At 40.5% G+C, this 55535-nt stretch carries 65 protein-coding genes and 13 pseudogenes; 17 read left to right on the plus strand and 61 right to left on the minus strand.

Annotated features, from left to right (window positions below):
* Positions 1-47: 47 nt before the first annotated feature.
* Positions 48-1536, minus strand: a pseudogene (locus JCM19033_RS15270) (potassium/proton antiporter).
* A 12-nt stretch (positions 1537-1548) separates the two neighbouring features.
* A complete protein-coding gene (locus JCM19033_RS15275; protein WP_054636928.1) occupies positions 1549-2094 on the minus strand; it encodes a tyrosine-type recombinase/integrase in 546 nt (181 codons plus the stop codon).
* 96 nt (positions 2095-2190) lie between these two features.
* On the opposite strand from JCM19033_RS15275, the gene JCM19033_RS15280 reads away from it, so the two are divergent.
* The 4 genes from JCM19033_RS15280 to JCM19033_RS15290 all read left to right on the plus strand — a co-directional run bounded on the left by JCM19033_RS15280 (position 2191) and on the right by JCM19033_RS15290 (position 3954).
* Positions 2191-2628, plus strand: coding sequence for a hypothetical protein (locus JCM19033_RS15280; protein WP_054636929.1), 438 nt, complete (start codon positions 2191-2193; stop codon positions 2626-2628).
* Positions 2629-2634: 6 nt separating this feature from the next.
* Entirely contained in the window at positions 2635-2925 is a 291-nt protein-coding gene (locus JCM19033_RS22475) for a sporulation protein YunB (protein WP_083465499.1), read from the plus strand.
* An 88-nt stretch (positions 2926-3013) separates the two neighbouring features.
* Positions 3014-3445 (plus strand): hypothetical protein, encoded by a 432-nt coding sequence (locus tag JCM19033_RS15285; RefSeq protein ID WP_054636930.1) that lies wholly within the window; start codon positions 3014-3016, stop codon positions 3443-3445.
* Between the two features lie 44 nt (positions 3446-3489).
* A complete protein-coding gene (locus JCM19033_RS15290) occupies positions 3490-3954 on the plus strand; it encodes a hypothetical protein (protein ID WP_054636931.1) in 465 nt (154 codons plus the stop codon).
* A gap of 229 nt (positions 3955-4183) precedes the next feature.
* Here the strand turns inward: JCM19033_RS15290 and JCM19033_RS15295 are convergent, their stop codons facing one another.
* The 7 genes and pseudogenes from JCM19033_RS15295 to JCM19033_RS15320 form a co-directional block, all read right to left on the minus strand.
* Positions 4184-4441: a hypothetical protein gene (locus JCM19033_RS15295; RefSeq protein WP_054636932.1), complete on the minus strand. Its 258-nt coding sequence runs from the start codon at positions 4439-4441 to the stop codon at positions 4184-4186.
* A gap of 134 nt (positions 4442-4575) precedes the next feature.
* Positions 4576-5352: pseudogene (locus tag JCM19033_RS15300) on the minus strand (sodium:calcium antiporter).
* A 191-nt stretch (positions 5353-5543) separates the two neighbouring features.
* On the minus strand, positions 5544-5675 hold the full coding sequence (locus JCM19033_RS26160; protein WP_269758274.1) for a hypothetical protein: 132 nt from the start codon (positions 5673-5675) through the stop codon (positions 5544-5546).
* On the minus strand, positions 5672-6034 hold the full coding sequence (locus JCM19033_RS15305; RefSeq protein WP_054636933.1) for a hypothetical protein: 363 nt from the start codon (positions 6032-6034) through the stop codon (positions 5672-5674). The genes JCM19033_RS26160 and JCM19033_RS15305 overlap by 4 nt, the downstream gene beginning before the upstream one ends.
* 128 nt (positions 6035-6162) lie before the next feature.
* Entirely contained in the window at positions 6163-6681 is a 519-nt protein-coding gene (locus JCM19033_RS15310; protein WP_054636934.1) for a hypothetical protein, read from the minus strand.
* Positions 6682-6984: 303 nt separating this feature from the next.
* Positions 6985-7182, minus strand: coding sequence for a hypothetical protein (locus tag JCM19033_RS15315; protein ID WP_054636935.1), 198 nt, complete (start codon positions 7180-7182; stop codon positions 6985-6987).
* A 297-nt stretch (positions 7183-7479) separates the two neighbouring features.
* Complete coding sequence (locus tag JCM19033_RS15320; RefSeq protein ID WP_269758275.1) at positions 7480-8097, minus strand: ArdC family protein; 618 nt, start codon at positions 8095-8097, stop codon at positions 7480-7482.
* A gap of 144 nt (positions 8098-8241) precedes the next feature.
* On the opposite strand from JCM19033_RS15320, the gene JCM19033_RS24345 reads away from it, so the two are divergent.
* The gene (locus tag JCM19033_RS24345; RefSeq protein ID WP_198153533.1) at positions 8242-8418 is read left to right on the plus strand and encodes a hypothetical protein; all 177 of its coding nucleotides are present in this window, start codon (positions 8242-8244) and stop codon (positions 8416-8418) included.
* 185 nt (positions 8419-8603) lie between these two features.
* On the opposite strand, the gene JCM19033_RS23615 is transcribed toward JCM19033_RS24345, so the two are convergent.
* From JCM19033_RS23615 to JCM19033_RS15345, 5 genes are all read right to left on the minus strand, one after another.
* Complete coding sequence (locus tag JCM19033_RS23615) at positions 8604-8759, minus strand: hypothetical protein (protein ID WP_157049914.1); 156 nt, start codon at positions 8757-8759, stop codon at positions 8604-8606.
* A 57-nt stretch (positions 8760-8816) separates the two neighbouring features.
* Positions 8817-9305 carry an MBL fold metallo-hydrolase gene (locus tag JCM19033_RS15330; protein ID WP_054636938.1) on the minus strand — a complete coding sequence of 163 codons (489 nt, stop codon included), beginning with the start codon at positions 9303-9305 and terminating at the stop codon, positions 8817-8819.
* A 72-nt stretch (positions 9306-9377) separates the two neighbouring features.
* On the minus strand, positions 9378-9566 hold the full coding sequence (locus tag JCM19033_RS15335; protein WP_157049915.1) for a hypothetical protein: 189 nt from the start codon (positions 9564-9566) through the stop codon (positions 9378-9380).
* Positions 9567-9642: 76 nt separating this feature from the next.
* Positions 9643-10044 (minus strand): hypothetical protein, encoded by a 402-nt coding sequence (locus JCM19033_RS15340; RefSeq protein WP_054636940.1) that lies wholly within the window; start codon positions 10042-10044, stop codon positions 9643-9645.
* A gap of 103 nt (positions 10045-10147) precedes the next feature.
* On the minus strand, positions 10148-10648 hold the full coding sequence (locus tag JCM19033_RS15345; protein ID WP_054636941.1) for a hypothetical protein: 501 nt from the start codon (positions 10646-10648) through the stop codon (positions 10148-10150).
* Positions 10649-10832: 184 nt separating this feature from the next.
* Between JCM19033_RS15345 and JCM19033_RS26165 the strand changes: the two genes are divergently transcribed.
* Positions 10833-11462, plus strand: coding sequence for a hypothetical protein (locus JCM19033_RS26165; RefSeq protein WP_054636942.1), 630 nt, complete (start codon positions 10833-10835; stop codon positions 11460-11462).
* A gap of 27 nt (positions 11463-11489) precedes the next feature.
* On the plus strand, positions 11490-11654 hold the full coding sequence (locus JCM19033_RS22480; RefSeq protein ID WP_083465500.1) for an HNH endonuclease: 165 nt from the start codon (positions 11490-11492) through the stop codon (positions 11652-11654).
* 75 nt (positions 11655-11729) lie between these two features.
* Here the strand turns inward: JCM19033_RS22480 and JCM19033_RS15355 are convergent, their stop codons facing one another.
* The 4 genes from JCM19033_RS15355 to JCM19033_RS22485 all read right to left on the minus strand — a co-directional run bounded on the left by JCM19033_RS15355 (position 11730) and on the right by JCM19033_RS22485 (position 13941).
* Positions 11730-12020: a (deoxy)nucleoside triphosphate pyrophosphohydrolase gene (locus JCM19033_RS15355; RefSeq protein ID WP_054636943.1), complete on the minus strand. Its 291-nt coding sequence runs from the start codon at positions 12018-12020 to the stop codon at positions 11730-11732.
* Positions 12021-12508: 488 nt separating this feature from the next.
* Positions 12509-12850 carry a hypothetical protein gene (locus tag JCM19033_RS15360; RefSeq protein ID WP_198153534.1) on the minus strand — a complete coding sequence of 114 codons (342 nt, stop codon included), beginning with the start codon at positions 12848-12850 and terminating at the stop codon, positions 12509-12511.
* Positions 12851-13009: 159 nt separating this feature from the next.
* Positions 13010-13444 (minus strand): hypothetical protein, encoded by a 435-nt coding sequence (locus JCM19033_RS15365; protein ID WP_054636944.1) that lies wholly within the window; start codon positions 13442-13444, stop codon positions 13010-13012.
* A gap of 404 nt (positions 13445-13848) precedes the next feature.
* Entirely contained in the window at positions 13849-13941 is a 93-nt protein-coding gene (locus JCM19033_RS22485; RefSeq protein ID WP_083465501.1) for a YjcZ family sporulation protein, read from the minus strand.
* 226 nt (positions 13942-14167) lie between these two features.
* Between JCM19033_RS22485 and JCM19033_RS15370 the strand changes: the two are divergent.
* Positions 14168-14654 (plus strand): annotated as a pseudogene (locus JCM19033_RS15370) (spore coat protein).
* Positions 14655-15002: 348 nt separating this feature from the next.
* Here the strand turns inward: JCM19033_RS15370 and JCM19033_RS15375 are convergent.
* Together JCM19033_RS15375 and JCM19033_RS23620 are read right to left on the minus strand one after the other, a co-directional pair.
* A complete protein-coding gene (locus JCM19033_RS15375) occupies positions 15003-15254 on the minus strand; it encodes a hypothetical protein (protein ID WP_054636945.1) in 252 nt (83 codons plus the stop codon).
* Positions 15255-15505: 251 nt separating this feature from the next.
* Positions 15506-15667, minus strand: coding sequence for a hypothetical protein (locus tag JCM19033_RS23620; RefSeq protein ID WP_157049916.1), 162 nt, complete (start codon positions 15665-15667; stop codon positions 15506-15508).
* Between the two features lie 509 nt (positions 15668-16176).
* Between JCM19033_RS23620 and JCM19033_RS15385 the strand changes: the two genes are divergently transcribed.
* Both JCM19033_RS15385 and JCM19033_RS24350 read left to right on the plus strand, forming a co-directional pair.
* Positions 16177-16395 (plus strand): aspartyl-phosphate phosphatase Spo0E family protein, encoded by a 219-nt coding sequence (locus JCM19033_RS15385; protein WP_054636947.1) that lies wholly within the window; start codon positions 16177-16179, stop codon positions 16393-16395.
* Between the two features lie 335 nt (positions 16396-16730).
* A complete protein-coding gene (locus JCM19033_RS24350) occupies positions 16731-16883 on the plus strand; it encodes a hypothetical protein (RefSeq protein ID WP_198153540.1) in 153 nt (50 codons plus the stop codon).
* A gap of 730 nt (positions 16884-17613) precedes the next feature.
* Here JCM19033_RS24350 and JCM19033_RS15395 read toward each other — a convergent pair.
* The 12 genes and pseudogenes from JCM19033_RS15395 to JCM19033_RS15435 all read right to left on the minus strand — a co-directional run bounded on the left by JCM19033_RS15395 (position 17614) and on the right by JCM19033_RS15435 (position 25287).
* Positions 17614-18285: an IucA/IucC family C-terminal-domain containing protein gene (locus tag JCM19033_RS15395; RefSeq protein WP_054636949.1), complete on the minus strand. Its 672-nt coding sequence runs from the start codon at positions 18283-18285 to the stop codon at positions 17614-17616.
* On the minus strand, positions 18254-19075 hold the full coding sequence (locus JCM19033_RS15400) for an ABC transporter ATP-binding protein (RefSeq protein ID WP_054636950.1): 822 nt from the start codon (positions 19073-19075) through the stop codon (positions 18254-18256). Before JCM19033_RS15400 ends, JCM19033_RS15395 begins: the two co-directional genes overlap by 32 nt.
* A gap of 22 nt (positions 19076-19097) precedes the next feature.
* Positions 19098-19895, minus strand: a complete 798-nt coding sequence (locus JCM19033_RS15405; protein ID WP_269758276.1) for an iron ABC transporter permease — start codon at positions 19893-19895, stop codon at positions 19098-19100.
* Positions 19862-20119: a hypothetical protein gene (locus JCM19033_RS26170; protein WP_269758277.1), complete on the minus strand. Its 258-nt coding sequence runs from the start codon at positions 20117-20119 to the stop codon at positions 19862-19864. The genes JCM19033_RS15405 and JCM19033_RS26170 overlap by 34 nt, the downstream gene beginning before the upstream one ends.
* 74 nt (positions 20120-20193) lie before the next feature.
* Positions 20194-21041, minus strand: a pseudogene (locus tag JCM19033_RS15410) (FecCD family ABC transporter permease); the annotation flags it as partial.
* On the minus strand, positions 20980-21132 hold the full coding sequence (locus tag JCM19033_RS26175) for a hypothetical protein (RefSeq protein WP_269758297.1): 153 nt from the start codon (positions 21130-21132) through the stop codon (positions 20980-20982). The gene JCM19033_RS26175 and the pseudogene JCM19033_RS15410, both read right to left, overlap by 62 nt.
* A 15-nt stretch (positions 21133-21147) precedes the next feature.
* Entirely contained in the window at positions 21148-21486 is a 339-nt protein-coding gene (locus JCM19033_RS26180; RefSeq protein WP_054636951.1) for a hypothetical protein, read from the minus strand.
* Complete coding sequence (locus JCM19033_RS26185) at positions 21446-21628, minus strand: hypothetical protein (RefSeq protein WP_374701258.1); 183 nt, start codon at positions 21626-21628, stop codon at positions 21446-21448. Before JCM19033_RS26185 ends, JCM19033_RS26180 begins: the two co-directional genes overlap by 41 nt.
* Positions 21612-21908 carry a hypothetical protein gene (locus JCM19033_RS26190; RefSeq protein ID WP_269758298.1) on the minus strand — a complete coding sequence of 99 codons (297 nt, stop codon included), beginning with the start codon at positions 21906-21908 and terminating at the stop codon, positions 21612-21614. The genes JCM19033_RS26185 and JCM19033_RS26190 overlap by 17 nt, the downstream gene beginning before the upstream one ends.
* Before the next feature lie 573 nt (positions 21909-22481).
* The gene (locus JCM19033_RS15430) at positions 22482-23435 is read right to left on the minus strand and encodes a hemolysin family protein (protein WP_157049918.1); all 954 of its coding nucleotides are present in this window, start codon (positions 23433-23435) and stop codon (positions 22482-22484) included.
* Between the two features lie 76 nt (positions 23436-23511).
* Positions 23512-23640, minus strand: a pseudogene (locus tag JCM19033_RS28340) (hypothetical protein); the annotation flags it as partial.
* Between the two features lie 382 nt (positions 23641-24022).
* Positions 24023-25287 (minus strand): annotated as a pseudogene (locus tag JCM19033_RS15435) (hemolysin family protein).
* A 786-nt stretch (positions 25288-26073) separates the two neighbouring features.
* Between JCM19033_RS15435 and JCM19033_RS23640 the strand changes: the two are divergent.
* Both JCM19033_RS23640 and JCM19033_RS15445 read left to right on the plus strand, forming a co-directional pair.
* Entirely contained in the window at positions 26074-26526 is a 453-nt protein-coding gene (locus tag JCM19033_RS23640) for a hypothetical protein (protein ID WP_054636955.1), read from the plus strand.
* Positions 26502-26810, plus strand: coding sequence for a sporulation protein YunB (locus tag JCM19033_RS15445; protein ID WP_054636956.1), 309 nt, complete (start codon positions 26502-26504; stop codon positions 26808-26810). The genes JCM19033_RS23640 and JCM19033_RS15445 overlap by 25 nt, the downstream gene beginning before the upstream one ends.
* 361 nt (positions 26811-27171) lie before the next feature.
* Here the strand turns inward: JCM19033_RS15445 and JCM19033_RS26195 are convergent, their stop codons facing one another.
* On the minus strand, positions 27172-27393 hold the full coding sequence (locus JCM19033_RS26195; RefSeq protein ID WP_269758279.1) for a hypothetical protein: 222 nt from the start codon (positions 27391-27393) through the stop codon (positions 27172-27174).
* A 1248-nt stretch (positions 27394-28641) separates the two neighbouring features.
* Between JCM19033_RS26195 and JCM19033_RS15450 the strand changes: the two genes are divergently transcribed.
* Positions 28642-30273, plus strand: coding sequence for a Na/Pi cotransporter family protein (locus tag JCM19033_RS15450; protein ID WP_054636957.1), 1632 nt, complete (start codon positions 28642-28644; stop codon positions 30271-30273).
* 103 nt (positions 30274-30376) lie between these two features.
* On the opposite strand, the gene JCM19033_RS15455 is transcribed toward JCM19033_RS15450, so the two are convergent.
* On the minus strand, positions 30377-31735 hold the full coding sequence (locus JCM19033_RS15455; protein WP_054636958.1) for an alkaline phosphatase: 1359 nt from the start codon (positions 31733-31735) through the stop codon (positions 30377-30379).
* A 632-nt stretch (positions 31736-32367) separates the two neighbouring features.
* On the opposite strand from JCM19033_RS15455, the pseudogene JCM19033_RS15465 reads away from it, so the two are divergent.
* The 3 genes and pseudogenes from JCM19033_RS15465 (at position 32368) to JCM19033_RS15475 (ending at position 34731) form a co-directional block, all read left to right on the plus strand.
* A pseudogene (locus JCM19033_RS15465) lies at positions 32368-32735 on the plus strand (PadR family transcriptional regulator).
* An 84-nt stretch (positions 32736-32819) separates the two neighbouring features.
* The gene (locus JCM19033_RS26200; RefSeq protein ID WP_269758280.1) at positions 32820-33206 is read left to right on the plus strand and encodes a permease prefix domain 1-containing protein; all 387 of its coding nucleotides are present in this window, start codon (positions 32820-32822) and stop codon (positions 33204-33206) included.
* A gap of 955 nt (positions 33207-34161) precedes the next feature.
* Complete coding sequence (locus JCM19033_RS15475) at positions 34162-34731, plus strand: hypothetical protein (protein WP_198153535.1); 570 nt, start codon at positions 34162-34164, stop codon at positions 34729-34731.
* Here the strand turns inward: JCM19033_RS15475 and JCM19033_RS22495 are convergent.
* The 5 genes and pseudogenes from JCM19033_RS22495 to JCM19033_RS22500 all read right to left on the minus strand — a co-directional run.
* Positions 34676-34906 carry a DUF3991 domain-containing protein gene (locus JCM19033_RS22495; protein ID WP_083465504.1) on the minus strand — a complete coding sequence of 77 codons (231 nt, stop codon included), beginning with the start codon at positions 34904-34906 and terminating at the stop codon, positions 34676-34678. The genes JCM19033_RS15475 and JCM19033_RS22495 overlap by 56 nt on opposite strands.
* Positions 34907-35302: 396 nt before the next feature.
* On the minus strand, positions 35303-36064 hold the full coding sequence (locus tag JCM19033_RS15480) for an ankyrin repeat domain-containing protein (RefSeq protein WP_054636961.1): 762 nt from the start codon (positions 36062-36064) through the stop codon (positions 35303-35305).
* A 26-nt stretch (positions 36065-36090) separates the two neighbouring features.
* Entirely contained in the window at positions 36091-36570 is a 480-nt protein-coding gene (locus JCM19033_RS15485; RefSeq protein ID WP_054636962.1) for an ankyrin repeat domain-containing protein, read from the minus strand.
* Between the two features lie 48 nt (positions 36571-36618).
* Positions 36619-37086: a single-stranded DNA-binding protein gene (locus JCM19033_RS15490; RefSeq protein WP_054636963.1), complete on the minus strand. Its 468-nt coding sequence runs from the start codon at positions 37084-37086 to the stop codon at positions 36619-36621.
* Positions 37075-37268, minus strand: a pseudogene (locus JCM19033_RS22500) (single-stranded DNA-binding protein); the annotation flags it as partial. The gene JCM19033_RS15490 and the pseudogene JCM19033_RS22500, both read right to left, overlap by 12 nt.
* Here JCM19033_RS22500 and JCM19033_RS15495 point away from each other — a divergent pair.
* On the plus strand, positions 37242-37661 hold the full coding sequence (locus tag JCM19033_RS15495) for a hypothetical protein (protein ID WP_054636964.1): 420 nt from the start codon (positions 37242-37244) through the stop codon (positions 37659-37661). The pseudogene JCM19033_RS22500 and the gene JCM19033_RS15495 overlap by 27 nt on opposite strands.
* Before the next feature lie 342 nt (positions 37662-38003).
* Here the strand turns inward: JCM19033_RS15495 and JCM19033_RS15500 are convergent, their stop codons facing one another.
* From JCM19033_RS15500 to JCM19033_RS15605, 22 genes and pseudogenes are all read right to left on the minus strand, one after another.
* Entirely contained in the window at positions 38004-38291 is a 288-nt protein-coding gene (locus JCM19033_RS15500) for a hypothetical protein (RefSeq protein ID WP_157049921.1), read from the minus strand.
* A gap of 122 nt (positions 38292-38413) precedes the next feature.
* The gene (locus JCM19033_RS26205) at positions 38414-38671 is read right to left on the minus strand and encodes a 3-oxoacyl-[acyl-carrier-protein] synthase III C-terminal domain-containing protein (RefSeq protein ID WP_269758282.1); all 258 of its coding nucleotides are present in this window, start codon (positions 38669-38671) and stop codon (positions 38414-38416) included.
* Positions 38658-39362 carry a beta-ketoacyl-ACP synthase 3 gene (locus tag JCM19033_RS15505; RefSeq protein ID WP_269758283.1) on the minus strand — a complete coding sequence of 235 codons (705 nt, stop codon included), beginning with the start codon at positions 39360-39362 and terminating at the stop codon, positions 38658-38660. Before JCM19033_RS15505 ends, JCM19033_RS26205 begins: the two co-directional genes overlap by 14 nt.
* Before the next feature lie 70 nt (positions 39363-39432).
* A complete protein-coding gene (locus JCM19033_RS15510) occupies positions 39433-40470 on the minus strand; it encodes a benzoate-CoA ligase family protein (RefSeq protein WP_306301368.1) in 1038 nt (345 codons plus the stop codon).
* Positions 40371-41009, minus strand: coding sequence for an AMP-binding protein (locus JCM19033_RS27610; protein WP_306301369.1), 639 nt, complete (start codon positions 41007-41009; stop codon positions 40371-40373). Before JCM19033_RS27610 ends, JCM19033_RS15510 begins: the two co-directional genes overlap by 100 nt.
* 107 nt (positions 41010-41116) lie before the next feature.
* Positions 41117-41917: an enoyl-CoA hydratase/isomerase family protein gene (locus JCM19033_RS15515; protein WP_054636966.1), complete on the minus strand. Its 801-nt coding sequence runs from the start codon at positions 41915-41917 to the stop codon at positions 41117-41119.
* 60 nt (positions 41918-41977) lie between these two features.
* A pseudogene (locus tag JCM19033_RS15520) lies at positions 41978-43482 on the minus strand (aldehyde dehydrogenase).
* Between the two features lie 12 nt (positions 43483-43494).
* Positions 43495-44694, minus strand: coding sequence for a thiolase family protein (locus JCM19033_RS15525; RefSeq protein ID WP_054636967.1), 1200 nt, complete (start codon positions 44692-44694; stop codon positions 43495-43497).
* Positions 44691-45547: pseudogene (locus tag JCM19033_RS15535) on the minus strand (3-hydroxyacyl-CoA dehydrogenase family protein). Before JCM19033_RS15535 ends, JCM19033_RS15525 begins: the two are co-directional and overlap by 4 nt.
* Positions 45429-46292 (minus strand): 3-hydroxyacyl-CoA dehydrogenase NAD-binding domain-containing protein, encoded by an 864-nt coding sequence (locus JCM19033_RS15540; RefSeq protein ID WP_054636970.1) that lies wholly within the window; start codon positions 46290-46292, stop codon positions 45429-45431. Before JCM19033_RS15540 ends, JCM19033_RS15535 begins: the two are co-directional and overlap by 119 nt.
* A gap of 180 nt (positions 46293-46472) precedes the next feature.
* A complete protein-coding gene (locus tag JCM19033_RS15550; RefSeq protein WP_054636972.1) occupies positions 46473-47111 on the minus strand; it encodes a Phenylacetic acid catabolic protein in 639 nt (212 codons plus the stop codon).
* On the minus strand, positions 47112-47345 hold the full coding sequence (locus JCM19033_RS15555; protein ID WP_054636973.1) for a hypothetical protein: 234 nt from the start codon (positions 47343-47345) through the stop codon (positions 47112-47114). It lies immediately after the preceding gene.
* Positions 47342-47671 (minus strand): metal-sulfur cluster assembly factor, encoded by a 330-nt coding sequence (locus tag JCM19033_RS15560; RefSeq protein WP_054636974.1) that lies wholly within the window; start codon positions 47669-47671, stop codon positions 47342-47344. Before JCM19033_RS15560 ends, JCM19033_RS15555 begins: the two co-directional genes overlap by 4 nt.
* A gap of 2 nt (positions 47672-47673) precedes the next feature.
* A pseudogene (locus JCM19033_RS15565) lies at positions 47674-48611 on the minus strand (Phenylacetic acid catabolic protein).
* Positions 48612-48868: 257 nt separating this feature from the next.
* Complete coding sequence (locus JCM19033_RS15570) at positions 48869-49852, minus strand: MBL fold metallo-hydrolase (protein ID WP_054636975.1); 984 nt, start codon at positions 49850-49852, stop codon at positions 48869-48871.
* A gap of 11 nt (positions 49853-49863) precedes the next feature.
* Positions 49864-50631 carry an enoyl-CoA hydratase/isomerase family protein gene (locus JCM19033_RS15575; protein ID WP_054636976.1) on the minus strand — a complete coding sequence of 256 codons (768 nt, stop codon included), beginning with the start codon at positions 50629-50631 and terminating at the stop codon, positions 49864-49866.
* 13 nt (positions 50632-50644) lie between these two features.
* Positions 50645-51625, minus strand: coding sequence for a nitronate monooxygenase family protein (locus tag JCM19033_RS15580; RefSeq protein ID WP_054636977.1), 981 nt, complete (start codon positions 51623-51625; stop codon positions 50645-50647).
* Positions 51626-51637: 12 nt separating this feature from the next.
* Positions 51638-52412 (minus strand): annotated as a pseudogene (locus tag JCM19033_RS15585) (enoyl-CoA hydratase-related protein).
* 36 nt (positions 52413-52448) lie between these two features.
* Positions 52449-53322 (minus strand): annotated as a pseudogene (locus tag JCM19033_RS28345) (PaaX family transcriptional regulator C-terminal domain-containing protein).
* 58 nt (positions 53323-53380) lie between these two features.
* Entirely contained in the window at positions 53381-53833 is a 453-nt protein-coding gene (locus JCM19033_RS15595) for a thioesterase family protein (protein ID WP_054636978.1), read from the minus strand.
* 13 nt (positions 53834-53846) lie between these two features.
* On the minus strand, positions 53847-54605 hold the full coding sequence (locus tag JCM19033_RS15600) for a CoA-transferase subunit beta (protein ID WP_054636979.1): 759 nt from the start codon (positions 54603-54605) through the stop codon (positions 53847-53849).
* A 61-nt stretch (positions 54606-54666) separates the two neighbouring features.
* Positions 54667-55530, minus strand: a complete 864-nt coding sequence (locus tag JCM19033_RS15605) for a CoA transferase subunit A (protein ID WP_054636980.1) — start codon at positions 55528-55530, stop codon at positions 54667-54669.
* Positions 55531-55535 lie beyond the last annotated feature (5 nt).

The following is a 55535-nucleotide window of genomic DNA, read 5'->3' on the forward strand; positions in this document are numbered from 1 at the left end:
CCCTCCATTATCATGTCTAATGCTTTTTCATTTATTTAGCTTTTTCTTTAGACTTCTCGGTGTTCCACTTTTTTCTTTTCAATGAGTTTTCTTAACGCATCCTTTTCTTTTCGGGATACTAAAATGTATAGAAAATCACCTGCTTGAATTTCTGTTTCCCCGTAAGGAGTAATCAGCGTTTCATCCCGCACTATCGCACTGATTGTTGCTTTGCGAGGAAATGGGATCTCGTGTAATTTTCGACCGACAATTGCTGTGTCTTCATTTGTTTTAAATTGCACCATTCAGCGTTGGCTTTCCCAATCGAAATTAATTCAATTGAGTGATGAGGCGTGTCTTTTTTAGGACCCGTGAGCTTAAGCTTTTTAGCTACAGGTGAGATCGTCGAACCTTGTACGAGAGCTGATGTCAAGACAATGAAAAACACTACATTGAAAAACAATTGACTGTTTTCAAGGCCAGCCACAACAGGAAGGTGGCAAGTACAATTGGGACGGCTCCTCTTAATCCTGCCCAAGAGATAAAGGTTTTTTCTTTTAGCGTATATTTCATTCCCAGGGTTGAAAGAAATACTGCAACTGGACGAGCGACGAACATCAAAATAAAGGAAAGGAACAATCCTGCAGCCATAACATCCAAGGTAAATAGCTGACCTGGGAAAGCTAACAATCCTAGGATAATAAACATGAGAATTTGAGCCATCCAGGCAAACCCTTCGTTAAACTGAAAAATGGAATAGCGGTAAGTAAGTTCCGAGTTCCCAATCACAAGCGCCGCCACATAAACTGCCAAAAATCCACTGCCATCGATAAAGGCCGTAACACTGTAGGTTAGCAAGGCAAAAGCTACTGAAAAAATCGGATAAAGTCCACTGGATTCTAAATTGATTCGGTTAATCGCGAAAGAAGCAATTTTCCCTATTGCAAAACCTAACCCAAGGCCCACTCCCATTTGCCAGAAGAAGTTCGGGATAAGCATAAAGATACTCATATCATCAGCAAGAATTAATTCGATAAATCCAAGCGTGAGAAAGACGGCCATGGGATCGTTCGTCCCGGATTCAGCTTCGAGTGTTGCTCCCATTTTCGCCTTAATGTTTCGCTCCTTTAACGCGGCAAATACAGCAGCTGCATCAGTGGAACCAACTATGGCCCCAAACAGGAAGGCTTCAAACCAAGTGATATCAAAAATTAACATCGCTGCTACACCAACAATGGCGGAGGTTAAGACTACGCCTAGTGTGGCCAGGGACAGTGACGGGGCAGCCACCGATTTAACGGTAGACCACTTTGTTTGAAGCCCCCCTTCAAACAGGATGATAACCAGAGCTAATATCCCAATTAATTGGGCGGTTTCTGCATTATCAAAATGGATCAGACCTAACCCATCGCTTCCAATGAGCATGCCAACAAGGATAAAGAGAACAAGTGCTGGAAGTCCAAGGCGGGTTGAGAACTTTGCCACTAGCACGCCACTAATTAATAACAAAGCTCCTATCAGAACAAATGCATCATTTCCAAATGCGTCCAAAAACATGTTTAGCCTCCATTATAAATTCACATCTATTTTTTGCGGTTCAGTCTTGTCAATGCCAATGTATTTTAAGGTATCAGAGCGTGTTGCCTGGTTAAATCTTTTTTGAATCAAAGAAACAGCAATCCCCTTTACATAAGCGTGGTAACCAAACGTTTTTCGAAGCGTATGAGTTCCAACTTTTTCTGTAACACCCACAAGCTTTGCAGCTTCGTTGATTATTCGGTAGGCCTGCTGTCTGGTAATGGGAGCATGGCCTCTTGAGGATTGAAATAAATAATCAGTTGATACAGGTGCTTTTTGTAGAAAGTGATGCTTAAGAGCTCGTCTTACCTGCTCATTAAGATAAACAGGCTCCTTGTTTTCATACTCTAAAAATAAACGGAAGTTACCTTGTTCATCCCTCACATCTGCAACCTTTAATTCGAGTAATTCTCCTATTCGAAAACCAGTATTAATTCCCATCACAAATAATAAATAATCTCTAGAGGACTTTTTTTTAATCACCTTTTTCATTAAGCGAATTTTCCGAATATCCTTTATGGGCGTGACAAACTCCACTGTGCTCACCTCGATAATGTAACTTAATAATATTCTAACATATATGTATGTAACATAAAGTAATATGCATTGATTATGTTTGATAAGGAGAGGCCAATGAAGAGGTTAAGAAAAGATCGTCGAAGAAACCCATTGCCTTTTAGCACCGTTTTTATTATCAGTTTTACCATCTTTTTAGTTTTAACTGTTTTAGGATTAATATTTGTTGAATACGGAATTAGGCCTACGCTGATGACCATTGCCAAAACTGAAACCCAACGTATCGCTGCGCAGTCGATTAATGATGCGGTTTCTAAACGAATTGTAAATGAACTTGATATCGATGAATTAGTGCTTTTGGACAAAAACGGAAAAGGGAACTTAACTTCCATTCGCTTTGATCCACAAATCTACAACCGAGTGACCGCTGAAGCCACAACGCGGGTGCAGAGAAGTTTGGAAAGTATTAATGAAGGAAGTATCGCCGAATTTTTGATGACATGGAAAATGAAGATGAGGGATTATTCATTATATCCCTCTGGGTATGGCCGCTGATAATGCCTGTTAGCAAACTTTGGACCGAAGGTACCTGTAAAGTTTACTACGATAGGGGACGTAAGGTCTGAAATTCGAACAGATGTTACGCATACGGGGATTAACAATACACTGATAGAAGTGTATATCTATATTGTCGCCAACGTAAGGGTAGTCATTCCTTTTGCGACTGACACAGCAACTGTTGAAAACAATATTATGTTAAGTGATATTTTTGTTCAGGGTGAAATTCCCGACTTTTATGGCGGCAGTAGTGAAAACGGTCCTAGACCAGCAAAGGTTGTAGAAAGTGAATAACCTTTAAGAAAAGTCAGCTTCTTTATATTGGGGAAGCTGACTTTCTAGTATAATAGGGTTCTATGCATATATTTAAAAGGTGGGCGCTATGACTTTACTTGATAAACGACAACCTATGGTTACACTATTTATGATTCTTCTTGGGACAGCTCTATCATATATACCGTTCTTGCCCAATATTCCAGATATATTGATCACTATCATATTCGTTATCGTTTTGTACTTTTGGTTTTTAAAAATCCCAATATCTAAAATGAGAAACAGTCTGCATGAAAGATTCCCTCTACGCATGGCTTTATTTCTAAACTTTATTGTTTTTCCTCTTCTGGCTGGAGGAATGGGTTATGTGTTTCTGCCTGCATATCCTGAGATATGGATTGCTTTCATTATTCTCGCAGTACTTCCTTCCACTGATGGAGACATGCCCTTAACAAAATATATAAACGGAAATGTGAACTTTTCCTTGGCACTATTACCGATTCACTTAGTGTTACAGCTTTTTTGCTTCCTTTTTATTTAATTTTGTTAACAGGAGAACATATTACGTTCGATGATAACCTATTAGTGTTGGGGATCTTAGGGATTATAAGTATTTCTCTGACAGCTGCTTTGGTTACTAAACGAGTTGCTTTCAACCTTGGTGAAGAAAACGAGCTAAGAAACAGAATGAGTCAAAAAGTGCCCATCATAAGAAAATTCTTTTTAAATAGTGGTGTTTTTCTTTTCTTTGTCAATCATGGTTCTCTAACCTTGGTTCATCTAACAGACATAATAATCGTATTGCTCTGCACACTGCTTTTTGTGTTTTTAAATTTCTTAATTGCCACTTATATTTCGAACGCTTCCCAATACTATTATGAGGATAAAGCAAGCTTACTCATTTCAGCGATTAGAAGAAACTCACCAATTGCCTTGTTTGTTGCCATGACATCGTTTCCCCCATTAGTTGGAATTGCTGTGTCTCTAGGTTATGTCTTGCAGTTTCCTATCCTGTACCTCTTGGCAAACTGCATTAAAAACCAAAGATAAGGAGATTTCTTCGTGAAAACACGTACACTGATCGGATGGGGCGGCGGGATTACTGGGATACAAATTTATATTTTATTTGTGTACTTTGGAGGCCTATGGGGCATCGGAGTTTTTTTTACAGTACTCCTCATCCTGATTTTACTGTTATCTAAAAGATGCTCATGAAAAGAAGCCGAACTAATGCATGATCGGCTTCTTTTCCCTATAGTCAATTTCCTATAGGGAACGACTACAAGTTGATGAGTCCAGCGGCTTTTTCTACATCCAGGACGCAACTAATGCCATTTCCTGTTTTTAGTAACTCACCCGATTTTTCAGCTGTATCTAATACTTCATCAACCTGACTGCTTTTTATGACCGTAAGGATAATCTCTTTTGTAGGCTCCAGACGGAAACCTAGGACCTTCTGTTTATTCTCTGTGCTTGCTCCTCTTCCTCTGGTTATGGTCCAGCCGGGCACACCTATTTCTTCAAAAGCATCTAACACAGAACCAACTTTTTTTCATTAATAATTGTGACAACTACTTTTAAGTTATCTTTTTCTTTCATCAAATCCCCTCCCTATATCTTTAGTTTGTCTCTATTTTCCCTTTTTCCTTATAAAAAAGCTATCTAATCTTACTAATTTCTTAGGATAATAAAAACCATATATGCCAGGTACACAAAAGTCAAAATGATCCCTTCACGTATTCCAATTCTAAAATTAGTTCTAGCAAATATGAGTAATACGATGGTTAAGGTAATCATGAAAAAAGTATCAAAAAAGATTTTCGTATCTATAGTAAGAGGTGTTATGACAGAAGCTGCTCCTAGCACAAAGAAGATATTAAAAATATTACTTCCAACGATATTTCCTAGTGCAATGTCACTTTCCTTTTTGATGGCTGCTGTCACTGACGTGGTTAATTCAGGTAGAGAAGTACCAACGGCCACAATAGTCAAACCAACTAATGTTTCGCTCATCCCCAGTGACAATGCAATCTCGGTAGAACTAGAGACCACTACATCTCCACCAATAATAATAGCCGTCAGACCACCAACCGTAAAAACAGTGTTTTTCCCCCAGGAAGAGGTTAGCTTGGTCTGACAAACCTGTTTTGCTTTTTTCTCTGCTGCGTCTCGCCACTTCAAAGAGATAGTATATAAAGACCGCAAAAAACAACAGGAGAATCAAGCCATCACTTCTTGTAATCATGTTTTTACTCAATTCCTGAAGAAACATGTCACTCATTAAAATAAGTAAAGTGATTCCCGATAATAACGTAAACGGAATTTCTTTTCTAATGGTTTCACTCTCTACACTCGAAGAATCCTTGCTATGTTAGAAGAACCTTTCACAAAGAAATTTGCTCCTATTATTAAGAAAACAAAACCGACCATTAATAATATATATGTCATGGACATCCCTCATTTATAATAGGTTTCTATGGCTCTAGACGAACAAACCTTGTTCACTATAAGGCCATTTCAAACTATAAATAGAAATCATTCAGGGAAAATATCCCCCTGAGTGATAAAGTAAAAACACTAAATAACCCGAATAAGGACATAAAATCTCCTTCATTCGGTTAATCAATTTAATTAAAGCATCAATTAGGGAAGAAAGGCATTCCAAAAACATAATGAGCAATACTAAAAGCAACAATCATCATGATTATTCCTATCGTTAGCCCAGTTATGGCCTCTTTCACTAGCTCATTATCTGTTTGTTTGTTATTCACTGGGATATCCTCCTTTTCTCTATGGCAAGCGTGAGATCATACCATACATAGAGAAAGGTGGACTGGAATTTAATCGGCATTAATAACGTGCTCTTAAGTAAAAGGCTAATGAAAGCTTGAGAAGTATAGTGAAAAAGATAAAATAGACCTTCAGTAAGAACCACTAAAGAGAATTCTTCGACTCTTTTGTAGCTATACTCTATTGGATGAGGGAGCAGCAAGTCTTTTTCACTTACAGTTAAAGAGTACGGATGATATGAAGAATCACTAGAAAAGCTAGGGGATGAATGCTCAATAAAAGGATGGAATACAACAAGTATGGAGATAGATAATAAAATAAATAATAGCTTATTTCTCATTTGTATCCCTCCCTTTTACTTTATTGCTTTTGAGCTTAGTTGCCCTCGTTAAAAAAGCATCTCTTTTAGAGTATTATAACCCTTTGTATCAGAAGGAATAATAAATAATGGTCTTGTTATTTCTTTCTTTAATTATATTCTCTTTTTTTGTTTTGATCATTGTTTTGTGCTCTCGTTGTTTTTACATGCATGGGCTTTCGTTCCAGCTTTTTTATATGATCTCTCATATTTTCTAAATAGGTATCCGTTAAGCGTTGCGGAATATAAACCATTCTCTCTCTGAGAAGGTTTTCAACAACGAACATTTTCTTGGTCCAGTATTGATAATCCTCCCCTTGGTCTTCTTCTTGATTCTGGTACTCAAGGTTTCCCGTTTTTCTCGCCCGGTAAAAATGAGTCATTAATTTGTAAGCAGTAGCTCTTTCTTTACGGATCAGTTTTAACAGCATCATTAGCTCAAACGAAGTCATACTCTGTAATTCAGGAGTGGTTTTTTCTGCATCTTCCCTAAAGACAAAATCGCGAACCAAAACGTTCTCTCGAAGATGATCCGTTTGCACTTTTTCCTTTGGTATCGTCATGACACAAAAATCGCAATAAAAGGTTTGATCTAAACGGCTGCCACAATACGGACACGTATCTTTCATGTTCAGAACTCCTTTTATATTGTTTTTCTCTTCCGCACGGTGTGCGGTGGATGCAATCGTAACGCACAAGACGTACAATAAATTTTTGGCGGAGAAGTCACTTCATTGATCCGTATTCTCTGTTTATCCTCATCGTGTAATCGAGCGAAACACTCCGGGCAAACCGGATGACCATCTATAAAATGAAGGATTGTCATGATCATGATCTCCTTTCTGTTTGGCAAAAAAGGGGCAAGTGAAAAGATTCTTAGCTTTTCAGCTTGCCAGATTGAATGAGGGGGGCGGGGAAAAGAAGATGACTATTCATCTTCCACCTTTTCTATTTTCGTACACCTTCGGATTGATGATGTATTCAATCATGGTATACACTTCGGTTTGAGAACGAACATAAAAAGGCTCTGAAAAACAACTCGGTTCTAGCTCCCACCTTTCACTGCCTGCAGGCTTATAAAGCAACGCAACTTCCATGTAGTTTTCTTCATACGTTACCAGGCTAATCATCCTCCTTGCAAGGAAAAGGTGGGGCTTTTAAGCTCCCACCGATTCCCTTCGCTTGTCCTTCATTTCTTCCAACTGGTTTAAAATGGTTTGGCTTGTGTTGATAATGTCTGTTCCAATTTGCTTTATAATATCAGGGTCTTTGCTCCAACTGGCAATATACCCAAAACTATATTCCCCAGTATCTATGCCGTAATGGTGTAAGACTACATAGGCACGGCTTCAGCTTGGGATTCTTTAATCCGGTGTTCTTCTTGTTCAAATATGGCCCCTTGTCCATGTAAAAGATGGTGAGCATATTCATGGACTAAGGTTTTCACTTCCTGATTGGGGCTTATCGTGATCTAAAGCAATAAACTTGTCAATGATGTGATAGTATCCATTGGCGGGTTTTGTATCCTCATGATAAATAGGAATGTCGATGAGGGTTTCCAGATCATTGTATAATTCCTTTGTCACGTTCTTTTCTCCTTCCAGAGTTTTGACCGGAGGCTCTGGCAAAGGCTCTCCTTCTGTTTGCTGGACATCAAAAACATTGACGTAGCGAAAACCATAAATGATTGATTTTTCTTCGTCTGTTTCTTTATCTTTTTTCTTAGTGATTAAGGGAGCTAAGATTTTAATGGCCTTGGAACCTTTTTTCGGATATCGTCCGAGTTTCTTCCACTCATGATACCCTTTCACAAGCGTTGCTGTGGGCATTTGACTAAAAATGAGCACAGTATTGTTAAACGAATACTGTCTAAAGTTTGAGAGAAACGCTAGATACTCTTTCATTTGTTCAGATGCAAAGATCTCCTGAATGCCTTTTTCTAGCTTCTTTTCAATGCCTTTCATCACTTCCTCTTTTGTCTTTTTCATTTGTGTTTCATCCTTTCTTTTTTCTTTGTTTGGCTCGGCAGGAAGTCTACTTCCCAAAAGGGAGCTTTTTTTCTTTTGTTGCGTAGCAGTTAGCGTGACCTTTAACCAAAACGACAAGGGAACCAACCAATTCGTCATGCTTCAAAAGTTTTTTGTTTGCGCAGCGTCTTTGTCAAAAAAGTTTTGAAGCTCCCTTGCGTTATGGTTGTTTTAGTTGCCAAAAAACGTAGGAAAGAGCGAAGCGCAAACTTTGCTACGTTTAGGGGCTTATCTGAAACAGGGAACGCTAGACTGCCGGAGCCAAAAGAAAAAATCACAAAAAAGAAAGCTGGTCATTGCCAGCTTTCCGGTGAGAGTCTCTTATATGTAGGGTTGTAGATAACTCGTCCCTCGTGAAAAATCGTCGCGAACATACAGTGTGTTGCTTTATCCCTCATTCTCGACCACATTGGGGGGCAAGCAAGAAAGACGAATAATTGGTTCTTATTCCTTATTACCACGATTGAGGTTCTCCTTTTAGAAGGTCATTAGACCAAGGTCCTGGAAGGGAATTTTTTGTAGACCTATCTATAACCTCGTTCTTCAAATTCCTGTCCTTCTTGCTCTTGCTCTTCAAGTTGCTCCTCATCTTTCCCTGTAAGGTCTTCATAAGCCGCAAAACCACCAAAGGCAATTACGAGCAGGGCTATTAGTATTTGACCAGCTTCCTGTAATTTCATCCGTATCCCCCCGTTTAAGTTTCCTTCTTAAAAGGTATTACTCCCTCACACGCCTTTTCAGGATTTAGATTGCCCGACAATAAACAAACGATACAACACACTTACACTAAAAGATAAAAACACTATAAATTGTTCTTTAAAGAACCTAAAGCAAGTGTGAAACTTGCTTTGCAAACTACTGTCAGGGTTCACCGTCTCAATCGCCAGCGGTCCGACATCATACACCTCTCCCGCTCGCGGTTCTTCATACGCTACATCGCTTTCATCAATCGCATCCATGACTCGTTCAAAAGTTTGAGACGTATGGGTATCCCCCGACATCCATACTTCCTCTACCGTAAATTGATCTAAGATTGTATCAGCTTGGCCAATATGATCCGCATGAGGATGGCTAAGCATCATAACATCAAGGGATTCAATGTCTTGAGAATGCAAGTAGTCGACGACGTTGTTTTGATTCCAATTTCCGGCATCAAACAAGATCGTGTAGTCTTCTCCGTCATAGCCATATTCAAACAGTGTGGCATCAGCTTGTCCTACATCCATAAAGTGGACTGTCAGTCTTCCAGCTCTTCTACTTCAATAGAAGAATCTTCGGTCGTTTCCTCCCCTTCTTCCTCATGTTCTGTCTCTTTCTTCATTTACACCCTCGTCAAATTCTGTTTGTTCCGTTGCCTCTTCCTTTGCTTCTACTTCAACTTCTTCTTCAGTGGCACCGGATTCGTTTCCTTCATTCTCCTCTTCTGTCACCTGTTCGGCTGCTTCCTTACTCGACGTTTCTTCAGCTGCTTGGTTAGCCTGTTGCAAAAAGTAGTGAAAATGCACTCACTACCGGAAGTAGATGCTTCTTATTCATGATTATTTCCTCCTACCTTCTATACATTTAGCTCTCTCTTGTTTTCATGGCCACAAGGGCTTCGTCTACTTGATTTGAAAGGATCGATAAGTAATCTACGAGCTCTTCCTTCCATTCTTTTACTGTCATATGGTTGTGAATCGGTACTTTCACACGAACCATTTGATTGCTGCCATGGTAAGGAGTCATGTCTTCCCTTTCTAAAGAGCGAATTCGTTGATGGATTTCTTTTTTAAACCTTTCTCTTTTAGCAAAATATTGCTCTTGCCCTACCGCTTGTTTTTCCATCTTCCTTTTGGGAAGGTACGGACGCGTTTCATAGTGGACTGGAAGCAGTAAAGCTCCCTTTTGAACATCCAAAGAACCTTCAATGTGAATATCAAACGTATCCTCACGTAATTGAAAGGTTCCGTTTTCCTTTGGTGCCATGCCTCCTACCCAATACTTTTTAGAAAACTGCATAATATACCCGGCATGACCTCTGCCATTGATCTTAGAAACACTACGGCAAAACAGCCCTGGAGGAAAGGTATCAATAACTGTCCATCAGTTGCCGGAAGCGTGTTTCCAAAACCTCACCTTCCGTTTCCTCTGAAAAAGCTTTGATAAGGAAGTCATTGTCTTGAATCTTTGCGTCGAGATAAAATTGACGTACATTCCCAACAAAATCCTCGTAAAGAATTCTTAACCCAATATCTTCGATGTCCACGTCTTGAAGTATTTCTTGGTATGTAACTTGGCGGAACTGGTCACTCGATACACTTGATTCTGGCACGAGGGTGAGAAAAGCAAAATGCTCTTTGACCTCTTTTTGGAGGATTCCTATTCTTGGATCCCTCTTTACTTCATCCACACACTGTCGACTCGCATACCGAAGGGTTTGTTCCGTTCCTTCTTCAGCTCTCAGTTTGTTTTCAATCAAAGAAACAGAGTGATTGAGTAAAGCCACCAGTAAATTTGACACAATATCCTCTTTGTAGGTAAGGCCTAAGGAACTGATGACATTAACTCTTTCTGACAATAGGGAAGCCATATTTCTTCCTCCTCTTGCTTATTTTTTCTGGTTTTCTCACCTAAAAACGACCAAAACATTTATCCATTCATTATATAGGAAACAGATTGGTAGAAAATAACTACGTTTCTGTATAATATAGGAGAATACTAGATTGATTTGAGACTTTATTAACTTGTTTATCTACATAAGAAGGAGGAGAAAAATGCTACGGAAGAATGAAGAATTCATAAAGGGGAAACGGTATAAAAGAAGAGATATTCATCAACTGTATAAAGGACAAGAACAAGGAGGAATTTCTACCCCTAGCAAATATCCGTTTATTTTTATTTTTACTGGAGACAGCGGAAAAGATTATGGTTACAAGGATGGGTGGGGCCAGGATCAAATGGTTTATTACTACACGGGTGAGGGACAAAGAGGAGATATGGCTTTTACCAAAGGTAATAAAGCGATCCGTGACCACGTTCTCCAAAACAAAACCCTCTACTTATTCAAATATGTAAAGCAAGGCATCGTAGAATTTGTGGATGAAATGATATACATAGGCCATGAAATTGTCACTGGGAAGGATTTCGATCAGAAAGACAGGCAAGCGATCGTCTTCCATTTAGAAAGGGTTCACAGCATCAGAGAGAATGAAGAAAGCGTCGAGGAGTTTCCAACCAATGCCGCTTCTTTAGAGACGCTACGGAAGATAGCAACACATCATGCCAGCATAGAGAGTGATGAAAGGGATAGAAAAGTTGTGGTACGGAAAAGAGCGGCAGCGATTAAACTGTACGCCTTGCAGCGGGCTTTTGCGAGGCATGTGGTAAAGAGGCTCCCTTTGTGAACAAAGAGGGGGACCCCTTTCCTTGAGGTGCATCACATCAAAAGGTTATCCGATGGAGGACCCGATCCTGAATTTGTGGCCGCTATTTGTCCTAATTGCCACAGACGAGCCCATTACAGCCATGATGCAGAAGAGTTTAACCACAATCTCGAGAACAATATCAAAGAAAAAGAATTACAATTCAGCCAGTAACACATCAATGGTCGGTAGATCAGCGGGTGTCCAGGTTAAGGTAACAAAGCGTGAGAGGGCCCCCAACGTATTTCCTCATGCTCCTGGGGCCGTTGGCTCTCCCCCACGAATCCAACAAGAAAAGCTGTGAAAGAGAAAGTCAAACTCCTCACCTTGATGAGTGGAACTATGGATCTTTTTTCCAACCTTAATGTCACACTGAAGTTCTTCTTTGATTTCACGTATCAATACCTCTTCCATCGATTCGTTTTCTTCTACTTTTCCTCCGGGAAACTCCAAATACCCACTCAGCGTCGTATTATTGGAACGTCGTGCACATAATACTAGCCCTTCGTTTTCAATCACTGCGGCGACTACCTCTTTCATTAGAACCTCCTAGAAGAATACTTTTGCTTCCCTCTTCTGAAATCTTAACCTACTCTCGTTTTCTTCATCCCTTTATTTAACAAAAGAGCGGAAGGAAAAAGATGAGATCCCATCTTCCATTATCTTTCGCTTGCTCCAAGCTCTTAAGGATGTGGTTTAATTTATGTCGTCCTACGCTATATTTTCCTGATGATCAATTGTTTACTCCTTAAGTTGCCGTAAAGCGTACAGTATGTTGGTTTTTCATAAACGAGTATGTGGTCATATGGGCGCCTCATCACTTATAATCATAAGTGATGAGGCGCCACTAAGCGTCATGCTTCCTTCTTAGCTTTTAGCTGTAACCAATGACGGTGTTACCCATACCTTATCTACCAATTGACCAAAAACCAAAAACATTTTGTAGATACTAAAACAGAGTACTTTCACTCCTAGAGTAAGTAATAAAAAGAAGCCAAACATTGGCTTCTTGGTTTATTGTTTTTTGGTTATTGATTATTATTTTGTTGGTTTTGTTGTTGGCGATTTGGTTGGCCAGCCTCACCATTTCTAACAGAATTTGCTGTTTTGGTAACTGCCTGAGCCGTCTGGTCGACCACATTCATTGCAATATTTTCAGTTGCTTGGAGAGTGTTTTGTGCTGCGTCAAACACGACGTCAGTACCGTTTTTTACGGTGTTTGCAAAACCTTGTCCTCCATTTTGCTGATTTTGCTGTTGGTACTGTTGATTTTGTTGGTTCTGTTGTTGGTTCTGTTGATTTTGAAGACCTTGTTGATTTTGCTGACCCAGTTTACTTTGGTTGTTATTGGAATAGTTATGATTTACCATGTTTCTTCACCTCCTAAAAAATAGAGTGTGTAGTTGTTTAAAAAATATCCTATAGCAAAGGATATTTCTTATACATGACAGACGTATTACCGTTCCCTACAATAACCTTTCTGTGTGAGAAGCTTACTTTGTAGGAAGTCCTTTATTAATGTCTAATACTCAAGCTTTCACTCGCCCGTAGTAAAGCTCTATGAGAGAATAAGGAATGAAATAAGTCAAAAGGGTCTTATAAATGTTCCATCTGTTTTTATATTCTAGTTTCCCTACTGCAACAGCAAGAAGCTCCGCGATCGATGAAAGGACAGTAAACAATATGATACCTGTGCTACGGGACAAAAAACTTTGTTGATTCCAGTAAATCATCAAACTAGCTACAACCGGAAAGTAACCAAGGTTTAAAGGGTAAATCGAACGATATTGTTTTCTTTTCATTCGCGGCTTTAATACCCAGTAGCGGCAACCTTTAATATTCATGAAGAAGGATATGATGATACCGATAGGAATCGTTTTAATCACTAGTTGTTTATCTTTTGTATAAAGGAATGCTCCAAATACCCAAGGAAGGAGAAAACCAAACAACACGTTAACGCCCATCCCATCACCTCTAATTTTTCTTTATTTTCCCCCTAAAAAACATTAACATTCCCGCTTGGAGTTATATCCTTCTATTGGTGACACCTTTTCCACTATTCAGATAACAACCCTCAATTAGTATGTATATACTAAAATTGTCTTGTAAAGGGAAGCAAAAACAGTTTACTTGAACTTAATTGTGGTAAGTTCCTTCCTAGTGCGTAAATTGTGAGACAACCTGGTAAAAGTGTCCGCCCCTCTCTTCCCCTAGGAGAAGGCGAAATTGGTTATTCGGCTATCTTGATTTCTCAAATCCCGTGTTTAGTCACAATAAAAAGGCAAAGGTATAGACCTAAGCCTTACTTATAAAGGAGGAAATGTCTGGATAAACTGTCCACGGACGAATATTACATAACCAATCTTTTTTAATAGCGTCTGACAGCCGCGGCTCCAATAATGACTAAAAGGATGAAGAGCACCACGATTAAAGCAAAACCACTATCGTATCCAAAGGACATCCAAATCCCCCTTCCTGCCTTTAGCAAGATATACTTTTAGAGTACTCAGCTACATGTGGGTTTGAATGTGCAAATAAGGAAGGCGTATATGTGTTTTCTTTAATTTGTGAAGAAAGATCAAAAAGTTATTGAAAAAAACAGGTCATAAGTAACTTTCACGTCAAATATATATATCCGTGGCTATTTTTGCTTATCATTGCGTGCAGCTTGCATGGTAAAGGAGGGTATGACAGTGAATGAGGGACACTTAGCGTGGCACGAAACGTTAGAGCTCCATGAATTAGTTGCATTTCAAAGCATTGGGTTAATGAAACTAAAAGAAATGCGTCCGCAAATCACAAATCGAGAGCTGCGATCATTATATGGGGAAGCCATTCATTCAGTGGAAATAAATGTAAGAGAACTGCTTGCATTTTTCCCTGAAGCTCCCCGGGAAGATGGAAAAGAGGATGAAAGAGATCCAATGACGGCTTTTTACGCTGGCAACTTATTGGGCTTTGCAAAGACTTCAGTGCGAAATTATGCGATTGCCATTACTGAAACGGCCACCCCGGAGCTTAGGAAGTGTACTAAAAAAACAATTAAACAGCGCCATTGACTTGCACGCAAAAGTTTACACCTTTATGTACCAACGGAGTTATTATCCTTCTTATGATTTAGAGAGATTACTCGCAAACGACGTTCGCAACGCACGGCGTGCTCTGTCTATGTAAGATAAAACAGGGACACCATATCAGTGGTGTCTTTTTCCTTGCTTAAAGAATTTTCCTGTCCATGATACAAAGATGAGGTAACCTTCGGAACTTTATATACAAGTCTACACAAAAGAGATTGTGATTGAAGAAGTAGTGAAAAAAGGAGAAAGCGGGTGGAAGCTTATAACGAAGAACTAGAAAAAATATCAAATGCCATAATTAAAATCTTAGAATAAAGCTTTCACCTCATCCTCTGACCTCAACACAGCTGCACGCGAACTCTATAGGAAGGCTCATTATCAACTTGCAAACACTATGCATGGTTATAAAAGATTAAAAATCAAGGAATGATCACTGCCTTGTTTTTTATTTTTCGTTGTCTTCTTTCCTCAAAGAGAGTAGAAATTTTATATCGTTATCTATTTGTTTCACCAACTCAACGTCTTGTCTGTCCATAGCTTTTTTTCTAATGTCGTTTGCGAGTTCAAGATATTCCTGATTATTCGTTTCCATGCCCTCGTGTGAATATTCTGTTTTTTCATTACGGGCGGATGCCTCCTGTACATCTTCTTCATTGCTTTCTTGTTCAAACGGTTGATCCATTTGCAAGCACCCCATGGTTGACTACCTCCTTTATCCCTTTGCTTCCCCTACGATAACACAGAACCTCCTATACTGTGGAGTAAAGCACGTAGAGTGGGAATTATATATATTACAATCATTATTCTCTCCCCACTGCCCTTATTTGAACCAAAGAAGGAGGCTTTTTTAAGGAGAATATTAAGTAAAGCCTTATTTCCCCTTTGCTCTTGAGCTGTATTTTTACGCCACTTATAAGTTCCCCATTTAGTCATTCATCTCCTTATTATCTATAAATATTTAGAATCATAGTAATACCATGCTGTAATGGTTCCAAAAAAGATACCGATCACGAAACCCCAGCTTAGAGCATTTATGACATAACCTATACTTCCAACAATCAAAGAAGCAATTATAGCAGCAAGAATGGAATGATAGATTCTCTTTTTCATGATTCCCCATCTCCTTCTACTACTGTGGTTTACAATTGAGTTTATCCAAGTAAACAGGTGGAGAAAAAAGCTGCCACTATCAAAATAACGAGTGATAGTTGGTAAGACGGCTTTTCCTCATTAAAGCTGATCACATACTCATTCAAGATCAGGAGTAGGATTTTCCTGCGTTAACCAAGTACCAAATTTTACCACGTAATGCAAAAAAGACCAAGGAGCCTATCTCTTGAAAAAGAAGAAGTATGGACCCCATTGTACTAATAGGAACCACAGTAACAAAACCGGAAATCCCCCTCTTTTCTTGCTCACCAATAAAACTTCCTAACCTATATCAAAAATAAAGCTTTTTCATTAAGTTGCATTTGTGAACAATAAAAAAATTGCATTAAAACTTGGGCATTAAAACAAAATTCAACATATTTTATCTGCCACTTTCTGGTAAGATAAGGGGCGTGAATTTGACTTCTTTTGGAATAAAAGAATATTTATAAAAGGGAGGATACCTTATAATGGAGGGATTCTACAATAAAAGTTTAGTACTCAAAATACAAAATAAAAGAAATGAAATGTATACTAATGCCAATCAATTTGGTATTTGTGATGCAAGGACTCTTGTAGTTAGCCAAGAATTAGATGTTCTCCTTAACGAGTATCAGTATTCTCAACAAAGTCAGAACATATCTGTAAGATACCATGGACAAGATATTTACCAAATAATGGAATTTTAAAACCATAAGGGTACGAAACTATGAAGGCCCCATACTAAAAAAAGGTTATTATTATTCGAACTCCCTTCTCTTATCAGAAACACTAAAAGAGGAAAACAATATTCGAAGAAACGTTCCCTCGTTCCTATCAAGAAATATTGTTTTCTTCCTTCCATTTTAAAGATTTTCTCTAAAGCTTCGCCCACTACCCATATTTTACACACTCATTGACCTGTACCCCATAGAAAGAACAGTCTAAATAATTGAATGAAATATTGTTCAATAAGAGTGAAACTGTTTTAATTTTTTTATATACTATATTTAATAAAGTATTTATAAAGGAAAGGAGAATTCTATTGATTGCTTATGAAAAAGCATCAAATGTTTTGCTTTCTGGTTTGTATCATGAAATACAAAGAAACATAAAGCGAGGACTTTTATCGAATAACATGGAAAGCGAATTAGAATTAATATCTATAATAGCTAAAAAAAGAGGGCTATATCTGTAGAAAGAAAAAGTGAGGATACCCTCCTCCTTTTCACAGAACCATTTCTATTGACCTAAACCTTCCTCTGCTTCTCTAAGCTGTAAGAAATCTTTCTTCACCTGTTTTTCCTATGCAAACGAGTATGTCTTTCCACTCTCCTGCTTTCGCCTATCCGTCAAGTTCAGGCCTTCTGTAGCGGTGGCAACTAGTAATCCGAAGATTGTATCAGATATGGTCACTGTTAACCACATCTGGAGTGTTAGTTGCCTGATCCCCTCGTTGGTTAACTCCGAGTTATTCTTCTGCGAAAGACCTCGGGAATGACCATGCAGTGGTCCTTATTCTTTAACAAGACTCAACCTAATCTGTTTCGTCTCCACTCCGTCTTCAGTCAGATGTATAATAAACGGTAATAGATAAAGGGTTGCTTTAAATACAAAAAATCACCAGCAGTAGATGGTGTGTTTTAAAGGTTTCCAGGACTGGAACTATAACTTTTTAGAAGAAGTATACTCTTAGTAGTAACAAATTTATGAGAAAAGCCCTTATGCTAGATTAACAATGCACAGCTGTGTCATTCTTAATGTAATACTCCTATTTGTGTATTTTTCCTTTTGGCTCTGTTAAAGGTTAATACGATGATCATAGAGCCTTAGATTTTTAAATGACCTAACTCTGTTTTTTTTAAATTGCCCAGCTCCTAGCCTCATTTTATCTTTTCTTCACATACAAAAAAGCTGACACATAAACGTCAGCTCTTCAGGCATCCTTTAGGACACGAAGAACAATAGGTACCACTGCCTGTTTTATAGTAAAAACAGCACGTCTTCCGGCGACGGGCACCTGCATCCCCTGTATAAAAGGGGTAAAGAGGATTGCATGGCTCTCCAAAAAGGTCTCCTGGTGCTTCATGAACAAGGTAGTGAAGGTCTTTTTTCAACTGCCCCTGTAATATAGCATCTGCGTTCTTTGCAAGCTTTTTCTCATAGAGACCGAACACACGAACCGCTGTGTTTTCCCATAATATGGGCATCGGTATTTTCGTGACCTTGTTAATCGTTCGCCAAATTGGTGTAAGATGGTCGTGAAAGACATGATAAACCGTGTCTTCCCATGATGATTTCACAGGCTTACAACATGACATCTCTATATTCTGCTTCCACTTCCCCCCTTCCAAGTCAACGTGAATAACCGTTTTTTCTAAAGACACGTCCAAGCCTCTACCATTGGTCGTTTGCAGTTCCAGCGCACTGCAGGCGAGAGCACGGGCATACCATTTTGAGAACTGGGACGCCGTTACCAAGAGAGAAGGGGAATCGATGGCTTTCCCGAATTCACGAAGATACGCCTGACACGTCTCTGGTCGGACTAAATCCCTGGTTACTACCTGTTCACTTTGCTTCTGAAATAAAGGAAGACTCATGTGACATGCGCCCCTTTCCGTACGGAATAACCATCGGCAAATCAAAAATCGGATCATTCGTGACCATACATTCCATACTAAAAACATCGAGAACCATCTTTTTAGTCATAATATCCGCAGGCGTTCCTGCATCATAAATGGTTTTATTTTGCATGGCCACAAGGTGATGGGCATAGCGGCAGGCTAAGTTCATATCATGGAGAACCATGACGACCGTTCGCTGTTCCTTCTCATTTAAATCGTATAACAAATCAAGAACGTCAATTTGATGACTCATATCTAAATAAGTCGTCGGTTCGTCAAGTAACAACGTGTCTGACCCTTGTGCTAGCGTCATGGCAATCCAGGCCCGCTGCCGTTGACCACCGGACAGTTCGTCCACAGCAGCTGAAGCATATTCTGTCATACCCGTATCTCGAAGCGCTTTTACCACCATTTTTTCATCCTCAAGCGACCACTGCTTCATAATGCTTTGATGCGGATAACGTCCTTGTTTGACAAGCTGCTCAACGGTTAACCCTTCAGGTGTAGTTGGCCCCTGCGGTAGAATGGACATTTTCTTAGCAATGTCTTTTGATTTCCTGGTCGAAATATCTTCCCCGTCCAGCAGAATCGAACCCTTCTCAGGCTTTAGTAACCTTGCCATTGTGCGGAGAAGCGTGGATTTCCCACACCCGTTCCCACCGATAAAAACCGTGATTTTTCCTTTAGGAATCGTTACTGTTAAATCGTCCAGTATCAGCTTATCATCATACGAAAAATGAATGTGATTCGCTTCAAGACTTGTCATAAAAAATCACTTTCCTCTCTTTTTACATATGATGTCGGTTTCTAAACAACAAATAAAGAAAGAACGGCGCACCTACTCCGGCAGTAAAGACGCCGGCTGGAATATCCACTGGATAAAATAACGTACGAGCTGCCAAATCTGCACCAAACATCAGAAGAGCACCGGTACTGGCTGAGGCCAAGGTCAACGCACCATGCGTTCTCCCGATCAATGTTCGTGCAATGTGGGGGGCAATGAGTCCAACAAAGCCCACAGCCCCGACAACGGCAACAGCAGACCCAGCCAGAATGACACTAAACAGCAACAGAATCATACGGTCGAGCTGCAGGCGGACACCAAGCCCGAGGGATGTGTCGTTTCCCATCTGCTGGGTATCTAGGCTCCGCGAAAAAATCAGTGTGACCAAAATTCCAACAAAAACGACCGGTATTAAAAGAGATACATCATTCCATGAAGCACCATATATACTTCCGGTCAGCCATAAATATGCCTGAGTTGCAGTTACTGCTGAACTTACCACGATCATAAACGTCGTTCCAGCGCTCATGATGGCAGAAATACCAATACCAATCAACACAAGGCGAATGGGTGTAATACCCCGTTGCCATGCGAGAAAATAGGTTAATAGAGCAACTGCCATTGAGCCTGTAATCGCGGCTAACGGAAGAAATTGGAGACTCAAACCGGCACCGTATGTGAGAAACATAACTGCCGCTACAGCCCCTCCACCCGTGACACCAATAATATCAGGAGCCGCCAGGGGGTTTCGTACAATTCCTTGTAAGATCATACCTGATACACCAAGGACTGCCCCGGCCAATAAGGAAAGGAGCTGGACTGCATGACAATGAAGTCATTGGCACCCATTCCATTCCCCATGATTGTGGATACGACCTCAAACGGAGACAGGAGCGTATTCCCAAGCACGGGTCCAACGATACAGGCAAGTGCAATCATAAGAAACAAGATGAGATTAATGAATAACTGTCTTTTTTCCAAAACAAAGGAGACGTATTTGTTACGGAAAGTGATGCCTGGTTTCATAAAGATTTCAGCCCCCTTCTTGCAATGTATATGAAGAAAGGGCCACCGATCAACGCTGTCATCACACCTATTGGGACTTCCTGAGGCATAATGACGAGTCTTGCTGCCACATCTGCACCAACCAGAAGACAGGCGCCAAGCATGGCAGAGTTGGCAAAATCCAACGGTAATCAGTTCCGGCAAAATAGCGTGCAATATGAGGGATGACGAGACCAATAAAACCGACAGCTCCAACGATTGCCACAGAGCTTCCTGCAAGGACAACGACAATCACACCCATAAACGCTTTGACGAGCAGAATATTCTGCCCCATTCCTTTTGCAATGTCATCACCAGTCACAAGCAGATTGATGGCTTTCCCCATTAAAAGTGCAGCGATCATAGCCGTCGCAATAAACGGAAGAACCGGCATAAGCATATCGAGCGTTCGGCCACTAACGGAACCTGCCAGCCAGAACAATACGTCCTGCAAGCCGGCCTCATCAAACACAAGAATGCCTTGAGTGTAAGATTGAAACAGAGCGCTAATAGCGGCTCCGGCGAGGACAATTTTAATCGGAGTCATTCCGTCTCTGCCCAATGAGCCGAGGATGTAAACGATCAAAGCGGCCACAGTTGCCCCTGCAAAGGCCAGCCACATTAAAGAAACCAGTGAGGACACAGAGAAGAAGACCATGCCAATGACAATAAAGAAGATGGCACCATTGTTAATGCCAAAAATGCTCGGGGAAGCCATCGGGTTTCTTGTCATTGCCTGCATCAATGTGCCTGAAACCGCAAGCCCTGCTCCAACAACAGTGGCGATCACGGCTCGTGGCAGACGGTCAAACTGCACCACAATATGCGACGTGGCATTCTCATCAAACGATGTAAACGATCGAACCGCCTCTTTCAGTGATACTGGCGTCTGTCCGAAAATAATACTCGATACAAAGGCGATAACAAGTAATAAAGAGAGAAGGATAAAAGTTGTTACTTTCTTCTGTTGAAATACATTTGCTCCCTTCATCCAATCTCCCTTTCCGGTGTTATTCCTTTTCTACATCAAAAATCTCATAAAGGTCATCGAGCATAAGGTTTGCTGCCAGCACACCACTACCTGCATTCCATGTTTCTTCTTCAACCATATATACATTGTCCGACTTCACAGCTTCAAGCTCTTGCCAAAGCGGATGATTCGTCCACTCTTCATAAGTGGCCTCGATTTGTTCCGTTTCAGTCCCAGAGTTGAAGTTAAAAATGATATCAGCATCGGCTTCCGGAATACTTTCCTTAGAAGACAATTTAATGCCCCATTCATCCGGATCATCGTGCCCTTCCGGACGGTCAAAGCCAGTGTCCTGCAGGATCTGTCCGGCAAATCCCATGTAGCTGATCGGCACGGAAGTTTGTGATGGCCGCTTCTATAGGCAGTTCATCACTCATCTGCTCTTTGAAATGATCTGTGCGCGCTTCATAATCAGCAAGGAGTTGATCTGCTTCGTCCTCTTTATTAAGCGCCTCTCCCATAACGTTTAACGTATCTTTCCATAAGTACACTTCTTCTCCCACAACAGTCGGGGCGATGTTTGAGCTGCTGTGTCCATGATTCCACAATCCCATCAGGCTGAACACCAAGTGCTGCTGCCGTGTCGTTCGCCCCCTGATAAAGTGTCACAACCGTTTCCGGCGTACCTTCTATTTCAGTTACCCCCATCGCATGTTCAACCGTGCGCGTCTCCTCATGATCAGACGCATTATTCTGATTTGTTCCTTCTGAATTTCCGCTAATGTTACAATTGATAATCATTCTCGTCAATGATTATTTGAAAACTTTTCGTTTTGTCACAGAATATGATAGAAAAAAAGACAAGTGCCAGGCACTTGTCTTTTTTCATCAATAGCTAACTTTGTAGTATTGTGAAGAGAATGAGCCAATATGAATAGTTTTGAGCCACATACTGCGGACAGATAAAGCTATTAAATGCAGGGAATCCTTATCCATAAGTATTTTAGCTAATCAGAAGTGCAAAGCACGAAATGATTCCTACAACGAGCATATAAATTTTCATCATTGAAAAATTCCTGGTGGAGGCCATATTGATGTCGGGGGATATTCATACAGCCCAAACAATTGAAAAAAGTTTTGGTTGCTATTGATGTGTTCGTGCTTGGTTATGGCCTGTTCTGACTCCTTTTCCGTACCTCCTGACATTCAGTCACAAGAAGGAATTTCGATACAGAAACAGGCCTGGTCATTATGGTTTCTTGGGGTCATGTTAGAACTTTATTTAGCCTTAGCGATAGAGTTTGGTGGCGAAAATCCTTTTGAAAACCGGAACTATGAATTAATCATAAGTTCACAGGGGGCGGAGAATTTTTACTAAATGGCTGCTTTTTGTTTCACTTCATCACTATTTTTCTTTATCTTCAAATGAATTTGACGGACTCTTTTTTCTTCAGCCTTTTCAATCTTCAAGATCACATTCTCATAAAGAAACTCTTCTCCAACTTTTGGAATACGTTGAAATTCCTCAATTAACCATCCACCCAGTGTATGGTTAGAGGTTGTTGGAGCATTAATGTCCGCAAATTGGACAAAATCATCAATCGAGTAATCTGGATCAATCAGATAACTAGATGGTCCCACTTGGCGTACCTGATTAACACTCACATCATGCTCATCCCAAATCTCTCCGACGATCTCCTCTAATAAATCCTCTAAAGTAACTAATCCTGATGTCCCTCCAAATTCATCAATCACAACGGCCATATGAACCTTTTGCTTTTGTAATTCTGGAAGCAAGGAAGAGATTTTCTTAGATTCAACTACAAATAACGGATGTCTAATTAACGAGCTTACATCTAGCTTCTCGCCATCTTTAATATAGGCTGTTAAAAAATCCCGCTCAGATAAGATTCCAATGATGTTATCAATAGAACCATCATATACTGGTATTCTAGAGTAATGTTCTTTTAAGAAAACATCCCTGATTTCGGTAACAGATTGGTTAATCTCAACAGCAATCATATCCGGACGTGGTTTTAGGATTTCATGAACAATGATATCATCAAATTCTAAGGAACGCTGCACCATCTCTTTTTCATTCTTACCTATAACACCCTCATCTTCACTAATTTGTATAAGCATTTTAATTTCTTCTTCAGTTACAGATGGTGCGTTTTCTTTGTTCTTCACAAAAAAGGAAACAAGTTTTTTTATCTTTAGGAACACCCAAGTTATCGGATAGAACACTTGTATCAATAAAAATAGAGTTCCTGAGGTTTTTAGTGCATAGCCTTCTGCATATTCTTTTGCTAATGATTTCGGGATAATAACAAAGCCGTTCTAAAAACGTAATAAATCCGCTGTTTCGTAAGAACTAACCCGAATATAAATACCAACCCAACTGTTACAGATATTTCATTGAGGACAGAGCAATTATTACCTTTGGATAGACGCCTAAAAGTAAAAAGATAAACGATCCACTTATTCCAGCCAGGATTGGATCACCGTTGAAGTTACTAGCCATCCCAGCTACGAAAAGGAATACAGAATCGCTTAGTCTTTAATTACTCCTAATTGTAGTCATTTTATTATTATTAACCAGGATCGTTGGAGCAACTAGGTCTACACCAATTACAAGCAATACATAATGAATAGGAGGTAAAGGATTGTTTATAAATAATGTATTTCAACAGCGCTGCTAGTGGTCTCTTTATATATAGTACCAACAAAAAGACCTCTACAAACGGTAAAGGTCTGGCTAACAACATGGTCGTGTTTTGCCAATAAAGCCGGGATGTGATTCTGGAGCGACGACTTTATTGTACAGCTACTCCCTTCTAAACAGGTAGCATTCGCTTAATTTATTTTGATTCTTAAAACAACAAGTTTGCTTGTTTCACTTATTTTCATATCAATTACGTAAATGGACACACTTTGTCTGGACTTTCCACCCTTATTTTCAGTATCCTTCTATCTTCTGCCTCCGTGACAATTAATTTTATACTGTCATAAATGAACTCTTCACCCACAGTAGGAACATAATCAAACTCCTCTGACAACCAGCCACCAAGGGTATAATTTCGACTGTCAGGCAATTCAACTTGAACCAATCTTGCGAAATCATCTAAAGGGAAATCTCCATGTACTTCAAATTCATTTGTGCCAAGTTCTGTAACTCCCATAGTCTTCTCATCATGTTCATCCCATATCTCACCGACTAATTCCTCGAGAATATCTTCCAGAGTAACAATGCCTGATGTGCCGCCAAATTCATCAATGACAATCGCCATATGCACCCGATTTTTTTGAAGCATTGGTAAAAGAGTAGCAATGCCTAATGTTTCCACAACAAATAAAGGTTTTCGAATTAACTTTCTTACATTCATATCTTTGTTTGTAACAAGCTGGGAAAGGAAATCTCTTTCTGAAAGAACTCCTATAATATTGTCAATTGAACTTTCATATACAGGCACTCTAGAAAACCTTTCTCTTATTAATATTGTAGTTATCTCTTCAATCGACATATCGATATCAATCGCAACAAGGTCTGTACGTGGAGTTAAAACCTCAACTACTTTTGTATCATTAAAATCCAAAGTGTTATGAAGAAGTTCCCTTTCACTTGGTTCAATAACACCTTCTTCTTGACCGATTGTAAACATTTCTTTTAATTCTTCCTCTGTAACAGATGGAATAACTTCCGATTTAGATACGAATTTTGTCATAACTTGTTTTAGCTTAACAAGCAACAAAGTAAATGGAGAGAACAGTTTCATAAGTAAAAGCAATAAAGCTGAGATTTTTAACGCCAGTGGCTCAGCGTTCTCCTTAGCAAATGATTTGGGAAGCACTTCTCCAAAGATAAGGATAAGGATGGTCATGACAATTGTGCTAACAAGTAGCCCGGTATTGCCACCAAATAAAACAGTAGCAACCTGTGCAGATATCGTAGCGGCTGCAATGTTCACTAAGTTATTCCCAATCAAGATCGTTGAAAGGGCCTGATCAAAATGTTGAGAAATAAAGAGAGCCTTCACACCACCGGGTCTATTTTCATCTGCGTAGCTTTTAGTCTTAATTTATTTGCACTTGAATAGGCAGTTTCAGCTGAAGAGAAAAATGCTGATAAGATCAATAAGATAATAAGTACGAGTACTAAGTTCAAAGGTACTTCAGACAAGACAAATCTCTCCTATTTTATAATTGATATTTTTAATCTGTCCCAAAACTTATTAATAATGACAAAAAAGCTGAATAGTATCGAGCCTCCCTGGATTAAAAGGCTAAGATCAGCGGCTCATCTACCAGCATTTTAGTCTTTAGCTTGCTCGTTGTTAACAAAGAAAATTATTTTGCAACAACCTATATTTTAATTTAAGTGGAAAGTAGTACTTAAATGCTTCCCCGTTTAATTTATGAAATCCATAAGCTCAAACAAAAACTAGGATAAATGAAATTCGAAAATGGTTCACTAGGGATGAAGTGATCGGGGAAAGGAAGGGAATCATGGAAAGGGTTGTTCGGTTTATACCTATAGAATTGGTTGACAAATATAAATATAACTTTATCGTCATGCAATGTCATAGGTGTTCTTCGGAGCATGAAAAATTTCACTTTATTGCCAGTTCACTTTAATAAGTGATAGAAAATTCATACTATATAGTCATAAGAATAAATGTGTTAGATCAGTTCTATATTATCCTGAAGTGACAACGATTTATTGATTAAGTACGAAACTTTTTGGTACATATCTCTATATCTTTGCCAGAAGTAGAGATGTTCAAATGATAGGGATTGTGGCCCTTGTGATCACTCTCTTTGAAGGTGGCATCCATACAAATTATCCGAATAAATAGGCGCGACAAGCTCCAAGGCGATCACCTCAAAATGTAACTTTATACTATTCTAACATATATGTATGTAACATAAAGTAATATGCGTTGATTACGTTTGTTAGGAGAGGCCGATGAAGAGGTTAAGACGAGATCACCGAAGAAATCCATTGCCCTTTAGCACTGTTTTTATTATCAGTTTTACCATCTTTTTAGTTTTAACTGTTCTAGGGTTAATATTTGTTGAATACGGGATTCGTCCTACGCTGATGACCATTGCCAAAACGGAAACACAACGTATCGCTGCGCAGTCGATTAATGATGCGGTTTCTAAACGAATTGTAAATGAACTTGATATTGAGGAATTAGTGCTTTTGGACAAAAACGGAAAAGGGAACTTAACTTCCATTCGCTTTGATCCACAAATCTACAACCGAGTCACCGCTGAAGCCACAACGCGGGTTCAGCGAAGTTTGGAAAGTATTAATGAGGAAAGTATTGCTGAATTTTTGATGATATGGAGAATGAAGACGAGGGGATTATCCATTATATTCCTCTGGGTATGGCCGCTGATAATGCCCTGTTAGCAAACTTTGGACCGAAGGTACCAGTAAAGTTTACTACGATAGGAGACGTAAGGTCAGAAATTCGAACGGATGTTACGCATACGGGGATTAACAATACAATGATTGAAGTTTATATCTATATTGTCGCCAATGTTAGGGTGGTCATTCCTTTTGCAACTGACACAGCAACTGTTGAAAACAATATTATGTTAAGTGATATCTTTGTTCAGGGGGAGATTCCCGACTTTTATGGTGGCAATAGTGAAAACAGTCCTAGACCTGCAGAGATTGTAGAAAGTGAATAACCTAAAGAAAAGTCAGCTTCTTTATTATCGGGAGAAGCTGACTTTCTAGTGTAATAGCTTTCGATGCATATAAATTAAAAGATGGGCGCTATGACTTTACTTGATAAACGACAACCAGCGGTTACACTACTTATGATTCTTCTTGGGGCGGTCCTATCATTTCTCCCTTTTTTTCCAATATCTCAGATATTGATACTATCTTTTTGATGATCGTTTTGTGCTTTTGGTTTCTAAAAATCCCAATCTCTAAAATGAGAACAGTCTGCACGAAAGACTTCCTCTACGTATGGCTTTATTTTTAAACTTTGTTGTTTTTCCTCTTTTAGCTGGGGGAAATAACGTGAATGGAATTTCTAAGGTTTCACTCTCTACAAAGCATTAATATAGCGGTCACTCCAACAATCAAGGTACTGTTCAATATATTGCTTCCCACTACGTTACCACGCCCGCGTTTTCTTCCGTAGCCGCAAGGATGCTGACCTTCTTCCTTCTGGTGAAAACTTGTACCAAATGCCACAATGGTAAGACCAATTAACAACGGAGAAACTCGAAGTATCCTTGCTATGTTGGAAGAACCTCTCACGGAGAAGTTTGTTCCTATTATTAAGAACAATACCCGCCATTATTAATATAAATGTCATAGACCTCCCTCAGTTATAATAGTTTTCCATGTCTCTGGATGAATAAACCTTGCCAACTATAAGATTCTCAAAGTAGGAATAGAAATCATTCAAGAAAATATCCCCCTGTATCGAAGTAAAAACACTCAATAACCCGAATAAGGACATCAAATCTCCTTCATTCGGGTTAACCAATTTGATCAAATCATCAATTAGGGAAGAAAGGCAGTCCCAAGACATAATGAGCAATACTAAAAGCAATTACCATCATGATTATGCCAACCGTTAGCCCATCTCTGGCCTCTATCACTAGCTCATTATCTGTTACTGGATTATCCTCCTTCTCTATGGTAAGCGTGAGATCATACTATACACAGAGAAAGGTGGACTGGAATTTAATCGGCATTAGTAAAACGCACTTAAGTAAAAGGCTTGTGAAAGCTTGAGAAGTATAGTCAAAAAGATAAAATGGACCTTCAGTAAGAGCTGATAAAAATAGTCCCTCATCTTTTTTGTTGACATACTCTATTGGATGGGCAGTAGCAAGCCTTTTTCGTTTACGCTTAAAGAATACAGATGATATGAAGAATCACTAGAAAAAGCTTGAGGAGGAATGATCAAAAAAGGGTGAAATACAACAAGGATGGAAATAGACAAATAATAGCCTATTTGTCATTATATTATCTCCCCCCTTTTCCTTGGTAAGACTCTCTTTTAAAGTATTATACCCCTTCATGTCAGAAGGAATTAAAAACAATATCCGGTTTTCTTATTTCGACTTTTTCTTTGCTTTTATCACGTTTCTTCCTTTCGTTGTCTTACACATCTTGGCTTTTGTCCCAACTTTACTATGATCTGATCTTTCAATTTTCTATATAGGAATCAGTTACACATGGAATATAAACACTATCGGTAAAAAGGACAACGAACTTTTTTGTAGTTGAACAGGAAAGATGATTGGAGGGGTGTTGTTTTGCCTTTCCCGTTTATTAAATATTTCTTATTCCCACTATATTTGGTGTTAAGTACCTATATACTATAGTCCGCCCATTTTTTTATAAACGATTATTTTTCTGTTCCTAGTTAAAAACTTAATAAAACCTTTACATTGAGTTAATAGACAATTAATATTGCCCCTCTAAAATTTTGTATGTTTGCATATATACTAATCTTTTCTATAACAAATAGTTGCGATTGAGGGGGAAGCTGCATTGGATATCCAAACAATAGTTTTTACGTTCTTGGGTGGTCTAGGCATCTTTTTGTTTGGGCTTAAATTTATGAGTGAAGGCTTACAAAAAGTGGCTGGCGATCGATTGCGAGACATTTTGGATAAGTTTACAAGCAATCCTTTCTTAGGAGTGATTGCTGGAATTATTGTTACTGTATTAATTCAATCAAGTTCAGGAAGTACCGTTTTAACGATTGGGCTTGTAAATGCTGGTTTTATGTCGTTACAACAGGCTATTGGCGTGATCATGGGCGCCAATATTGGAACCACCGTCACAGCTTTTATTATTGGAATTAAAGTTTCTGCTTACGCCCTTCCTATTATGTTTGTAGGTACTTTTTTATTGTTCTTTTTCAAAAACAAAAAAGTCAACCATTATGGTCAAGTCATCATGGGGTTTGGTGCTTTGTTTTACGGACTAGAACTTATGGGGGAAGGTGTCAGCCCTTTACGAAATGTACAAGCTTTTGAACAATTAACGGTCAGCATGAGTGAAAATCCCATTCTCGGGGTATTAATTGGGGTTATTTTCACGGTAGCCGTACAAAGTTCCTCTGCTTCTATCGGTCTTTTGCAACAACTGTATGAACAAGGAGCAATGACTTTACCGGCAGCTTTGCCTGTATTGTTCGGTGATAACATTGGTACGACGATCACAGCAGTTTTTGCAGCCATTGGCGCTTCACTTGCGGCTAAGCGTGCAGCTCTGACCCATGTCATCTTTAACTTAATTGGCGCTACCCTTGTTTTAGTTTTACTCGTGCCTTATACAAATTTAGTCAGTTACCTACAGGGTGCTCTCAATCTGAACCCTGCTATGACCATTGCGTTTGCTCATGGAATCTTTAATGTGTCGAATACATTGATTCAAATTCCGTTTGTCGGCCTTCTCGCCTATATCGTAGTCAAATTAATTCCTGGAAAGGAAACAGAAATTGAATACAAAGCCAAGCACCTTGACACCAGCTTTGTCTATCGCTCCCCAGCGATTGCCTTAGGACAAGCAAAGCTAGAAACATTACGCATGGCTGAACTTGCGGAAAAAGGATTAAGTGAGGTATGGCAATATATTAAAACAAATCAAAGAAGACATGCAGAACTTACCGTTCAATTTGAGGAAGCGATTAATAACTTAGATCATAAGATTACAGATTATCTTGTATTAATATCAGAACGCTCTCTTTCCGATGAGAATTCCAAATTACACTCTGTCTTAATGGATACCGTCCGTGATCTTGAACGAGTGGGAGATCACATGGAAAACCTTATGGAGCTCGTTGAATATCAACTAACAAACAAAGTAGAGATTTCTGAAGATGCCCAAAAGGATCTCGAAGAAATGTTTTTGCTAACAAGTAAAACCCTAAATAAGGCCATACAAGCCTTAGATAAAAACGATATAGACCTAGCCCAACAGTGCATCATGGATGAAGAAGAAATAGATAGTATGGAAAGAAAACTTCGTAAAAAACATATCTTGCGTGTAAATGAAGGACGTTGTTCCGGTTCCGCAGGGATTGTTTTTGTGGATATGGTGAGCAATTTAGAACGGATTGGAGACCACGCCGTAAACATTGCAGAAACGGTTATCGAGGACAAAACCAACGAGTAAAACCAGAACAAAAATAATAAATAAAAGAAATCAAACCCCTCATGCCACTTCTCTTAGTGACTGAGGGGTTTGGCATTAGACTGATAACCAAAGTCCTTTCTTTTTATTCCTGTGTCAAGTCTACCCTCATTGCTTCACCCATTGCTTTCGGTACATCTGTGTTGTCTACTAACCCTGTTAACAACTCTGATCTTGGCCCGTACGCATAAAGAGGGACTTCTTCTCCCGTATGATCTGTGCTGCTCCAGCCTACCCCCGCATAATTGCTGATTACGTGGTTAATAGCTAACACGGGGTCATTGGACTCCTGGATGTTTTCAGCTTCTTCTCCTGTAATTTCTATATTTGCGTATTCTTGAATAACTTCTTGGACATTACTCCGATCTTCGTTTAATTGATTTGCCAAAGCATCACCAGTTGCGGTCACGTCACGAAGTATTTCTACATTGGTACTTTTTGTATTCTCTCCACCTAGAGACATGCCACCTGTATCGTGATCTCCTACCACGACAACCAGTGTTTCTCCATCTTGATCAGCAAAATCGATGGCTTCTATGACAGCCTCTTCAAAAGCCTCCGTATCACTCATCGCCCACGCCGCGTCGTTTGCGTGGCCTGCCCAATCAATCTGACTGCCCTCTACCATAAGGAAAAATCCATCCTCATTTTGACTTAAAACGTCTATGGCACTGCTCGTCATTTCGGCAAGACTCGGTTCATTGGTTCCTTCACGATGGAGTTCCGGCTCCATCGCATCATCTGCAAATAAACCGAGGATGCTTCCTTCTTCAATCTCCAACAACTGATCACGATTTTCTACAAATTGATACTCTTTCTCTTTGGCTTCATCGATCAAATGACGTTCCGGTTGGTTTCCACCTTCTTCCTCAGGCAGAAAATAATCTTTCCCTCCCCCAAGGATGACATCCACTACTCCATCATCAATGTATTGTCGGGCAATTTCTTCCTGGTTTGAACGGGAATCCACGTTTGAGGCAAATACAGCTGGAGTGGCATGAGTGATGGTTGAATTTGCCACAAGTCCTGTCGATTTTCCGTCTTCATCTGCAGCTTCTAGGATACTCTTTAGGTCTTCACCCTCTGGTGACTGACCTACCACTCCGTTATTTGTTTTGACACCCGTTGCCATAGCTGTACCAGCTGCAGCTGAATCTGTGATTCTATGATCGTTTGAATGGGTCGTCATCATACCCGTTAAAAAGGAGTCCCACACCGGACTACCGTCTTCTTTATAATACCGATAAGTTGCATTATACCCGGTGGAAAACCCATCAGGAATGAAATAGATCACATTTTCAACGTCTTCTTGTTTTGGTCCTGCATGATTGGGTGGACCGGCATGACCGGGTTTCCCAGCATGATCTGGAGGACCAGCAGATACTTCTCCCATACTTAATAGTAATACAGCACTTAATGGAATCGTCAACACACGTTTCAACACTTTGCCTACCTCCCTTAATTTTTACACGTGGCGGAACTTATGTAAGATGCACCTCCTTGCTTTTTTTGGTGCAAACTCGTCTTGAAGTATGTTTCTATCTATTAGTGTAATGACTTGATATTAAGAGATAGTTAAGCCTAAATAGAAAAAATGTAAAATATCAAGCCTGATGATTTCTAACTAGGATCAACCTCACTATTTGCTAAATTACAAACTAAAATATTCTAGAGGGATAGAAAATCAAATCGAATGTTAATTTAGTAGCAGAGTATATAACTACGATTCTTTCATCCCTTTCTCCTATAAATTGAAAGCCAGATATGTACTGGAAGTCTATCAAAGTAAATCTTTTGTAAATAAAGTGACAGGTTTGTAAATCAGCTAATACTCCCTCACGAACCTCACCGGGCTTAACCATCCACATCCCCCGTTACGCTTTTGAGACTCATCTTCTTCAGAACCCTCTTCCATCCGTTGTATCGCTGAGAGAACAGTTTAAAGGACTCGATTGAAGCATTCTTACAATGTTCCAAGAAAAAAAGTAGCACCTTGTTTTATAAAAATTATTTTTTTACACATATTACTTTGACACACATAGTAATATGTTATAAATTATTATTGAGGAGGTGAGGTTGTTTGTCAAAAAAATCTCTAATGATTTAATCCGTGGTCATACAGATACAATTGTCCTTAATATCCTGCGCCAACATAATAGCTATGGGTATGAAATCTATAAAAAATACTCCAATTAAGTAACGGGCAATACGAATTGAAAGAGGCGACACTCTACACCGTGTTTCGTCGACTTGAAAAAGAGGGTTACGTTGTTTCCTATTGGGGAGACGAAACCCAAGGAGGTCGTAGGAAGTATTACCAGATCACAGAGGAAGGAAAGAAACGGTTCGAACAAAACAAACGTGATTGGGAATTTGCTAAAGAAATCTTGATCAAATTAATTGAAGGGGGTCACGACCCAAATGAAACATCAGAGTCACCTTGATAAAAGGATTAAAACCTATATTGACCGAGAGTTTGCGGGGTAGGTGAGAGTCAGCATCTTTATGAATTGAAAGAGGAACTGACTGTGAATCTTAAAGAAAAAACGAAGGATTACGAAAAAGCAGGAAAAACAGAAGATGAAGCATTTAAAGAAGCTATTCATTCAATGGGAGATCTAAGTGGGCTAAAAGAAGACATGCGGAGAGTTGGGGAAGATCAAGCGAGAAAAGCAGTATATACATCCATGGCGTCTAGGGTTTCAACTGTAGGGTTACTTGTCGGTATTTTACTCATGGTTTTCGGGGCATTCATTACAACCATGCTTTACTTTATGGGACTTCCTGGGGTTGCTGCGACCGGTCCGGCAATTTTTATTGTGATCGGCGGTACTCTTGTCACGTATAGCGTACTTACACGTGAAACCTCTACCTATTATGCCATGACTAAGGGAGAGCATTACTTTACACATTAGCTGTCGGGTTACTATTGTTTAGTCTATTTGTCGGCTTCACTTCCGGGCTTGCTACTGGGGAAGTATTTATAGCCATTAGCTCCTCTATGGTGTTTTTCATAGGCGGGTTAGGAATTTGGTTAGCACTTCTCCTTACCACCCATACAAGTAGGAAAAAATGAAAAGAGAGGTTACCACATTTTTTGTTTTTAAAAAATAGTCAAATGATATATTTTTACAGATAGCTTTTCACCCCAAGTATGTAAGCTAATTATTGTGAATGGCTAATTTACTCGGGAAAGTAGGATTCTTTTTACTATACAGAGTCACCGATTTGCTATGGTGTTATCTTATTAAAGCGCTTATAGGTAGGTTTTACATTCTGTTTCAAGGGGGCGCCTCTTGTTAATGCCATATAACTTTGTAAAAAGAATAGGCTTTTCATTAATATGAAAAAGGAAACAACGTTTCTTCAAACGTTGTTTCCTTGCAATATACCTTTCCTCTTTTCCCCTCTTATGCACTTAAGCTTAACAATCTCATTCATGCTCTAGTTAAGTTCAATTATTTATATTGGATATCGTCTAAAATTTTAAAATTTTTTCTAGACAACAAAAAAGTAAGAGCCCCTTTCCATGGGAAAAGGGCTCTTTTCATCCGGTCACTTATGCAGGAAAAGAGGTGAAGTTCCAGGATGTACGTTATTATATTCTCAAAACACGTAATTGAATAGATGTTTATCCTTATTTCTCTCATTTTAAGGATATCTTTACTTCTGTCTTTGACGCTCGCCTTTGCGTTTAACAAATGGATAGAAAACTAATTATCGCCAAATGGTAAGTTTTAAGGCCAAACACCCAAAAATACATTAATCTTTATAATTAAATCTGTTGATTTCAGTCAGGAAGGGTATACAAATAAATAGAAAAGGAGGCGTTACGGATGAAGAAAATGACTGAAATAACTGGAATTATTTTTGCAGCTTTCGTCAGTGGAAGAAAGCCCTGCAGATGATCATGCTCTAGATGAAAATGAAGAATTAGAAACAGAAGACAATGGTGATGAGAATAGCAGCAATGAGAATACGGGAGAAGAGTCTTTAACTGAAGCTGATGAGAATGACAATAAAGAGAATAAAGAAGAAGATTTTATAGAGGAAGCTGACGAGAATGATTCTGATGCTTATGCTGGAACGCAAGAGACTCCTACTTACTTAATTGGATCACAATATATTGAAGCAGAAGTTGACGACATCGTTCAATTTTATACAGCGTTTTCAATTAAACGTGATGCGGCTAAACAACTGTCACATGAAGATAGTATAGAGATGTCACTTAACGATGGAGATCTTTCTGAACAAGAAATTCTTAGCTCATACGCTGATATCTCTGTAGAGTGGCCGACACTTCATTTACACTTTAATGAAGACGGAAATGAATTATCAGCAACTTCCGCACAATCGAGGTTATTTTATGATTCGTTGTTTGGAATTAGTGATTTATATGGGAAAGATCAATCGGAGATTCAAACACGGCCACCTTGGTAGGGTTCTTCCCTACATCAATCGTAAAGCCGCCATCTTCTTGAGATCTGGCCACCATGCCCTTAAAATGACCGCCTTTGTCTTTCATGGGTTGTGTGCCTTGACGATCAGCACCCACCACTGTTCCCTGGTTGTTTTTCCACTTAAACACCGCATTGTCTTTCTTGTCCTGGGCAATCTACTAATAAAAAACCTGTTTCTATGCTTGATTTCTTCTTTGAATTGAGTCCAAATTCCTGTTAAGGTATCATCTTCAGATGGTTCATAATCTATACGATCTGTTCTCCTTGAATAGAGAGAAGTAAATGGGTCTGGATCCAATTCACTTGGTACCATAGTTTACAGTCCGGTTTGATAATGTCACTTCTGATTGTTGGATCTCCCATCCGCCATTAGCTGAGGTTAATACAGCATGCGGTACGCCATTTGAATCAGTAGAAGTGTCAACATAAATTGTGGAGTAAGCTCTTACACTTAAACTGGTGTCATACCTATCATCATTTTTGGAACTTGATTGGATTGTGAAGTCACCTTCTTCTGTTTCTTCAAGTAAGGGAGAAAATCATTTTACCACCTAATGGTTTACCTTCATCCATTCATCTTCTCCAGATTTAAGGTCATAAACATTTCCATCTAATCCTTTGCCCGTGACAAAGTACATCTCAACCTCTTCTTCGAGAAAATAAATAACGGCTGCCCATTCAATTTCTTCTTGCTCAATTTTATCCAAGTCTTCACTTGGTGGTGGAGTTGGATTGATTCCGAAATGGTAGTTCACTCCCTGTGATCCATCATATGGAGAGATGAAAGGAGTGTAATCATCCCCTAAGACCGAGGCGACCTCTTTTTCTGTCATTCCTTCGTGAATTTGGTCTGTGATAAAACTGCTTCGTTCGAATAAGTCCGCTACTATATCTTCTTTACTTATTTCTGTCTGTTCAGGCGAAGTCTCAGGTACTTTCTCTGCCTCCTCTTCAATCATATTTTCCTTATCTATATTGTCAATTGGTTCCCAGTCACTATCTGTTAATTCTAGTTTTTGAGATCGGGATTGTTTGCTTTCATCTAACAATGAAGTTAGCTCTTCTTCTGATAATTCGGGTGGATTAGGATCGGCTCCATATTCTAAGAGAATCTCTTGAAAAACTTTCCCCCTCATTTCGTAGGCTGTACGTCCGCTGGAATGCCTGGCATCCGGATCTGCTCCCGCTTCCAGTAGAATCCTAACGATTTCCACTCTCTTTTCATCACTTCCAATATTCACCTCTGTTTGTACTAACTGAGTTACTACATCTGGATTACCAGTTCTGGCTGCTGTAAATAAAGCATCATGCAATTGCTCGTGAGTATGATCGTAATTTTCTAATAAGACTCAGAAGGGTGATCATTTCTGGAAGCAACAAACAATAAGGTAGTAGTTTCTGCATACCCATTTTGGCTAAGTTCCACGTCTGCTCCGTTAGATAATAACGTTTCTACGACCTGACTATGCCCGTTTTCGACCGCATAAAATAAGGGAGCACCCTGTTGAATATTAGGCTCCGCCTCATAATCAAGAAGGAGTGTTGCAATTTCGTTGTATCCTAAGTAGGCAGCCAACATTAACGGCGATCCTCCCTCTTCATTGAGTACATTAGGGTGCATGCCTGCCAGTAAAAATAGTTCCACGGCTTCCGTATCATGGCGGTTGATCGCTTCCATAAAGAAGTTTTCAGTAAAACTATATGATCTGGAACCTAACTCAGTTCTTGCTTCTTCTGCATTCATTCCCTGGTTTGCACAACCACTTAGAAATAATAGTAAAACCATAAAAGAAAAGATCTTACCTGGTACAATGTTCATATCGTGTTTCCTTTCCTTAACAACAGGGACAATTCTAATCTACTTAAATTATCTTTTGGATTCACCGAAGTCATATTTTACTTGCCCTACATGGATTTCATGGATGGTAGCTTCCTGTTTCCTATGCTTCCGGCTTTGGATTCTGCCAGTCACTGTGACAGGCATCCCTTTGACTAAATCATTTGCTAGTCTTTCCCCGTAGCTTCGCCAGCCAATGGCATTCAGATAATCAACTTTGGTGTTTCCTTCTTTATCGGTATAGCTTCTTTCTGAAGCAATCGTGAAGCGGGTAACTGCCACATGGCTATTACCTACATAGTGGAGTTCTGGGTCAGTCGTTAAGCGACCTGTGACAGTGATGTGGTTAACATCATGAGCAAGCCCTCTTGTTGTCTGACCAAATATCACTTCCTGAGTTTCTACTTCAAAAGTGTTAATATGTAAGTCGTCTCTTATCCTTGATTGCAGTCTTCCAATGACAGCACATTCCTGTCCTTTTTGGAGGTTGTTGGCCACTCGCTCTGCGTATTCCCTCCATACTATTATCGGAATAAAATCAACGATCTTTTGTCTTTTTTATCCGTATAGGGACGTTCACAGGCAATGGGGAAACGGGTGACCGCTCGTCCACTGGTGGTATAATGAAGCTGAGGATCCATGGTTAATCGGCCTTGGATAATGCAGTGATTAATGTCCATCGTTTTTCTCCTTCATATCTTGGATCTTCTGACTTACTTATCGTTATTTGCTTTGGTTTTTACTCCTTTTATTACCTTTCATCTTCAATAGAAGAAAACATTAATGCTACTACCGTACCAGAAATAAATATTAGCGGCGTTCCTTTAGTGAATGTTCCAGCTGGGTATTATGAGAGCGGTTCTCCTTTTTCACTCGCCTTTTTTGGAGAGCCTTGGAGTGAAGCGGAGCTGATTGGTATGGCCTATGATTATGAACAATCAACCGAGTATCGAGAGGCCCCACAACTTACAGTTGAAGAAGAAGAAACTACTACAGGAGGAGAATTACCAGAGACCGCCACAAACTATGCTATGTACGTGTTATCAGTCTACTTCTCACGGGTTTCAGTCTAACTGGCCTACTACTAGTAGCAAGAAACCGAAGAGAACATCAACAGTTTCATAACTAGTTTTCTGTTACAACTAAGGAAGGAGCGATCAGAAGAACCTTACCATAAGCGAAAAATAAATTTAAAATTTTCTAAAAATTATGATACAATGGTTTTGAATATATACACCCTCCATCTTACAAAGGTCTTTTCTGTTCACCTACAAAAAGGCTTGCCACGTGTTGGCAAGTCTTTTATGGTAGGACAAGTATATCCATAGAGACGTCCTTTTAATTGCATGTCTGTGTGGGTTAAACAAAGAGGCACCAGAACTTACCGTCGAAAAAAAGCATAAATGGGTGACCGCTTATCCTTTTTCTTGTTCCAGAAATGCCTCCAATTCGCTTAACCTCTTGTCATACTGTTCAGAAGTCGTTGGGTCTTCATTGACTTCCTTGGCCATATTATCTGTGGCAGTAAGGAAAGTTCCCTTATCTAATTCTTTTTCTGCATGAGCCACTGACACTTCTGGTTTTCCCTCTGGTAGATCTTTATCAAGTTCTCTCAAACGAGTAAATAATTCCTTATACTCCTCTTGTAATTTCTGCCTCTTCGTAAATTTGCTCCATCCGTAGGTGAATGGCTTCTCTCTCATTAAACGTCATGAAATATCCTCCATGTTTTCCGAGTCAAAATGAAGAACTCCCTAAGATATATGAAAAAGTAACCCCTGTCTGCTTTTTAACAGGGGTTACTATCTATTTAGGACAAAATTGTTTAATACTGCAATAAAACGGTACCCCAAATTAACCCACCGCCAAAGGCTGTCATAACTATAGTGTCTCCTTTGTTAATTCTTCCATCTTGGAGTGCTGTAGTAAAAGCCAAGGGGATGGTTGCCGCCGAATTGTTGCCAAAGTGCTTAATGGTACTGATTACTTTTTTCTCTGGAAATTCTAGATTTCGCCCCACTGCATCGATGGTCCTTTGATTTGCTTGATGAGGGATCAGCCAGTCTACGTCATGAAGGAGCAAGTTGTTTTGCTCGGTTATCATTTTGACATTTGGCCGATACAGCCAACTTAAAAATTTTGTTCCCGTTCATAACAATTTGAGGAGATTCTTTAGAACCACCGCTCTCGACATAGAGATCATAATAATGTTGTCCGTCGGAATGAATAGTAGAATCAATGATTCCACGACTTTCATCTGATTCCTCAGCTGAGACAATGAATGCCCCGGCACCATCGGCAAACAAAATAGCTGTAGAACGATCGGAGTAATCAACAATTTTTGAAAGCGCATCTGCTCCAACCACTAGCACATGTTTTACTTTCCCCATCTTTACATACTGTTCTGCTGTCTGCAAAGCCGTTAAAAAGCCTACACAAGTGCTATGAATGTCAAAGGCACCGATTTGTCTGCACTTCAGTAAATGTTGAAATCGCACAGCCACAGGAGGAAACATATGGTCGGGGGTTTCTGTAGCGACGATCAGCATGTCAATATCCTCGGCCTTCAAATGTGCATCTTTTAAAGCTTGGAGACTCGCTTGATACCCTAAGAAAGAAGTATCTTCCTCTTCTCCGATGATTCTTCTCTCATGGATCCCTGTCCTTGTCGTAATCCACTCATCGGAGGTATCCATCATTTCTTCTAAGTCTTTATTGGTTAAAACCTTCTCTGGGACGTAGGCCCCTACACCTTTAATGACTGCGCGCTTCACAACGTTTTTCATCCTTTCGGGCTTACGCTAACAGGGAGTCCCATGAACTCTCTTTGTAGCAGACTGTCATCTAATTCGTTTTTAGTTTAAATCTCTGAATCTTCCCGGTTGCTGTCTTAGGCAAATCGTCTATAAATTCAATTTCTCTTGGATATTTATACGGAGCTAAGTTTTGTTTCACATAAAGTTTCAATGTCTCTTTTAACTCCTCGCTTGCTTTTTCTTTTTCCCTCAAAACGATGTAGGCTTTAGGGTATACAAGGTTTTCCTTGTTCTTTTCTCCAATGACCGCTACTTCCTCGATATCTTCCCTCCGTAGTAAACTTGTTTCAATTTCTATAGGAGAGACCCATATCCCTCCGACCTTTAACATGTCATCGGAGCGGCCACAGTACCAGAAATACCCCTTTTCATCTTGATAATATTTATCCCCGGTCTTCATCCATTCCCCTTGGAATTTTTGATGATTTTCAGATAAATTACACCAATATCCTGAGGTAATGCTTTCCCCTTTTATGACAAGATCACCAATTTCATTCGGAGGAAGCTGTTTTCCTTCCTCATTTATGACCTTGGCTTCATAGCCCGGTACCACTTTGCCCGTGCTTCCAGGTTGCACCTCGTTCATTCGGTTTGATAGAAAAATGTGCAAGGCTTCGGTTGAGCCTATACCATCTAGAATCTCCAACCCAAACATTTCTTTCCATTTTTTTGCGTACGACGCCGGCAACGCTTCACCTGCCGACACACAAACTCGAATAGAAGATAAATCAAGAGGTCTTCCAATCTCTTCAGCATACCGCATCATCGCCCCGTATAACGTAGGGACACCAAAGAAAATCGTCGGTTTCTTTTCTTCAATGACTTCAAATACCTTAGCTGGGGTAGGCCTTTCCTTCAGTAAAATAGTCGTTCCTCCTGCTGCAAAAGGAAAATACATTCCATTCCCAAGCCCATAAGCAAAGAATAGCTTGGAAGCAGAGAAAGTGCGGTCATTTTTGTGAATATTTAGAATATTTTTAGCGTAATTTTCAAAGGCTGCTCCATACTCTGTTGGCGATGAATCACACCCTTGGGATTCCCTGTACTTCCAGAGCTGTAAAGCCAAAAAGCTGTATCTTCAGCAATCGTGTGAGCTTCTTTCAAGGTCTTGGAGGCATTTTCAATAAAACTATGATAATCAATCACATCCGTTTTGGTCGATTCGTTTTCTCCAATCACAATCACATGCTTTAGAAAAAGGAAGCGATGCTTGTACTCTTTTACCTTTTCCCATATTTCCTCATGCACGACAAAAACTTTCGCGCGACTATGATTAAGAAAGTACTCATAATCGTGAGGCTGCATCATGGTATTCACTGGAATGGGAACCGCACCAATTTTGAGGGAACCAAAAAAAGCAGTGACAAACTCAGGTGAATCATAGGTAGCCACCAGAATCCTGTTTTCTTCTTCCACGTTAATATTTTTTAAAGCGTTTCCAAACTTGTTCATCAAATCAGAAACTTCTTGGTAAGTCAGGATCTCTTCCCCACAAATAATAGCTTCTTTGCTGCCATTCCCTTTGGCTACATTCTCATCGATAAATCTAACAGAAGCATTGTACGGTGCCTTAATTCCTCTTACGTGCTCCACAGACTCAATCATTTTCTCCCTCCTTCTTTATTATGTAAACGGATACACTTTTCTTAGAAAGAAGGGGTTAAGCAACTGATACCTAACCCCCAAAGCTTTCCAAGTTATTGGTGAACCGTTTATTTCCCGCTCCAGTTGGCTTCTCGTTTTTCTAAGAAAGAGCTGAGACCTTCCTGAGCGTCTTCTGAACGGAACAATAGGTTTTGAAGCTCTCCTTCATAACGAACCGCTACGTTGAGAGGCATTTCTTTTCCATTCATGATGGAAAGCTTGATGTTAGACGCCGCATAGGTCGCACTTCCTGCTACTTTCTCTGCATACTCTACCGTTTTTGCCCTTGTTTCCTCTTGAGGGAACACTTTGTCCACCAGGTTGATATCCAGGGCTTCCTGCGGAGTTAAGGTATCTCCGGTGATATTTAAGTCTAACGCTTTGGAATGTCCTACTTGACGAAGAAGACGCTGGGTTCCGCCTGTTCCTGCCAAAACGCCAAGGCTGATTTCTGGAAGACCGATCTTTCCTGCTTGATCTCCCATAAAACGAAGGTCGCAGGCGAGAGCCATTTCCAGGCCTCCTCCTACGGTATGCCCTTCCAAGCAGGCAATCCAGATTTGAGGAGAACGGGCAATCTTATCAAGCGTTTCGTTACAGAACAAGCAGAACTGGGTTTTAAAACGCGGCTCTGCGGACTTTAAGAAGCTAACATCTGCACCAGCGGAGAAGAACTTCGGCATATCACTCATTAAAATAACCACTTTTATGTCACTGTCAAAGCGGATCTCGTCAATTGCAGCATTTAGCTCTTTATAATACTCCAGGTCATACGAGTTGGATTTGTTGACGTGAATATGAACCTCAGCAATCCCATTATCCTTTTTTACCACTGTAAGATTTTGTTTTTCTGTTTGTGTAGTACTCATTTGTACTCCTCCTTTAATATAATAAAATATTTTGTCGTAAAATAATATACCGATTATTCGTCAAATTCCGAAAATATTTAACGGTTTTTCCCCTACGTAGGAGACCACACTCTTTGTTTCTGAGTATAGATCTAATGCCTCGAGACTGAGTTCTCTTCCAAATCCCGATTGTTTATAGCCGCCAAACGGTGCTCCTGGGAAAGCAGAGATCGGGTTATTCACCATTACAATTCCTGCTCGTAAACCAGAGGCAATTCGGTGAGCTTTGCCATTGTCTTTTGTCCAAACGGCCGACCCTAGGCCAAAGATAGAATCATTTGCACGTTTCAGCACTTCTTTTTCATCTTTGAATTTCATAAACACAACCACAGGACCAAACACTTCTTCTTGGGCAATCCGCATATCATTTGTTACATTGCCAATGACTGTCGGCATATACCAGTGACCTTTTTCAAATTCCTCTCCTTCGGGACGCTGTCCCCCATAGAGCACTTCTCCACCTTCTTCTTTGGCAATCTTCACATAGTTATCAACGGTTTCTTCATGCCCCTTAGAAATTAAGGCTCCCATATGGGTTTCTTTATTAAATGGGTCACCTACTTTAAGTTTCTTTGCTTTTTCGATAAATCTCTCTACAAATTGGTCATAAATATCTTCATGAATAAACACTCGGGAACGAGCTTCACAGGATTGACCCGTATTATAGAAGATCCCGAACAAGGAACCATCTACCGCTCCTTCTAGGTCACAATCATCACATACAATGCTTGGTGATTTTCCGCCTAACTCCAACGTCACACGCTTGAGTGTTTCCGACGCTCTTGACATGATATCTTTTCCCGTATCTGTTTCACCCGTAAAGGCTACTTTGTCTACGTCAGGATGCTCTGTTAAATAGGGGCCAATTTCAGACCCGCTTCCCGTCACAACATTTAACACACCCTCTGGGAGTCCAGCTTCATAACAAATATCAGCGAGCATGTAGCAGTAATTGGAGTATAGCTCGCTGGCTTTAACACGATGGTACATCCTGCGGCTAGGGCCGGAGCTATTTTCCATGCCGCCATCATAAGCGGGTAGTTCCATGGGAGAATTTGTGCACATACCCCTACCGGTTCTTTTTGGGTATAGTTGAAAAAGCCGTTTGGCATAGGGTTGGTTCGGCCTCCGAATGTTGATAGGGTGCCTGCATAGAATTCAAAGTCTTCGATAGCTTGGGTAATTTGCCCTTGTGCAGCAGCCACTGTTTTCCCGCTGTTTAACACTTCCGCTTCCACTAATTCGTTAAATCGACTACGCATAATTGATGCGATCTTGTTCAACAGCCTTGCTCGCTTTGCTGTTGTCTGTCTAGGCCATTTACCTGATTCAAACGCTTTTCTTGCAGCCTCAACGGCCTTATCTACATCTTCTTTCGAAGCCTTCGCTACCTTGGATAATGTTTCTTCTGTCGCCGGGTTATAGGTGTCAAAAAACGCTCCTTGACTGCCATCTGTATACTCTCCATTAATCAATAACTGGTATTTTTCTTTGATCACTTTAGGCTTTGTTGTCGTATCTGTCATATAAATTCCTCCTTATATTTTTTCTACAATGGTTGATATGCCTTGTCCTACACCAATGCACATACTTGCCAGACCATATCTGCAGTCTCTCTTCTGCATTTCATGAACAAGCGTCGTCATGATTCGTGCTCCGCTGCATCCCAGTGGGTGTCCAAGCGCAATGGCTCCTCCATTCACGTTTACAATGTCGGGGTCCAGCTCTAATTCTTTGATGCATGCCAACGCTTGCGCGGCAAAGGCTTCATTCAATTCGGCAAGGTCGATGTCTTTAGTGGTCAAACCAGCTCGTTTTAATGCCTTTTGGGTAGCTGGAATCGGTCCAATTCCCATATAAGAGGGGTCTACTCCTGCAACCGCTGAGGTTACAATCCGGGCCATGGGTTGTAAGCCAAGTTGTTCGGCCCTTTCTTTTTCCATAATCAGGAGAGCACTCGCCCCATCATTGATGCCTGAAGAATTGCCAGCTGTTACCGTTCCTCCTTCTTTAAATGCTCCCTTAAGCGACTTTAAGCCTTCTAAAGATGCTTCAGGGCGAGGGTGTTCATCTTTTTCAAATAAAACCGGAGCGCCTTTGCGCTGAGGGACTTCATAGGGAACGATTTCCTCCTCAAACCGATTGCTTTCCATCGCCCGTACTGCCTTTTTCTGACTTTGAAGAGCCATTTCATCCTGTTCTTCTCGAGAAATGTTGTATTTTACACCCACATTTTCAGCGGTTTCCCCTAAGCTGATAGGTGGATACTCCTTTGCCAGTTCAGGGTTAACCAGCCGCCATCCAATGGTGGTGTCATACAACGTCTGATTGCCTCTGGCTCCTGTTACGTGGGGCTTCATCATGACATACGGAGCACGGGACATGCTTTCGGTACCTCCAGCAATAAAAACATCCCCTTGGTCAGCTTTGACGCTAGAACTCGATTGGTTTATCGCTTCTAACCCTGAGCCGCAGAGTCGATTAACTGTAACACCCGGCACAGTGGTTGGAAGCCCTGCAAGTAACAAACCCATCCGAGCAACATTCCGGTTGTCTTCGCCACCTTGGTTGGCACAACCCATCAATACGTCATCGATGTCATTTGGATCAATATCGACCCTTTTCATAAGCTCCCTGATCACATGCCCGGCGAGGTCATCTGGACGAACAGTGGACAAGGCGCCGTTCACTCTCCCGATTGGAGTTCTTACTGCATCAATTATGACTGGGTCTCTCATCGTATTAACTCCTCCGATAAACGGTTCTCATAGTGATAAAATCCCTTTTCCGTTTCTTCTCCTACCCACCCTGCATACACCAGTTTTCTTATCAAGGAAGCCGGCCGATACCTTTCCTCTCCCAATTGACGGTGCAATCCATTTAACACGGCAAACACATTATCAATTCCTACCTTTTCAGCCATTCCAGGGGTCCCGCAGGGTAGTTGGTTCCCTTTTTCATTGCCAGATCAATATCTTCTGCCGAAGCAGTATTTTCCATCAAGGCAAATGCTGCTTCATTAATGATCATGGCTAGGATTCTTGGGTACACCAGCCCAACTTCATCTTCCACCCATTCAACTTCTTTTCCTACTGATTGAAGGATGGTCTGGACACGGGTCATACAAGCCGGGTCTGTTTGTAAGGCGGGTGCAGCTTCAATAGCCGGTGCCTCGTCAGCATCTGCAAACGCTCCAAACCCAATGACCCTTTCAGGATAGGAACTCCAGGAAGCAATCTCCGTTGCCGTCCATTGCATCGATGTTGTAAGTACAGGGGCATCTGCAGGCGCATGTTCATCAATATAACGAATAGCTTTTTTCTTTTCCCCTTGCTCCATGTTGTGAGTTTCAATCACTACATGAGCGGAAGCTAACTGTTCTTTATCATTTCTAGAAACCGCTATCCCTTCCTTACGGTTCATGATAGTAAAGAAGGAACGAGCAATATTGTTTTCACCAATAATACTGACGTTACATTGGTTTATACTCATAAAAGCCCCCTTCTGTCTTTCTTCCAAGCCGTCCACCCTGTACCATCTGCTTTTGAAGAGAACTTGGGCGGAACCGGCTTTCCCCAGAAAAACTATCATAAACCGTTGTAGTGGTAGCATAGTTAATGTCAATGCCTATTAAATCTTGTAATTCAAATGGACCCATCTTAAACCCGCCGATGTTTCGCATTATTCTGTCAATTTGTTCTACAGATGCCACTTGGTCCTGGGCCATACGCAAAGCTTCATTATAAAAAGGCCGTGCTACTCTGTTAACAATAAATCCTGGTGTATCCTTACAAAACACCGGTGTCTTATTTAACTGAACAGCAAAAGCACGTAAGGTTTCTATCACCTCTTCAGAAGTATGCATCCCTTTGATCACTTCAACGAGAGGCATTAACGGGGCAGGGTTAAAAAAATGAAGGCCTGCTACCCTGTTTGGATGATCTCTTCTTCCTGAAATTTCCGTAATGGATAAGGAAGACGTATTAGACGCCAACACAGCAGTCGAGGAACAAACGGCTTCTAATTTCTCAAAAATTGAATGTTTAATTTCTATTTTTTCTGGTGCTGCTTCAATCACTAGATCTACCTGCCCCACTTCTTCTATGTTTGTGGTAAGAAACAATAGGTTTTTGGCAGAATCCCTTTGGTCTTCTGAGATTTTTCCTTTTTCCACTAAACGGTCTAACCGTTTGAAGATCGAATGTTTAGCCTGTTTCACCTGATCCTCTTCAATATCATATAAAACAGTGGTAAAACCATGCTGTACCGCTACTTGCGCAATACCTGCCCCCATGGTGCCTGACCCTATGACGGCTACATTGTTAATCTTTTCCATAGTATAGGACACCCTTTATCCATTGTTAGATTTCTTTTGCCAGCGAATGTATTCAAAAACCGATTGACAATGATGACAGTAGTATTGTCGAACGAGCTGGGCTGTACCAATGGTGCAATCTTTTCCACCTTTCCTGATGAACAGAAAGAGCACGTAACGCCAGCTTCGCTATTCTTTGGATCAGCCAGCATAAGAAACATTCCTGTCTAACGGCAACTCTTCAACGATTTCCTTACATTCACTTGATAAATTGCTTTGAGGAGAAATCGCTCCACTGCTTATGAGATCACTGTCCTTCTCGATAGTTGAGAGCCACGCAACTGCCTCTTTCATTGCTTTGTCTACCTCTTGTTTGAACCTACCTGGAATGGAGCCTGTATCTTGCAAGAGCTGATGAGACCAATCTTTTGAGTAAACCAGATGGTCATATTGTTCGTTTAGCATCTTACTGAACGGAGCCTTGAGTTCGTTTCCGTTTCCTTTCATAAGCTCTTTCATGACAAGATCAATGGCTACATTATTTACATAGAAGCCGGCAATTAACTCAACCCAATTTGATGCCTGGACAATCTGCTCAAATGCTTTGCCGGTTTGACTTTTCACGTCCTTCCCTCCACGCTGTCCTTGCACCTCATGTGCCCAGCGGTAAATCAGACGAGCATGGCCTAACTCTCCTTGAGCCATCGAAATGGAGGAAAGAGAAGCTTCTAAATTTGGACCACTGACGCCAATTTCTACAAGCTTGTCGCCCATAATAAATTTATTATCAGCAATGGTTTCGGCAAGCTCTACAATTTTTCTGATTTCATTTTCTGTCATTTATTTCACGCCTTCCTTTTCAAATAATGGCTCCGGAAGTATGACAGGAAGAAGGTTGGATTTTTTTACTACTTGCATTTCCACCCAATCTTCCTCGTCATATATTTGTTTCGCATAAAGCTTTGCTAATTCATCACTGGTTGCACGCAAGGACCCTACTTCCACCAGGTCGTCACCTCGCTTAATTCTGGTGAATAATAGATAGTCTTCGTTGTGTGGTAATGTGGAGCTCATGAACTTACCCCCCAATGTTTCATTTTATTTCTTCCCTCTTCCGTCATGTCGTGGACGGTCCAAGGTGGATCCCAAACCACGTGGATGCTTACTTCATCAATATTTTTTTCTTGTAAAAGTCTCTCTGTGATATCACTTTCAATCCAAGTCATACATGCACATCCGGTAGAAGTATACGTCATGGTTACCTCTACTGTACTGCCCTTTGTTTCAATTTTTCGGATCAGTCCCATGTCAACCACACTAATAGGGAATTCTGGATCCATGACTTCTCGAAGGGCCTGCCAGTATTGCTCAGTGGATGGGTTATTGATAGCTGTACTCATGGCTATATTGCCTCCTCCTGGCGCATTTGTTCTAATTCTTTGGCGCCTTTTTGAATGCGATTCACAAACTCTTCATTTTGGGGTCCTCTCTTTTTGAAACGCTGGATGACTCCATCCCATGTATCCGGCTGATCATAAAGCCATTTCCTGTTCTCTACATCAAACTTACAGGGGAACGGAACATCAAGAACGTATTTCTCCTGTTCTTCATCATAATGAGCTGGAACCTTTACGCCGATCGATTCACAAAACGGCACGGCGGTGGATAACCACCGTTGGCGAAGCTCGTCGTTTGTGCTTCCCTTCAATTTATAATCAAGCTGGGCGGATCGACTCTTTAAGTTGTCTGCTACTCCAAAAAACTCTAGGGCCATGAGAAACATCCAATCGACTGCTTCTTGCACCTGCTTCGCGGTTTCTGGCTTTTTCATACCGGCTTTCATGATAATTTCGCCATTGCGAAGGTGAAACAATTCCTCTTTATCTACTTTCACTAATGCTCTTTTCCAAGGTCCATAGGACGTACTTTGGTAGGCATCTCCAAGGAGGGTATATCCTGCCCGATCAAACAGACCATTAAATACTCCTAGTTCAATCCAATTATTCAGCTTAAAGTCAAAGGCATATGGATTTTCCAGCGGTTAGCTGGTCGCTCATACAACAAGCTTTCCGTGTCTTCTCCTAAAGCTTCAAGCAATCGGTACGCAATATGAGCATGACCGATTTCATCCTGCATAACAGCCAAAGCTGTAATTTTGTAGTTAAGATTAGGTGCTTCATTATAGACAGTTAATAACGGAGGCACACTCAGTAATTCTGTATCTCCTACAATGGTCAATGTTTGTTTAAGCGCTTTCAAATACTCCTCATTCATATCTTCACTACGTTCTACCATAAAACCATCCTGTACTTTTTCCATTAGCATTTCGGCCTGACTCATGAAGAAGCCCCCTTCGCATCTTATTATGTTTTTTGAATTACCGTATTTAATTAATAATATAACTACACCAGGGGGAAAGTCAATAACTTCATTACGTTTTTTTAACGATAGATTAAAAATGATCTCACCATGTTCCCCACAGTCTTCGTTAGAGTGGTGATTGTATCCTGCAAAGCCTTGCTCCTTTGGGTAGCAAGCACTTTTGGGGAAGATTATTATTTATTACAAAAAAATCACAGAGCATAGTCTCTGTGATTTTATATCATACTGGAAGAAGGCTGTATTTGATTGTAGAATATCAGCTTACCTATATTATGTTTTTCTAACTTCCGTTCTTTTTCTAGGTGATTTAAGTGAGCGATCGTTTCTGCCATAGCAAATCGCCACTGATGGGGGTTTAGTTCTCTATGCTGAAAGAGATCTGAAGCAATTTCATACGCCGTTTTATTCGCAGCGAGCTCCTTTATTTTTTCCAGGCGTTTTTCATGATGGTAGATGAGTGCCTCCGCCCGCTCCTTAACATGATAAAGGACTTCTCCATGCGCAGTGTAGGCTACTTTGACAGGTACCTCCATTATTTTCTTTAAGGATGCAATGTAATCGTGCAGTGGATGCTGTCTGGCCCCAGGCCAGACACTAATATTTGGTGTAATGGGGTCAAGAATAAAATCTGATGAGAGCAGAATTTCTTCGACCGAATCATAAAAACAAACTAAACCATCACTGTGGCCTGGCGTATGAATGATGTCCCACTCTCGACCAGCAAAATAAGGATTCTGAGGGAGCGGTTCAATCTCAGGTAAAGGAAGAACATTGGTTTTCATTTTTTCCATGTGCTCCTCAATTTCTTTAGAAAGCATAAGTGGGACACCATGACTTTCGATCATGGATTGTACAGAAATAGCCTGTTGACTCCCTTTCCCCCAAACTCTTTGAAACATTTGGCAGTCTAAGTCATGCATGTAGACCCTTGCTCCCGTCTTTTCTTGCATCCACCCTGCAAGCCCTGAATGATCAGGATGGAAATGAGTAATATAAATCTCTTGTATCAGCTTAGGGTCGATGGAAAGATATTGAAATACCTCTTCCCATGTGTCTCTTGCCTTTGGATAGTTAAAGCCCGCATCTATTAAAATGTAATGATCTTCCTTAGGAAACAGATAACAATATACATATTTCATAGGGAAGGGCACGGGAATTCCTACCCGATACCCTCCTCCTTCGATTTTGTGAAATTCCATCCTTCATCCTCCTATGCGTGCGACCAGACAGGCTCCCTTTTTTCCATAAAAGAAGAAAGTCCCTCTTTCGCATCGTTTGTCTTCATGAGTTCTTGCAAGTAAATTTGCTCTACCTCACTGATCGCTCCTGTAATAGAAACAGCCATAGAGGTGCGGACTGCTTTTTTCGTTAATTTTAGCGCTTCCCGACTTTTGGCTTTCATCGATTCTAAGAGTTCATGGACATATGATTCTACTTCTTCCTCACTGACTACAGTGTTGATTAACCCGTACTCTTTGGCTTCTTCCGCTTTTAATGTACGCCCGGTAAGCAAGAGTTCCATGGTCAAATTGTAGCCCATAAGCCACGGAAAGTATGCGGCAGAAACCGGTGGGAATAATCCCAAGTTAATCTCAGGCTGGCCAAATTTTGATGACCTTGAAGCTACAGTAATATCACAAAAAGAAGCCACTTCACAGCCTCCTCCAATCGCTGCTCCCTCGACCACACCTATGGTTGGAATCGGTACCTTAGACAGCTGATGAAACAATTTATGAAATGCGTGGATCATCGGCTCTGCCAATTCCCCTACGTGATCCTCTATGGCTACTCCTGCAGAAAAAGCTTTTCCCTCTGCTCGGATGACTAAAGCGTTCAGGTCGTTACGGCTTATTACGATTTCAAGAGCCTCTGATATCTCTTTCATCATTTGAATATTCAAAATATTTACAGGATCACGTGCCAATGTAATTGAAGCAATGTGGTCTTCTATGCTTACTTTAATCGTTTGAAAAGCCACCTAGATTTCCCCCTTATTTGTTTGTTACCGCTTTCATTTTTTCTTCCATTTGCTCAAAAGCCTCTACTGTTTTTTGAACCATTTCATCTATTACATTTTTGGTAGTATCTATGTTAGAAATTAATGCTGTGCCCTGGCCAGCATGCACCCACCCCTCTGACAATATTCCATCGATTGCTGCCATTCGGTTGCGCTGCCCGTTGATATACGGATAAAGCTCCTGGAATGAGCTTTGATTTTCTTCTACCTGCTTGATTTTCTCCACAAACTCACTCTTAATAACTCTATTAATTCCACCAATACTTCTTTCTACTACCGTTGTTGATTCCTCATTTGATAGAACTAGCTCCTGTTTGTAGGAGTCGTGGGCGCGTGACTCGATAGTAGCAATAAACCGCGTGCCGATTTGAACCCCTTCGGCACCTAGGGCAATGGCCCCTAGTATCCCTTTACCAGAAGAGAGCCCACCGGCAGCTACTACAGGAATCGAAAGTTTGTCTTCAATGGCTGGTATTAAAGAAAAAAGTGTTAATTCAAGAGGGCTGTTTCTTCCTCCTGCTTCAAACCCTTCACAAATAACGATATCCGCTCCTGCTTCCTCTGCCTTTAATGCATGCTGAACGGAACCTACTACTACCAATACACGAAGCCCCATTTCCTTTAATACCGGAATGTGAGGACGTGGATCTCCTGAAGATAAGCTGACAGCTTTGATCTTATCTTTCTCCTGTTCTATCACTGAAAAATAATCCTTTGTGTTAAAAAAATTACTTATAGGAATATTTACCCCTAGCGAGCCTTTAGTCAGACTGGTTGCTATGTTTATTTCTTCTTGAAATTTTCTCGGGGAAAACCCAGATACAGCAACTTGCCCTAATCCACCTGCATTCGTCACAGCTGCCGCCAGCTGTCCGTCGCCAATGTGTGCCATCCCACCCTCAATAATGGGGTATTGAATTCCTAAGAGTTGCGTGACTCTGTTGTTTGTGAACATATGCCCTCCCTTTTACCTTCCTTTAAAGTTGGCCGCTCTTTTTTCCTTAAAGGCGTCTAAGGCTTCCAGACGGTCTTCGGTTGGAATGATAACTTCATAGGCTTTTGCTCAATAGCAAGCCCGGTATGAACGTCCGTATTACTTCCGTGATTAATGGCATGCTTTGCTTGAATCACAGCCAAGGGACCATTTTTCATCATTTCATCTGCCAACTCTATGGCTTCCTCCATAAGCTTATCTGGCTCTGACACTTTATTTACAAGCCCTATTTTCTCCGCTTGTTCAGCCTCAACTCGTCTCGCAGTTAAAATCAATTCCTTTGCCTTCGAGATACCAACCAGACGAGTCAGCCGCTGTGTTCCTCCAGCACCTGGTATGATCGCCCAGCTGACTTCCGTTAAACCAAGCTTCGCGGTTTGGGAGGCATACCGAAAATCACAGGCCAAAGCCAGCTCTAACCCTCCACCCAAAGCATAACCATTGATAGCTGCAATCGTTGGCTGGGGTAATTCTTCAATCGCCGTAAAACCTCTCTTATTTTTCTCACATTTCTGCGTACTTCTTTTTCGGTTAATGTTCGTCTTTCCTTTAAATCAGCTCCAGCACTGAAAGCTTTCTCTCCTGCCCCAGTAAAAATAACGGCTCTTATATCTCTATCCATGCTAATCGCTTCTACGATTTCTTCACACTCTATTAATGTTTCATAGTCAAAACAATTTAACTGTTCTGGCCGATTTAATGTGACTAAACCTAAATGACCTTCCTTTTGATACGCTACTTTACCCATATAAATCCCCCTGGTTTGTAATTAGACTAGGGTCTTTTATACATAGACCTTGTCAAACGGGTTAATGGCTTTATCCCTTTGTGGTTCTGCTGTACTATCGGGAGCATGTTCAAAAAGTGATTCAAAATATCGAATCGCAGGAATCGAAATGAGCTGATGTATATTCCAAAATAATTCTCTCGCCTCTGTCCCTTTCCATGTGCTAGGTAGAAGATCTGTCGGAAAACTAGTCCTGGAATAAAAACTTTCGATATTCATGGACAATCGTTGTTCGTTCTTTAAAACTTTCTTCATCCGTTAAAGTGTTTGTTAAGGCTTTTTCACGCAGAACCTCAAATTTCTTGGAATACTGCTCAATAAAGCTTCATAGGCTTTCGAAAGTTGCTCCCAATCCCATGCTCTGTCTATGATATTTTGATCATCATGAGAGACCACACTAGAAGAACTAAACAGAGTCATATGCTCCTCAATTTGAAACCTTTCCATTAATTCAATAACCTGAGCCTCAATTGGATTAGGACTAATCCAAGTGCTGTTGGAAATAGGACCAAACCCCGTCCATGTGAGTTCCTTACGTATTTCATTTCTGATTTCCCGCTTTGCTTCTGGAAAAGAATACGTTAAAATTCGCCATTGTCCATCCCAGGTTGAGCGGCGAATACCGTACACTCTTTTGACCCCTTCATCGATTTGGCGCTTTCCTTGAGGAGTAAAAGAATAGTAACTTTTATTACCAATCTTTCGGACCTCCATTAAATCCTTTTGCACCATTCGAAGGATGCTCCGCGAACAGAAGATTCGGATACCCCAAACCGTTTCATCATTTGTATAAGGCTTCCTACCCAAATCTCCCCCCATAATATTGAACATACTCTCCATACAAGGTAAACATTAATGCTCTTGGTTTCATCGTTACCACCATTTCATTTCATATTTTATATATTCCAATTATAGAGGGAGATTCTATATTATGCATTAAAATGGGGTTTTAAAGTTTGCGAAGTGGTGGAAACCTCTTCTTCTAATATCTTGCGGACATCATTGGGAACTGGTACTGCTTTAATCCCATCTTCCGTTTGCTTCTTTACCCATCCTCTTAGTTCATACCCATAGCCCGTACGCTCTTCCTTTCGATACACTTCATGAGACAATTTAATTGTTTTATTATTGATTTCTTCTGCTGTGGTAATGATTGTAATGACGTCATCGTAATATAAAGGCTTTTCAAAGGTACATCGTGCATCAATCATAGGTAGAATAATGTCTCTTTCTTCCTCTAATATGCTAGGAGACAGGCTGCAACTTCTGAAAAATTGGTGACCGGAAATGTCAAACCATTTAAAGTAATTTGGATAATAAACAATCCCCGCCATATCCGTATCTCCCCAGTTTATGAGAAAATCTACTTTATTGCTTCTCAATGTGTATGCCTCCTCACTGTCCCGTCCAAAATCCTTTCGGGTCTATCGAACGAATCACCTCAAGCTCTTCTTGTAAGGGGGGAGGGGTTTCTTCTAACTTAGAAGAGACCTTTACATCCCATCCTGTGTTTTCTATTACCTTCTCTACGGTAACACCTGGATGCACAGTCGAAAGTTCCAGCTCGTTGTTCTCCCCTGGCCTCAATACGCCTAAGGTTGAAATGAGTGCCCCAACACCACCACGGGGAGGGCCTTGGGATTCCCTCCATTCTCCTCCATCACCTGCTCCAGGAGAGGTGATATAATCAACCTTTTCTTTGAATCTACGCTTTTCATGATTCATGATTATTAAAAGCCGATGAGACAAAGCAGCGATGTCAGCAGCTCCGCCACTTCCTGGAAGCTTCACTTTCGGACTCTGGTAGTCTCCGATATAAGACGTGTTAATATTCCCAAACCGATCGACCTCTGCTCCTCCGATAAATCCACAGTCTACATTTCCTTGCTGCATCAGATACATGAGATGATTAGTAGACGTGCACCACTGGGACCCTTCTATATTTGGAGTATCGCCCATCGTGTACAATAGGGTTTCAGAAGGAAAATCCCTCACAATCCCACACTCATAAAATCCAACAGCGTTCGGAGCATGGGTGCGTTTTGCTACAGCAAAAGCAAGCATAGGTAATCTCATACCAACAAAAACAACCTCTTCATCCTGAATTTCACGTGCTGCTGCAACCACCATTAGTTCACCTGTCGAATAATTCATTTCCATCCCCCCTACTCCGAAGCATAGTTTACCGGTGCGGCCAACCTCTTGCTTTTTATTTTTAACTGTTCAATGTTTCATAACCGACTTTTTGTAAGTATTCTTGGTGTGAATTTACACCTGTTACATAGTGTTCTAGCCATTGTAAGAAGCCTTCACGAGTTTTTGTCTGTTTGTGGTAGTCATGAAAAAATTCGTGATCGCGCTGATAATATCCCTGCATGGGGGAAGGATGGGAAAAAGCTTTGCATTCAACTACAGAAGTTACTTTAAATCCCGGAATGAGTACACGGTTGGGATCACTTTCTATCTCAGCTGAATCCACAATTTCTTCCGCTAGTAAAATTACTTTTTTGCTTGCCATCGCAGCTTCCTGGGCAACACCTGTGTTGCCCCATAAATGGGCATTTCCATGTTTGTCGGCCCGCTGTACTCCTAAAACAGCCACATCTGGCGTTAAAGAAGGAACAAATACTAGTTTTTCTCCCTCATATTCCTCCACTTTTAAAGCATCGTTACTCTCTAAGAGCCCCGTCCCTAACAATGAACGAGTAGGAAGAAAAGGAACTCCCATTGAACCTGCAAGAAGTGAAAGACCAAGGGAAAAGTTACTATGATCGTCGATCCTAATAGAAACAGGAGTGTCCTCTTCAATCGCGCGGCGATAATTATGTCCCAGACCGGCACTCACATTCCCTGCCCAGGCGCCAGTAATTTTATTTACTTTCCCTGCTCCGATTAACATATCAAACAGAATATCTGAAATCGGTGCGATGAGCGTTAATTCTCTTTTGTCCTGGCGAATTATCTCATGGGCGGCAGCAAAGGGAATCATGGGTTCTAAACATGCCCCCATTACTACGGAGTCTCCATCACTTATATGAAGATTGATGGCTTCATTTAATGTTTGAACTTTTTCCTTCAATGTTC

The organism is Thalassobacillus sp. C254, assembly GCF_001310615.1.

Excerpts from the sequence above, each read along its gene's own strand:
- JCM19033_RS15375 (WP_054636945.1), bottom strand. The coding sequence starts at position 15,254 with ATGGGGTGCTTGCAAATGGATCAACCGTTTGAACAAGAAAGCAATGAA.
- JCM19033_RS15570 (WP_054636975.1), bottom strand. The coding sequence starts at position 49,852 with ATGGAATTTCACAAAATCGAAGGAGGAGGGTATCGGGTAGGAATTCCC.
- JCM19033_RS15365 (WP_054636944.1), bottom strand. The coding sequence starts at position 13,444 with ATGGGCGTTAACGTGTTGTTTGGTTTTCTCCTTCCTTGGGTATTTGGA.
- JCM19033_RS15285 (WP_054636930.1), top strand. The coding sequence starts at position 3,014 with ATGACTTTACTTGATAAACGACAACCTATGGTTACACTATTTATGATT.
- JCM19033_RS22485 (WP_083465501.1), bottom strand. The coding sequence starts at position 13,941 with ATGTCCTTTGGATACGATAGTGGTTTTGCTTTAATCGTGGTGCTCTTC.
- JCM19033_RS15360 (WP_198153534.1), bottom strand. The coding sequence starts at position 12,850 with ATGGTAAATCATAACTATTCCAATAACAACCAAAGTAAACTGGGTCAG.
- JCM19033_RS15305 (WP_054636933.1), bottom strand. The coding sequence starts at position 6,034 with ATGAGAAATAAGCTATTATTTATTTTATTATCTATCTCCATACTTGTT.
- JCM19033_RS15550 (WP_054636972.1), bottom strand. The coding sequence starts at position 47,111 with ATGACAGAAAATGAAATCAGAAAAATTGTAGAGCTTGCCGAAACCATT.
- JCM19033_RS15345 (WP_054636941.1), bottom strand. The coding sequence starts at position 10,648 with ATGGCTTCCCTATTGTCAGAAAGAGTTAATGTCATCAGTTCCTTAGGC.
- JCM19033_RS15560 (WP_054636974.1), bottom strand. The coding sequence starts at position 47,671 with ATGAGTACAGCTATCAATAACCCATCCACTGAGCAATACTGGCAGGCC.
- JCM19033_RS15355 (WP_054636943.1), bottom strand. The coding sequence starts at position 12,020 with ATGAAAGAGGTAGTCGCCGCAGTGATTGAAAACGAAGGGCTAGTATTA.
- JCM19033_RS15525 (WP_054636967.1), bottom strand. The coding sequence starts at position 44,694 with ATGAGAGACCCAGTCATAATTGATGCAGTAAGAACTCCAATCGGGAGA.
- JCM19033_RS15500 (WP_157049921.1), bottom strand. The coding sequence starts at position 38,291 with ATGAGAGAGAAGCCATTCACCTACGGATGGAGCAAATTTACGAAGAGG.
- JCM19033_RS26170 (WP_269758277.1), bottom strand. The coding sequence starts at position 20,119 with ATGAAACCAGGCATCACTTTCCGTAACAAATACGTCTCCTTTGTTTTG.
- JCM19033_RS24345 (WP_198153533.1), top strand. The coding sequence starts at position 8,242 with ATGGTTGTTTTAGTTGCCAAAAAACGTAGGAAAGAGCGAAGCGCAAAC.
- JCM19033_RS15395 (WP_054636949.1), bottom strand. The coding sequence starts at position 18,285 with ATGAGTCTTCCTTTATTTCAGAAGCAAAGTGAACAGGTAGTAACCAGG.
- JCM19033_RS15330 (WP_054636938.1), bottom strand. The coding sequence starts at position 9,305 with ATGGATGTAGGACAAGCTGATGCCACACTGTTTGAATATGGCTATGAC.
- JCM19033_RS23615 (WP_157049914.1), bottom strand. The coding sequence starts at position 8,759 with ATGAAATTACAGGAAGCTGGTCAAATACTAATAGCCCTGCTCGTAATT.
- JCM19033_RS23620 (WP_157049916.1), bottom strand. The coding sequence starts at position 15,667 with ATGAAAAAGAGAATCTATCATTCCATTCTTGCTGCTATAATTGCTTCT.
- JCM19033_RS15280 (WP_054636929.1), top strand. The coding sequence starts at position 2,191 with ATGAAGAGGTTAAGAAAAGATCGTCGAAGAAACCCATTGCCTTTTAGC.
- JCM19033_RS26165 (WP_054636942.1), top strand. The coding sequence starts at position 10,833 with ATGCTACGGAAGAATGAAGAATTCATAAAGGGGAAACGGTATAAAAGA.
- JCM19033_RS23640 (WP_054636955.1), top strand. The coding sequence starts at position 26,074 with ATGAAGAGGTTAAGACGAGATCACCGAAGAAATCCATTGCCCTTTAGC.
- JCM19033_RS15580 (WP_054636977.1), bottom strand. The coding sequence starts at position 51,625 with ATGTTCACAAACAACAGAGTCACGCAACTCTTAGGAATTCAATACCCC.
- JCM19033_RS26180 (WP_054636951.1), bottom strand. The coding sequence starts at position 21,486 with ATGGGATTTGCCGGACAGATCCTGCAGGACACTGGCTTTGACCGTCCG.
- JCM19033_RS15600 (WP_054636979.1), bottom strand. The coding sequence starts at position 54,605 with ATGAATTATTCGACAGGTGAACTAATGGTGGTTGCAGCAGCACGTGAA.
- JCM19033_RS15340 (WP_054636940.1), bottom strand. The coding sequence starts at position 10,044 with ATGGCACCAAAGGAAAACGGAACCTTTCAATTACGTGAGGATACGTTT.
- JCM19033_RS26190 (WP_269758298.1), bottom strand. The coding sequence starts at position 21,908 with ATGATTATCAATTGTAACATTAGCGGAAATTCAGAAGGAACAAATCAG.
- JCM19033_RS15315 (WP_054636935.1), bottom strand. The coding sequence starts at position 7,182 with ATGATTAGCCTGGTAACGTATGAAGAAAACTACATGGAAGTTGCGTTG.
- JCM19033_RS15385 (WP_054636947.1), top strand. The coding sequence starts at position 16,177 with ATGGAGGGATTCTACAATAAAAGTTTAGTACTCAAAATACAAAATAAA.
- JCM19033_RS15555 (WP_054636973.1), bottom strand. The coding sequence starts at position 47,345 with ATGAGCTCCACATTACCACACAACGAAGACTATCTATTATTCACCAGA.
- JCM19033_RS15445 (WP_054636956.1), top strand. The coding sequence starts at position 26,502 with ATGGCCGCTGATAATGCCCTGTTAGCAAACTTTGGACCGAAGGTACCA.
- JCM19033_RS15310 (WP_054636934.1), bottom strand. The coding sequence starts at position 6,681 with ATGAAAGATACGTGTCCGTATTGTGGCAGCCGTTTAGATCAAACCTTT.
- JCM19033_RS15515 (WP_054636966.1), bottom strand. The coding sequence starts at position 41,917 with ATGAGTACTACACAAACAGAAAAACAAAATCTTACAGTGGTAAAAAAG.
- JCM19033_RS27610 (WP_306301369.1), bottom strand. The coding sequence starts at position 41,009 with ATGATTGAGTCTGTGGAGCACGTAAGAGGAATTAAGGCACCGTACAAT.
- JCM19033_RS15400 (WP_054636950.1), bottom strand. The coding sequence starts at position 19,075 with ATGACAAGTCTTGAAGCGAATCACATTCATTTTTCGTATGATGATAAG.
- JCM19033_RS26185 (WP_374701258.1), bottom strand. The coding sequence starts at position 21,628 with ATGGGAGAGGCGCTTAATAAAGAGGACGAAGCAGATCAACTCCTTGCT.
- JCM19033_RS15540 (WP_054636970.1), bottom strand. The coding sequence starts at position 46,292 with ATGGAAAAGATTAACAATGTAGCCGTCATAGGGTCAGGCACCATGGGG.
- JCM19033_RS15485 (WP_054636962.1), bottom strand. The coding sequence starts at position 36,570 with ATGAACATTGTACCAGGTAAGATCTTTTCTTTTATGGTTTTACTATTA.